Raw genomic sequence first — 55,965 nt, 5'->3', positions numbered from 1 at the left:
GCCGCGTCGATGGCCGCGACGACCTCATCCAGGCCACGGCTGCTGCTGATACCGAAACCGCCGACGATGCGCTCGCCCCGGGCACCACGGCCGGCGGCAGCGTGCACGCCGACCCAGGCATCGCGGCCCGAGCGCTTGGCGGCGTAGAGCCCCAGGTCGGCCAGGTTGACGACCTGCTGCCAGCTGCGCGCCTGCGGCCGCTCCGGCTCGAAAGGCATGCAGGCGAAGCCGACCGAGCAGCTGACGGCGATCTCATGCGCCCCGCCCAGCACGAATGGCGTGGCGGCGATGACCGCCCGCATGCGCTCGGCAAGCTCTTCGGCGCGCAGGCGGTCGGTGTCCCGCGCCACGGCCAGGAACTCCTCGCCCCCCCAGCGCACGAGATAGTCCGACTCGCGCAACACCGACCGCAGCCGCGCGCCGAACTGCACCAGCACGGCGTCACCCGCGGCATGGCCGTGGCGGTCGTTGATGTGCTTGAAGGCGTCGATGTCCAGCAGCAGGAAGACGTTGTCCGTGTCTAGCGGCTGCCCGCCGGCGGCCAGCGTCTCCTGCGAGCGGCGCAGGCAGGCCGCCAAGTCCTGTTCGATGTGATCGATCAGGAAGCGGCGGTTGTGCAGCCCGGTCAGCGGGTCGGTGACGCTGCTTAGCTCCAGCTGCGCCGACTTCTCTTCCAGCGCCTGGTGCAGCGCCCGAAGCTCGGTCGTGCGTTCGCGCACCTTGTGCTCGAGCTCCAGCTGGCGGCGCCGCAGCAGCCGCGTGCGCGCGGCCACCGCCGCAACGAGCAGCAGACCCAGGGTCAGCGCCAGGGCGGCGCGGAACCACCAGGTCTGGTGCCAGGCCGGGTGCACGCGCAGCGGCAGCACGAGTTCGCGCTCGCCCCACTGGCCGTCGCGATTGGACGCCCGCAGGCGCAGCCGGTAGTCGCCCGGCGGAAGATTCGTGTAGGCGGCCAGGCGCCGCGAGGCATCCGCAGCCACCCAGCCTGCGTCGTAGCCCTGTAGCCTGTAGGCATAGCGGTTGCGCTCCGGCGCCGAGAAGTCGCTGGAAGCGAACTCCACGGTCAGGCTGTTGGCGTCGGCCGGCACGTCGAGCACGGCCGGGCCGCCCGGCAGCGGCGCCACCAGCCGCCCACCCACCTGCACGTCCACCACCAGCACCTCGGGCCGGTAGTCCCAGGCCTGCAGCTTCTCGGGCAGCACCATGGTCATACCGCCAGCGCCACCGAACAGCAGCTCGCCGTTCTCCGTCCGCGCAGCAGCTCCGGTCCAGTAGGTCGTGAAGACGACGCCTTCGGCGCGGCGCAGCGCCCGGACCGTCATGCGCGCCGGGTCGATGCGCGCCAGCCCGTTGTCGGTGCTGGCCCAGACCTGACCTTGCCGATCGGTCAGCAACGCGTTGACGGTGCCATCGGGCAGGCCCTGGGCCGTGCCCAGGCGCAACGTCGCGCCGCCCTGCCCCGGCCCGGGCAGCACGTCGATGCCGCCGCCGTAGCTGCCCACCCAGAGTCGCCCGTTCGCATCCGGCATCAGTGCGGTGACGAAGCCGGCCGACAGACCGCGCGGCCGAGCCGGCCCGGCCGGGTATTGCTCGACGCTGTTGCTGGCGGGATCGACACGGTTGAGCCCATTGCGCGTGCCCACCCAGAGCTCGCCCGCCGCGCCGCGCGCCAGCACCATGATGCGCTGGTCGGTCAGCCCGGGCGCCGTCAGCGTCACGGCCGCGCTGCGCCCGCTGGCCAGGTCCAGCCGCCACAGGCCGTCGAACTGGCCACCGATCCACAACGTATCGCCGTCGGCCAGCACGGCCCAGGTCGACGCGACAGGGTCGCGGCCGGCAAGGCTGATGCGCGCCACGCGGCGGCCATCGGCGTCGGCCCGGTAGAGACCGCGCTTGGTACCGATGTAGACACTGCCGTCGGCGGCCCGGCTCATGCCGAGCACGATGTCCGGCGGCAGCGCGGCCGCCGGGCGGCTGGCGTCGGGCCGCAGGGCCGCCACGCGCGCGCCTGTCGCATCCAGGATCTCGACGCCGTTCTTGTGCGTCGCCAGCCAGAGCCGACCGCCGGGCATGGGCAGGATCCAGCTGATCTCGGTGCTGATGAAGCGTGCGTCCAGCGCGTCGCCAACCTCCGAGCTGGCGCCCAGCCGGGTCAGCACGCCACCCGTGCGCGGGTCGTAGCGGCTCAGACCGTGGTCGGAGGCCAGCCAGACGAGGCCGGCCCGGTCGCGGTACAGGGCGCGCAGCGCGTTGTCCGCCAGGCTCAACGGCCAGGCTGGCACGTGGCGGATGCGGCGAGTCTCGCGGCGCGCCAGATCCACGGCCACGGCGCCCTGGCCCAGCGTCGCCACCCACATCTCGCCCGGCTGCACCTCCAGCAGGCTGGCGATCTGGTTGTTCAGGAGCAGGTCGTCCTTCTCGGCGACACCGGCCTCGCGCACCTCGACCGCCGGCGCGTCACCCTCGCTGCCGAGCATGAAGACGCCTTCGTGCAGGCTGCCGGCCCAGATCCGGCCGGCGCCGTCCTGGGTCAGGGCCTGGGGCTGCACCGCGCGGCCGGGCGCCAGCGGGATCGGCTGCAATGGCGCACCCGCAGCGGGCCGGCGAAAGAGGCCCGCCGCACTGCCGATCCACAGCTGGCCGCGGCGATCCCGCAACACGGTCCACACCTGCGTGCCGGCCGCTTCGGCCCAGGCACCGGCGGTGCTGGCGTGCTCGATGCGCCCGCTGGCCGGGTCCAGGTGGTCGAGGCCGCCGTCCGTGACGACCCAGAGCCCGCCGCTACCGTCGTCGGCGATCTGGCGCACGCTGACATGGCTCAGCCCGCGCGGCCCGCCAACCGGGATGGCGACGAAGCTGTCCGTCGCCGCGTCATGCCTGAGCAGGCCGGCCGCGCTCGTGCCCACCCACAGCCTGCCGGCGCTGTCGCCGTGCAGAGACTGCACATAGTTGTCGGGCAGCGCCCCGGCCCGCTGCGGATCGCCCTTGTAGACCTTGAAACGGTAGCCGTCCCAGCGCGCCAAGCCGCCGGGCGTGCCCACCCACAGAAAGCCCTGGCCGTCCTCCGCGATCGACGTTGCGATGGCGCTGGGCAGGCCCTGTTCCTGCGTCAGGTGCTGGAAGGTGATGTCGGCCAGGCCGGACCAGCGCTTCCCGGCCGACGCGGCCTGCGTCGCCGCGGCAAGGCTGACCAGCACCCACCCCAGCGCCAGTCGCCAGCAGAAAGGGAGCCTCGGTCGGAACACGCGCAGGAGCACAGCAGGCCGTCAGGGGAAGGCGGGCCCACGGCCCGGACCCACGATTCTCATCCAGCCCGCGGCCTCCCGCAGACCGGTGGCCTCACTTGACGAGCCGATTCATCTCGGCCGCGTCGAAAGCCTCGTCGCGCTGAGCGTCATGGGGCACGCAGTCGCCCACCGGCTGGCCCAGCTGCGTCGACAGCTTGCACACCGTGCTCCACAGCAGCGCGATCTGGTGCTCATGGCCCGAGGCGCTGTCGATGAGACCTCGCATGGCCAGCGCCACCGGGTCGTCGCCCTGGGTCACGCCATAGGCCGAGAAGCCCATGCGCGCCGCGGCCGCCTCGCGCGCCTGCTCGCTCTCGGCCTCGATGATGCGGGCCGGGTTGCCCACGGCCGTCGCCCCCGCCGGCACCGGCTTGGTGACGACGGCGCCAGAGCCGATGCGCGCGCCCGCGCCAACCGTGAAGCCGCCCAGCACGCTGGCATTGGCGCCGACGATGACGCCGGGGCCCAGCGTAGGGTGGCGCTTGGCGCCTTTCACGAGCGAGGTGCCGCCCAGCGTGACGCCCTGGTAGATGGTGCAGCCCTCGCCGATCTCGGCCATCTCGCCGATGACGATGCCCATGCCATGGTCGATGAAGACCTTGCGGCCGATGCGAGCGCCGGGGTGGATCTCGATGCCGGTCAGGAAGCGGCTCCAGTGCGACAGCCAGCGCGCCAGCCACTTGAAGCCGTGGCGCCACAGCCAGTTGGCGCGGCGGTGGAACATCAGCGCGTGCAGGCCCGGGTAGCAGGTCAGCACCTCCCACGCCGAGCGGGCGGCCGGGTCGCGTTCGAGGATCAAAGCGATGTCTTCGCGCAGGCGCTGGAACATGGTGCGGCCCAGTGAGAGAGGCAGGCCAGTCTATGTGGGGCCGCTTGAGCCTGCGGCGACTGAGGTCTTCTGCATCTGCCGCGCGATGCCGCGCAGGATGTGGACCTCCTCGTTCGTCAGGCCCGCCCGGTTGAAGAGCTGGTTGAGCCGCGGCATCAGCTTCTTCGGCGCCGCCGGGTCCAAGTAGCCGATGTCAGTCAGTGCGGCCTGCAGATGGTCGAGCAGGCCCTGCACGGCGCGGGCGTCGGCCCGTTCGGGGTCGGGCGTGCGCGGCTGCACGCCGAAGCCACCCAAGGCTTGGCGCAGGTCATAGGCCAGCAGCTGCACGGCCTGCGCGAGGTTTAGCGAGCCGTAGTCCGGATGCGTGGGAATGCTGAGCACGGCGTGGCAGCGGTAGACGTCCTCGTTGCTCATGCCGTAGCGCTCGGAGCCAAACACGAGGGCCAGCCGCGGCGCGGCCTCACGTGCGACCAGCTCGGCGAACAGCGCACGCGGCTCGCGCGTCGGTGGGCCGAAGTCACGCGGCGTCATCGCGGTGGCGCAGGCAAAGTCCACGCCGTCCAGCGCCTCGGTCAGCGTCGGCACGACGCGGGCCCGGGCCAGGATGTCGGCCGCGCCACTGGCCATGGCAATGGCCTCTTCGTGGCAGAGCACGTCCGGGAAGCGCGGCGCCACCAGCACGAGATCGCCAAAGCCCATCACCTTCATCGCCCGCGCCGCAGCGCCGACGTTGCCGGCATGGCTGGTGTTGATGAGGATGAAGCGTGTGGATTCCACGGGTTTGTACGGAGTCAGCGGCTAGAATCACCCGATTATCCGGGCGGCTTCCATGGCGCCCGCCGCTCTTTCCCCCTGTCAGCCCCTTCTTTCCAGCGAGTGCAACGCATGCAGCAGACGTCTCTCCATCCCATGCTCAATGTCGCCATCAAGGCGGCTCGTGCGGCCGGCGCCATCATCAACCGCGCCTCGCTGGACCTCGAAGCTCTGCGCATCAACACCAAGAGCCCGAACGACTTCGTGACCGAGGTCGACCACGCCGCAGAAGGGGTGATCATCGAGACGCTGCTGGGCGCCTACCCGGACCACGGCATCCTCGCCGAAGAGTCGGGCCGCACCCACGGCGCCAAGCATTCCGAGTTCGTCTGGATCATCGATCCGCTGGACGGCACCACCAACTTCATCCACGGCCTGCCGGTCTACTGCGTGTCCATCGCGCTGGCCCACCGCGGCGTCGTGCAGCAGGCCGTCGTCTACGACCCGACCCGCAACGACCTCTTCTACGCCACCAAGGGCCGCGGCGCCTTCCTGAACGACCGCCGCCTGCGCGTGTCCAAGCGCACCCGCATGAGCGACGCGCTGATCGGCACGGGCTTCCCGTTCCGTCGCGGCGACAACTTCAAGCGCTACGTGAAGATGTTCGAGGAGGTCATGCAGCACTGCGCCGGCCTGCGCCGCCCAGGCGCTGCGGCCCTGGATCTCTGCTACGTGGCCGCCGGCTACTACGACGCCTTCTTCGAGACCGGCCTGCAGCCCTGGGACCTGGCAGCGGGCTCGTTGATCATCACGGAGGCCGGTGGCCTGATCGGCAACTTCACCGGCGAGGCCGACTTCCTGCACCAGCGCGAGGTCGTCGCCGGCAACCCCAAGATCTATGCCCAGCTCGTGACGATGCTGGCGCCCTACACCCGCGTCATCAAGGAAGAGGACGCCGCCTCCGCGCCGGCCCCCGCGCCCGAAGCCGAGGCCGCGGCAATCCCCGCGCCGGCGAAGAAGCGCAGCCCGGTGCGCATCAAGAAGGACGAGAGCAACGACGCGCCGCTCTGAGCCGCCTCCGATAACGATGGCAAAGCCCTCACCGCGAGGGCTTTGTCGTTTGCGGGCGTGACGAAGTTGGCGCCGCCAGCGCCCGCAGGCCAATCCGCCCGACGCCGTGTGACTTGTGCACGGCCACCCCCCTTACCTGTGGGGGCCTGGCTGGCCAGAATGCGTGCTTCAGCGCGGCCAAAAGCCGCCTTTTCCCTCAATCTCAACCGCCGAAAGACGCTACCCGATGTTTGCCCGCTCCGTTGTCGCCCTCGCCCTCGTCGCCGCTGCCTCCCTGGCTCACGCTGACGCCAAGGTCCTGAAGAAGGTTGCCCCCGAGTACCCCGGCGAAGCCGTCAAGAAGAACATCAGCTCCGGCAGCGTGCGCGCCAAGATCGCCATCGCCGGCGACGGCAAGGTTTCCAACGTCGACATCGTCGAAGCCGAGCCCAAGCGCGTCTTCGACCGTGCTGCCGTCGACGCGCTGAGCCAGTGGAAGTTCGAAGGCACCGGCGCTCCGCAGACGCACGAAGTCAAGCTGGTGTTCAAGTCGGAAGACTGAACGAGGACCGAGGACAGTCCCTGCGCACTGACCGACGCCTCGTGAAGGACAGTCGGCATGCTTGCCGGCTGGCATGAAGCAGCACCAAGGCCCGCCCCTCGCGGGCCTTTTGCTTTCCGGGCCGCCAGATAATGCGCGCCCCGATGAAAGACGCCGCCAAACCCGACCTCTCCGCCCACACGCCGATGATGGCCCAGTACCTTGGGCTCAAGGCGGACTTCCCGGACACCCTGCTGCTGTACCGGATGGGCGACTTCTACGAAGTCTTCTTTGATGACGCGCGCAAGTGCAATGCGCTGCTGGACATCACGCTGACCCAGCGCGGCCAGAGCGCCGGCCAGCCCGTCATCATGGCCGGCGTGCCGGTGCATGCGCTGGAAAGCTACCTCGCCAAGCTGATCAAGCTGGGCGAGGCAGTGGCGATTGCCGAGCAGGTGGGCGAGGTCGGCGCGAGCAAGGGGCCGGTGGAGCGCAAGGTGGTGCGCGTGGTCACGCCGGGCACCATCACCGACACCGAGCTGTTGGCCGACAAGCAGGACGCCGTGCTGCTCAGCGTCAGCGGCCATGGCCGCAGGCATGGCCTGGCCTGGTTGTCGCTGACTCAGGGCGAGATCGGTCTGGCCGAATGCAGCGACCTGGAGCTGCCGGGCTGGCTGGCGCGGTTGATGCCGGCCGAGATCCTGGTCAACCGCGAACAGCAGCCGGCGGGCGTCATGCGGGCACGCTTCCCGGTGACCAACCGGCCCGGCTGGCAGTTCGACGGCCCCCTGGGTCAGCGCAAGCTCTGCGAGCAGTTGGGCGTGGCCAATCTCCAAGGCTTCAACGCCCATGAACTGGCGCTGGCCCACGCGGCTGCCAGCGCGCTGCTGGCATTCGCCGAGCACACGCAGGGCCGCGCGCTGGCCCATGTGCGTTCGCTGCGCGTGCAACGCGCCGGCGATCTGATGGACCTGCCGCCGGCCACGCAGCGCAATCTGGAGCTGGTGCAGACGCTGCGCGGCGAATCGAGCCCCACCCTCTTCTCGCTGCTCGACACCTGCAAGAGCGGCATGGGCAGCCGCATGCTGCGCCAGTGGCTGCTGCATCCGAAGCGCGAGCGCGGCGAAGCCGTGACCCGCCACGACGCCATCGCCGCCCTGCATGCCGAAGGTTTCGAGCCGCTGCGCGAGGCGCTGAAATCGGTCAGCGACGTCGAACGCATCTCCGCCCGCATCGCGCTGCGCCAGGTGCGTCCGCGCGAGCTGACCGGCCTGCGCGCCACGCTGCAGGCTCTGCCCGCCCTGCGCACCGCCACGCCGGCAGCCCTGCGCGATGCGGCCATGAATCCACCGGCCGACATCCTGGAGCTGCTGGAGCGCGCCATCGCCGCCGAGCCGGCCCTGCTGCCGCGCGACGGCGGCGTCATCGCCGACAAGTTCGACGCCGAGCTGGACGAGCTGCGCGGGATCCAGCAGAACTGCGACGGTTTCCTGCTGGACCTCGAAACCCGCGAGCGCGCCCGCACCGGCATCGCCAACCTGCGCGTGCAGTTCAACCGCGTGCACGGCTTCTACATCGAGGTCACGCAGGGCCAGGTCGAAAAGGTGCCGATGGACTACCAGCGCCGCCAGACGCTGAAGAACGCCGAGCGCTACATCACGCCCGAGCTGAAGGCCTTCGAGGACAAGGCGCTGTCCGCCAACGAGCGCGCGCTGGCACGCGAGAAGCTGCTGTACGAGCAGGTCATCGACGCCCTCATCAGCCGGCTGGAGCCGCTGACGGCCCTGGGCCGGACGCTGGCCGGCCTGGATGCGCTGGCTGCTCTCGCCGAGCGCGCCATCACGCTGAACTGGTGCCGACCGGAGTTCGTCGCCCAGCCCTGCCTGGAGATCGAGGCCGGCCGCCACCCGGTGGTGCAGGCACGCCTGGCCGAGCTAGGTGCCGCCGAGTTCATGCCCAACGACTGCCGGCTCGACGCGCGCACCCGCATGCTGGTCATCACCGGCCCGAACATGGGCGGCAAGAGCACCTTCATGCGCCAGGTGGCGTTGATCGCGCTGTTGGCAGCCATCGGCTCCTACGTGCCCGCGACAAGTTGCCGGCTGGGGCCGATGGACGCCATCCACACCCGCATCGGCGCGGCGGACGACCTGGCCAATGCCCAGTCCACCTTCATGCTGGAGATGACCGAGGGCGCGGCCATCCTGCATTCGGCCACCGACCATTCGCTGGTGCTGATGGACGAGATCGGGCGCGGCACGTCCACCTTCGACGGCCTGGCCCTGGCCTCGGCCATCGCCAGCCATCTGCACGACAAGACCCGCGCCTTCACGCTGTTCGCCACGCACTATTTCGAGCTGACCGAGTTCCCGGCCAAGCACCCGATGGCGCAGAACTGGCACGTCTCGGCCGTGGAGAGTGGCGAGGACATCGTGTTCCTGCACGAGCTTCAGGCCGGACCGGCCAGCCGCAGCTACGGCGTGCAGGTCGCCAGGCTGGCCGGCATGCCCGCCAGCCTGGTGCGTCAGGCGCGCGCGACGCTGGAGGCGCTGGAGGCACGCCAGAACGCGGCCGACGACCAGTTCGACCTCTTCGCCGCCCCGCCCGCGCCGCCGCCGCTGCCCGAACCGAGCGAGCTGCTGCAGGCGCTGGACAAGGTCGATCCGGATGCGCTGTCGCCACGCGAAGCGCTGGAAGCCCTCTACAAGCTCAAGGCACTGGCGAAGTCATGACGAAAACCGTCGTCTTCTCGCACGCCAACAGCTACCCCGCCGGCTGCTACAGAGTGCTGTTCGAACGCTGGCGCGCCGCCGGCTGGCGCGTGGAGGCGCTGGACCGCTTCGGCCACGATCCGCGCTTTCCCGTCACCGGTGACTGGCGCAGGCTGCGCGACCAGTTGCTGCACTTCATCGACACCGAGGTGAAGCCTGCGGGCCAGGTCGCGCTGGTCGGCCACTCGCTGGGCGGGATGGTCAGCCTGCTGGCAGCCTGCCGCCGGCCGGAGCTGGTATCCAGGCTCGTCATGCTGGACTCACCAGTGGTGTCGGGCTGGAAAGCCGCAGCCGTCGCCGTGGCCAAGACGACCGGGCTGATCCACCGCTACGGTCCCTCCAAGATCGCCCGCGAGCGCCGCCATGTGTGGCCGGACCGCGAAGCGGTGCACGCGCATTTCGCGGCGAAGAAGATCTTCGCCCGCTGGGACCCGCGCGTGCTGGCCGACTACATTGCCGCCGGCTTCGAGGAGGCCGAGGAGGGTCAGGTGCGGCTGCGCTTCACGCGCGAGGTCGAGGCCCACATCTACCGCACCCTGCCCCACCATCTGCCGCTGCTGCTGCGCCTGCGCCCGCCGCAATGCCCGGTGGCCTTCGTTGGCGGCACGCGCTCCAGCGAGCTGCGCCAGGCGGGCGCAGCGGCGTCAAGAAAGCTGGCGGGCGAGAACTGGCGCTGGATGGAGGGCTCGCACCTCTTCCCGTTCGAGAAACCGGACGCGACGGCCGACCTTGTGCTGGAGTTGCTGGGGCCCCTTTGACGGGTCTCGTACAATCGTAATTTCCACCTCAGCAGGCTGTTCTGGCCTGCTGCAAGACATGACCAAATACGTCTTCGTCACCGGCGGTGTGGTGTCCTCCCTGGGCAAGGGCATCGCGTCGGCCTCGCTGGCTGCCATCCTCGAATCGCGCGGCCTCAAAGTCACCCTCATCAAGCTGGACCCGTACATCAACGTGGACCCCGGCACGATGTCGCCGTTCCAGCACGGTGAAGTCTTCGTCACCGACGACGGCGCAGAAACCGACCTCGACCTCGGTCACTACGAGCGCTTCATCACGACGCGCATGAAGAAGGCCAACAACTTCACCACCGGCCAGATCTACAAGACGGTGCTGGAGAAGGAACGCCGCGGCGACTACCTCGGCAAGACGGTACAGGTGATCCCGCACATCACCAACGAGATCCAGGAATACATCAAGCGCGGCGCCGAAGGCGTCGACGTGGCCATCGTGGAGATCGGCGGCACGGTGGGCGACATCGAGTCCCTGCCCTTCCTCGAAGCCGTGCGCCAGATGAGCCTGCGCGCCGGCCCCACCAACACGGCATTCGTGCACCTGACCTATGTGCCTTGGATCGCCGCCGCCGGCGAACTGAAGACCAAGCCGACGCAACACACGGTGCAGAAGCTGCGCGAGATCGGCATCCAGCCCGACGCGCTGCTGTGCCGCGCCGACCGCCGCATCCCCGACGACGAGCGCGAGAAGATCTCGCTGTTCACGAACGTGCCCGAGTACGGCGTGATCTCGATGTGGGACGTCAACACCATCTACAAGGTGCCGCGCGTGCTGCACGAGCAGGGCCTGGACCAGCTCATCTGCACCAAGCTGCAGCTCAACACCAAGAGCACGGACCTGAAGCGTTGGGACAACCTCGTCTACGAAGTCGAGAACCCCAAGGAAGAAGTCACCATCGCCATGTGCGGCAAGTACACCGACCTGTCGGACTCGTACAAGTCGCTCAACGAGGCGCTGCGCCATGCCGGCATCCACAACCATGCCGGCGTCAAGATCGAATACGTCGACAGCGAGACGCTGACGCCGGAGACGGTCAGCTCCCTGGCCCAGTACGACGCCATCCTCGTGCCCGGCGGCTTCGGCAAGCGCGGCGTGGAAGGCAAGATCCTGGCCGCCCAGTACGCCCGCGAGCACAAGCTGCCTTACCTGGGCATCTGCCTGGGCATGCAGGTCGCGACCATCGAGTACGCGCGCCACATGGCTGGCCTGGAAGGCGCCAACTCCACCGAGTTTGAGCCGAACACGCCCCACCCTGTGATCGCCCTGATCGACGAGTGGCAAGACGCCGACGGCAGCATCCAGAAGCGCGACGCCAATTCCGACCTCGGCGGCACCATGCGCCTGGGCGCCCAGAGCTCCGACGTCAAGGACGGCACGCTGGCTCACGACATCTACGGGCCCATCGTCACCGAGCGCCACCGCCACCGCTACGAGGCCAACGAGCACTACCTGGACCGCCTGCAAAAGGCCGGCCTCGTCATCTCGGCCATCACGCAGCGCGAGAAGCTCACCGAGATGGTGGAGCTGCCGCGCGCGGTGCATCCCTGGTTCGTCGGCGTGCAGTTCCACCCCGAGTTCAAGTCCACGCCCTGGGGCGGCCACCCGCTGTTCACGGCCTTCATCAAGGCCGCGCTGGACCACAAGCACAAGGCACAGTGATGGATCTCTGCGGCTACCAGGTCGGCCTCGACCGTCCCTTCTTCCTGATCGCGGGCACCTGCTCGATCGAAGGCCTGCAGATCACGCTGGACGTCGCCGGCCGCCTCAAGGAGGCCTGCGACGCACTCGGCATTCCGCTGATCTACAAAGGCTCCTTCGACAAGGCCAACCGCTCGTCCGGCACCTCCAAGCGCGGCGTCGGCATGGAAGCCGGCCTGAAGATCCTCGACGAGGTGCGCCGCCAGACCGGCCTGCCCATCCTTACCGACGTGCATGACGCGAGCCAGGTGGCGGACGTCGCGGCCGTGGTGGATGTGCTGCAGACGCCCGCCTTCCTGTGTCGCCAGACCGATTTCATCCGTGCCGTCGCCCAGAGCGGCAAGCCGGTCAACATCAAGAAGGGCCAGTTCCTCGCCCCCTGGGACATGAAGAACGTCATCGACAAGGCCCGCGCCGCCGCGCGCGAGGTGGGCCTGTCGGAAGACCGCTTTCTGGCCTGCGAGCGCGGCGTGAGCTTCGGCTACAACAACTTGGTCGCCGACATGACCAGCCTGGCCGAGATGCGCAACTCGGGCGCCCCGGTGGTGTTCGATGTCACCCACTCGGTGCAGAAGCCCGGCGGCCTCGGTGGCAGCAGCGGCGGCGCGCGCGAGATGGTGCCGGTGCTGGCCCGCGCCGGCGTAGGCGTCGGCGTGGCGGGCCTCTTCATGGAGACCCACCCCAACCCGGCCGAAGCCTTCAGCGACGGCCCCAACGCCGTACCGCTCAAGCACATGAAGACCCTGCTGGAACAGCTCGTCGCGCTGGACCGCGTCGTCAAGCAGCAGCCGCTGCTGGAGAACGACTTTTCCTGCTGATCGAACCATGCCGTCTGCATACATCCTCGCCAACGTCACCGTCACCAACCCGGCCCAGTACGAGGACTACCGCAAGTTCTCCAGCATCGCCATGCAGGTGCACAAAGCCGAGGTCTGCGTGCGCGGTGGCGCCGTGACGGTGCTGGAGGGCGACTGGACGCCCGAGCGCGTCGTGCTGCTGAAATTCCCTTCGCGCGAAGCGGCCCAGGCCTTCTACGACTCGCCCGAGTACGGCCAGGCCCGCCAGGCCCGCGCCGGGGCCGCCGTGATGCGCATGGTCTTGATCGAAGGGGTCTGAGCCCGCCGATTGATGTGACGCGGTAACGCCCGCTTGGCACACTACCGCCGCCCGAATTTTTCACTTCCTGGAGACACTGAATGAGCGCCATCGTTGACATCGTCGGCCGAGAAATCCTCGACAGCCGCGGCAACCCCACCGTCGAGTGCGACGTGCTGCTGGAGTCCGGCGTCATGGGCCGTGCAGCCGTGCCGTCGGGCGCGTCCACCGGCAGCCGCGAAGCCATCGAGCTGCGCGACGGCGACAAGGCCCGCTACCTGGGCAAGGGCGTGCTGAAGGCTGTCGAGCACATCAACACCGAGATCAGCGAAGCCGTGCTGGGCCTGGACGCCTCCGAGCAGGCCTTCCTGGACAAGACCCTGATCGACCTGGACGGCACCGAGAATAAGAGCCGCCTGGGCGCCAACGCCATGCTGGCCGTGTCGATGGCCGTGGCCCGCGCTGCCGCCGAAGAGTCGGGCCTGCCGCTGTACCGCTATTTTGGCGGCATGAACGGCTGTCAGCTGCCCGTGCCGATGATGAACGTCATCAACGGCGGCGCCCACGCCAACAACAGCCTTGATCTGCAGGAGCTGATGATCATCCCCGTGGGCGCGCCGAGCTTCCGCGAGGCCCTGCGCTGGGGTGCCGAGGTCTTCCACGCGCTGAAGAAGATCCTGCACGACAAGCACATCTCCACCGCCGTCGGCGACGAGGGCGGCTTCGCCCCCAGCGTCGAGAGCCACGAGGCCGCCATCCAGCTGATCCTGCAGGCCATCGACAAGGCCGGCTACACCGCCGGTGAGCAGATCGCCATCGGCCTGGACTGCGCCGCCAGCGAGTTCTACAAGGACGGCAAGTACGTGCTCGAAGGTGAAGGTGGCATCCAGCTGACCGCGGCCGAGTGGACCGACATGCTGGCCACCTGGGTCGACAAGTACCCCATCATCTCCATCGAAGACGGCATGGCCGAAGGCGACTGGGACGGCTGGAAGCTGCTGACCGACCGCCTCGGCAAGAACGTGCAGATCGTCGGCGACGACCTGTTCGTCACCAACACCAAGATCCTGAAGGAAGGCATCGAGAAGGGCATCGCCAACTCCATCCTGATCAAGATCAACCAGATCGGCACGCTGACCGAGACCTTCGCCGCCATCGAGATGGCCAAGCGCGCCGGCTACACGGCTGTCATCTCGCACCGCTCGGGCGAGACCGAAGACAGCACCATCTCTGACATCGCCGTCGGCCTGAACGCCGGCCAGATCAAGACGGGCTCGCTGTCGCGCTCGGACCGCATGGCCAAGTACAACCAACTGCTGCGCATCGAGGAAGACCTGGGCGACGTGGCGGTGTACCCTGGCCGTGCCGCGTTCTACAACCTCCGTTAAGCGTTGAAGGCGCTTGCCCTGGTCCTGGCGGTCTTCCTGGTCGCCATCCAAGCCCAGCTCTGGGTGGGCCGGGGCAGCATTCCCTATGTGGCCCATCTCCGGGAGGAGGTGGCCGCCGCGCAGGCCGACAACGACCAGGCCCGAGCTCGCAACGCCCAGTTGCAGGCCGAGCTGCGTGATCTGCGCGAAGGCCTGGAAATGGTCGAGGAGAAGGCCCGCTTCGAGCTGGGCATGATCAAGTCCGACGAGGTCTTCGTGCCCGTCACGGCTGCCGCGGCATCGAGCGGCAGGCGCTGATGCTCGCCACCGCCTGGGCGGCGCTGCTGGCGCCGGCCTTCACCGCTTTCGGCAGCCCCATCTCCTGGCTGGAACTGGTGGCCTTCGTGCTGGCCGTCTGGATGGTCGTCTGCAACATGCGGGTGCACCTGCTGGCCTGGCCGCTGGCCCTGGTCAGCTCGTTGATGTATTTCGCCCTCTTCGTGGACGGCAAGCTCTACGGCGAGGCCGGCCTGCAGCTCGTGTTCGCGGCGCTGGCGGTCTGGGGCTGGTGGCAATGGCGCTTCGGCCGCACGCGCGAGGGCGACGCGCTGACCGTGCGACGTCTGGGCCTGGCAGGCCTCCTGCGTCCCGTACTCGTCACGCTCGCGGCATGGCCGCTGCTGGGCCTGTTCCTGGCCCGCGCGACCGACAGCCCCCTGCCCTACTGGGACGCCTTCCCCACCGTGGCGAGCCTGCTGGGCCAGTGGCTGCTGGCGCGCAAGTACGAGGAGAACTGGCCGACCTGGATCGTCGTCAACGCGGTCAGCGTCGTGCTGTTCGGCCTCAAGGGCTACTGGCTGACGGTCATCCTTTACGCCGGCTTCATCCCGATGAGCGTCATCGGCTGGCGAGCCTGGAGGCAGGCGACATGAGTCGCATCGTCGCGCTGCTGGGGGCGGAGTGCACCGGCAAGTCCACGCTGGCGCAAGAGCTGGCTGCCCACTTCAAGGCCGGCCTGGTGACCGAATACCTGCGTGAATGGTGCGACGCTCACGGCCGCACGCCGCGGCAGCATGAGCAGGCCCACATCGCCGCCGAGCAGGCTGCGCGCATCGAGGCCATGGCGCGTGAACACGATCTGGTGTTCTGCGACACGACGCCCCTCATCACGGCGCTCTGCAGCGAGCACTACTTCCAGGACGCATCGTTGACCGACGGCGCGCTCGCCTTCCAGCGCCGCTGCACCCTGACCCTGGTGTGCGCGCCCGACCTGCCCTGGCAGGCCGACGGCATCCTGCGCGACGGGCCCGAGGTGCGGGCCGCCTTTGACAGCCGGCTGTGCCGCGCGCTGCGCGACGCCGGCCTGCCCTGGGTGGACGTGGCGGGCGATGCGCCGGACCGCCTGCGCACGGCGATCGCGGCATCTCGCGTCCCCTGATCCGGCGATGACTTCCGGGTGCCGCGGCCGGCCTTCCCAGAATCGGTCGCCCTGTCACTCCTCGTCGCCCCATGCTTCAGCATCGAATCATCCGACCGCTGCTCCGCCTGTGCGCCGCCGCCGCGCTGGCGGCGTCCAGCCTGAGCAGCCCGGCAGCCGAGGACGCTGCGGACATCCACCTGCCCCTGCGTCTTGAAGAAGGCAGCTGGGACGCCGACGTCAGCTTCTTCGAGGACGGCAAACCCAGCGGCCAGACCCGGGGCGTGCAGGTCAACACGCTGCTCACCAACGGCCACTGGATCGTCAACGACTTCCGCATCCCCGCCAGCGGCAGCCTGCCGGCCTACCAGGGCCACGGCGTGTGGGGCTACGACCCCGTCGCCAAGACCTATGTGAACACCTGGGTCGACACCAACGACCGCACCGTACGCACCGACTACGGTTTCTGGCATGCGCCGCAGCAGACCATGGCCTGGTCCAGCAAGCAGAGCGACGGCCAGGGCCACTTCGTCGACTACCGCATGACTGAGGAGTTCAAGGGCGACACGCGCATCTTCACCGTGCACCAGCTGGCCATGGTCACGCCGCGGCCCATCCTACTGCTGCGCATTGTGTTCACGCGCCAGGCAGCCTCGGCTCAGCGCCCCAGCAGCAAGTAGTCGAACAGCTGCGTGCCGCCGGCGCCGCCCAGCGGCACCAAGAGGGCCTTGAGCAGCGGCTGGTCGAAGAAGGGCGCGAAGGCGCCGCCCTGCTCGTTCTCCACCGACGCAATGAGCCGCTTGTAGGGCTCCACCAGATCCGACAGCGGCTTGCCGCTGCCGGCCAGCCAGCGCAGGTCGGCCTGCATGGAAGCCATGGCGTGGCGGCGCGTCGTTTCGGCGGCGCGCTTGAGCAGCACGGTCAAGCCGATCAGCACCGCGATGTAGAAGCTCACGCCGATGGCGATGGCCGGCGTGAGCGACCAGTTGTCGAACAGCCGGCTGCGCGCCACGACCAGCAGCGCCAGCACGACGAAGGGCCCGATGACCAGGCGCGCCACCGGCGCGCTGCGGCGGGCCACGATCTGCACGTCGATCCAGTCGTCCAGCAGCGTGTGCACGGCGAAGCCACCGCCGTCCTTGCTTCGGTCCTCGGGCAGCGCGCAGAAGCGCTGGCCCCACAAGGCCTTGTGCTCCTCGCCCAGGGCCTTGGCGAACATCTCGACGGTGGCCTCGGGGTAGAAACTGCGGCCGGCGTTCATGTGCCGCACGAAGCGCACAAGCAGCACGGTCGAATCGGCCACGGCAACGACCAGCAGAGGCAACAGCAGCAGGATGGCGTAGAGCGTGGCGGTCACCATCTGGCGGTGTTCGTCGCCGCGCACCGGCACCTCGGGGATCTGGCCTTCCGACAGGCACAGGAAGAGCAGCCCGACGCAGCAGATCGTCAGCACGTACCAGACCAGCGTTCGCGCGGCGCGCGGCCGGGCCTCGCCACGCTCGCCGTACTCTTTCCAGAGCTGGTCGAAGTCGCAGCTGTAGCCCACGCCGGGGCGCCAGAACAGCACGCTGACATGGTCGAACCAGCCACTCACCAGCTGGCGCAGGTCGCTGCGCACGACGGGTTTGGCCACGGGTCGCGGCAGGCGCAGCCAGTCGGAGTCGTGCCTGAGCTGGTTGAGCGTGTCCGCCCAGGCCCAGTCCAGCGTCCAAAGGATGGCGAACAGCGCCAGCATATGGATGAGATGGGACGGCCAGGCGCTGACTCCCTCCAGCCAGGCCACCGGCTCGCAGTTGTCGCAGACGAGGTTGCGGCTCCAGCCGCCGGCCGGCCAGGCCAGCCACACCCACACGGCCACCACCAGCAGCACGATGACCAAGTGCAGGCGATCGACACCCGCCGGCTGGTCGGGCGGCAGCGGCTGCTCCCGGCGCGCCTGCAGCAGGGCGGGCAGCACCGCCAGCAGCGCACCGAAGGACGCTAGGCTGGCCAGCAGCAGTGCATGCACGAAGCCGAGCTGGCTGGGCAGCAGGAACTCGATCAGGCTGGCCAGCACATAGGCAAACAGGCCGGCGTGCAGGGCCACCAGGACGATGGAGGTCATGTCCATCTGCGGCTGGTTGTCCATCGTCGGCTCGCGCAGGAAGACGCGACGGGCCTGGCGGATGGCGGGCGTGGACGGCCACACCAGCAGCACGCCGCCCATCACGACGACCATCAACATGGCGAGGCCGCTGCGGCCCGCGCCCGGCGGTGTGGGCCGCGCTTCAAGCGCATAGCCCGACAGCGGCACCGCGCTGGAACGGCCGACCTCGTAGACCGAAGGCTTCTGCAGCGCGGGTTCCAGCGCCTGCCGCTCGTCGCGCTTGCAGGTGTCGCTGCGGCATCCGGCGCGCCGCGCGGCGGCATAGGTGCTGACCTGGTAAATGTCGCGCAGCGGCGGCGTGCCGGCCTGCAGATCCACGCCCGAGGCACCTGCCGGGGGCGGATAGAAGGCCAGCGGCAGGCTGCTGGCCACGACGAGGTTGCGCGTGAAGGCCTGGGTGCGCGGGTGCAGATAGCGCGCGTCCATGTCCGTCGTGAAGAACATGCGGTCGGAGAAATCCTCGTGCAGGGCCTGCAGCACCAGCAGTTTGTCGTGCACGTCGTTGGCGAAGATGCCGATGGCGCCGATGGGCAGCCGGCTCAGGTCGCCCTCGCTGCGCTTGAGCTCGGCGCCCAGGCGGCGCAGGTAGTCGAGCTGGTCACGGCTCTCCGGCCATTCCAGCGGCGCGTTCTTGGGCGGCGCGGCCCCCGCCGCCGCGCCCGACTCCCGTGTCGTCACGCCGTCGATGCCGCGGAAGAAGTAGATGACCTCGATCTTCAGCGGCTGCTCCCTGGAGCGGCCGTCAGGCAGGCGGTAGCGCAGCTCGCTGACGAGCGACTGCGCATACAGCGAATCGCGCTCGGCCACGATGACGACGCGCCTTCCCTCGTGGGGCAGGCGCAGCGTCAGCTCGGTGACGATGCGCTTGATGAGCTCGGCATCCGTGCCGATGGTGCGCACCATCTGCACCGGCCGCACCGGGTTCTCGCCGGTGATGCGGTTGAACTGGTCGGTGACGAAGGACTCCAGCTTCTGGTCGCTGAGCTCGCTGATCATGCTGTTGGGCGCCGTCGAGGCCGAGTTGTAAAACTCGGCCCGGGCCAGCAGCTCGTAGCCTTCCTGCAGGTCGGGCGGCAGGCCGCCGGCGCTGCCGGCCACGCCCGAGTTGCAGCGTGCCGCTGCAGCGCTGGCGGCGGGGCTGGGGATGGTCAGCGCCGCATGCTTGCGGTCGGCAGCGCAGCGCAGGTCCATCAGCGCGGCGCGCAGCGCGTCGGTGGACGACGGACCGATGACGGCCAGGCTGGGCAGGCGCTGGCTGTCCAGGCCCCGCGGTGCCGCAAGGTTGCGGGCCGACCGGCCCATCAGCTGCTGGGTCAGCCGAGCCAGCGCGTCCAGCTTGCGGTTGGGCAGCGAGTTCTCGTCCACCCAAAGCAGTGCGATCTGGCCGTAGCGGCGCGGCTTGTCGCCCTTGCTGTCGCTGTCGGCGTCAGCCTTGCGGCGGTGTTCTGAGCGGGCAGACAGCAGCTCGTAGGGCACGACGAAACTGTCCTTGGCCCGGGCCGCGCGCGCCTGCTTGTCGGCGCCAGCCGGGCCGGAGGCCGCGTCTGCCACCGGGGCGGGCTCCAGCAGACTGAACTCCAGCAGGCTCAGCCGCTCGGCGTTGTCGGGCACATAGTCCTGGGCCAGCAGGCCGGCCAGCGTCGCGTAGCGCAGCCGCCGCCGCGCCTCCTCGGCGCCGACGAAATCGGCCCCCGGCAGCAGGCCCATGACGATGAGGGTGTCGTCCAGGCGCTGGTCGTGGTCGCGGTCGAGCTTGCCGAGCATGCGCTGCGGGTCGCGCACCTCGGCCACGCGGTCGCGGCAGTCGATGTCCAACGTCTGCGAGGTCTGCTTGCGAACGCGCTCGCAGCGCTCGGTGCGCTCGATCTCGTAGCGGCGCAGCGCGGTGAAGGGGTCTTCCCAGAGCCGGGCATTGACGTCGAGGTCGGGATCCAGCGGCGCCTGGGCACGCGCCTTCTCGGCCGGCCGCAGCGGCTCGAAGGCATGCGGCACAAGCTGGGTGCTGGCCACGAAGGCAACCAGCACCGCCGCGCTGGCCCAGGGGAAGCTGCCAAATCCGGCTTTGTCGGCCACTGTCGCCTCCTGGCCCTTGCGGAAAGGGGCCAGGTGCGAAAGTCTCAGCTCGGCGCGGCGGCGTCAATCACTAGGGTCGCGCGCATCCTCAGAAGACATGAGAGCCGTTGCGCAGCGGCTACTGGAGTGTGCCGTCGGCACCATCCGGTTGGCGACCGGCTGGCGTGAACAAGGCGCCCACGTCCACCGCGTCGAAGCGGTAGTGGCGGCCGCAGAAATCGCAGCCGATCTCCACGTCGCCGCGCTCGGCCAGCACGCTGTCCACCTCGTCCCGGCCTAGGCCGCGCAGCATCTGGCCCACGCGTTCGCGCGAGCAAGTGCAGGCGAAGCGCGGCGCCTGGGGCTCGAAGCGCGTCACCTGCTCCTCCCAGAACAGGCGGCGCAGCACCGTGTCGGCATCCAGCGTCAGCAGTTCCTCGGAAGTCAGCGTGCCGGCCAGGATGCTGATGCGGTTGAAGGCGTCCGACAGGCCGATGTCGTCCTCGTTCTTGCGGCCTTCGAGGTTGCCCTCGCCCTCCACCGGCAGGCGCTGGATCAGCAGGCCGGCGGCCATGTCGCCGTTGGCGGCCAGCACGAGCTTGGTGTCCAGCTGCTCGGACTGCAGCATGTAGTGCTCCAGCACCTCGCTGACCTTCTGCAGCGGCTCGCGCTGGTCGCCGTGCAGGGGCACGACGCCCTGGTAGGGCTGCTGGCCGGGCAGCTTGTCCTTGGGGTCCAGCGTGATGGCGCAGCGGCCTTGGCCATGCAGATTGACCATGGCCTCAAGCGCCGCGCCAGGCTCCACCGCACCGACGCACTTGGCCGTGGCGCGAAAGGCCAGGTCCGGCTGCACCTCGGCCACGGCCAGCTTGACCGGGCCGTCGCCGAAGATCTGCAACACCACGGCGCCGTTGAACTTGATGTTGGCCTGCATCAGCACGGCCGCAGCGCTCATCTGGCCGAGCAGATCGCGCAGCTCGGGCGGGTATTCCTGGCCGGGCTCGCGGCGGCTCAGCACCTCGCGCCAGGCGTCGGTCAGGCGCACCAGCATGCCGCGCACCGGTAGGCCGTCGAACAGGAATTTGTGCAGTTCGCTCATCGGATCTTCTTCAGGCCGGCCGCGTAACGGCGGCCGTTGTTGACGTAGTGGGCAGCGCTCGCCTTGAGCCCCGCGATCTGGGCTTCAGTCAGCTCGCGCACCACCTTGGCCGGGGCGCCGACGATCAGCGAGCCGTCGGGAAATTCCTTGCCCTCGGTCACCAGCGCGCCGGCGCCGACGACACAGTTGCGGCCGATGCGTGCGCCATTCAAGACCACGGCCCCGATGCCGATAAGGCTTTCGTCACCGACCGTGCAGCCGTGCAGCATGACCTGGTGGCCCACCGTCACGTTCTCGCCGATGACGAGCGGGAAGCCGGTGTCGGCATGCAGCACCGAGCCGTCCTGGATGTTGCTGCCTGCTCGAACAGTCAGCGTGTCGCTGTCGCCGCGCAGCACGGCGTTGAACCAGATGCTGACGTTCTCGCCCAGCGTCACGCGGCCGATGACTTCAGCGCTGTCGGCGACGAAAGCCGTCTCGGCCACGTCGGGGATGTGCTCGTCGAGCTGGTAGATCGCCATCGCGGGCCTCCCGTCAAAACCCGTGATTCTAAAATTGCACCGATGTCCGAACTCCGCCTGGCCACGCTCGGCCCCCTGCTGATCGCCGACGCGCCTGCCAAGGCCGCCGCCACGCTGGCCCTGCCCGGCAGCCTGCCCGTGGACGCAAGCGCCGTCATCGGCGCGCCTGCCGGCATCCCCGGCCGCCCTGCCCGCCCGCGGCTGGTCGAGCACATCACGCTCAAGCCCCCGTCGATGCGCACGCCCGCCGGCATCTCGGCCCTGGTGCACGCCATTGCCCACATCGAGCTCAACGCCATCGACCTGGCGCTGGACATCTGCTGGCGCTTCCCCGGCATGCCCGAGGCCTTCTACCGCGACTGGCTGCGCATCGCCCAGGAGGAGGCGACCCACTTCACTCTGCTGCGCAACCACCTGCTGACGCTGGGTTTCGACTACGGCGACTTCGACGCCCACAACGCTCTGTGGGACATGGCCGAGCGCACCAAGCACGACCTGCTGGCCCGCATTGCCCTCGTGCCGCGCACGCTGGAGGCGCGCGGCCTGGACGCCTCGCCCGCCGTCCGCGCCAAGCTGGTCGGCGCGGGCGACAAGAAGGCTGGCGAGATCCTGGACATCATCCTGCGCGACGAGATCGGCCATGTGGCTGCCGGCAACCGCTGGTACCGCTTCCTGTGCACGCAGCGCGGGCTGGACCCGATCGCGACCTATGCCGAACTGGCCGAGCGCCACCAGGCGCCCAGGCTGCGCGCGCCCTTCAACCTGGAAGCCCGCCGCGCCGCCGGCTTCGACGAGGCGGAGCTCGCCGCCCTCGCCAACCCATGACCCGTCTTCAAGCCAACCTCCTGCTCACCTTCGTCGCGCTGATCTGGGGCTCGGCCTTCGTCGCCCAGAACCTCGCGATGGCCCACGTCGGCCCCATGCTGTTCACCGGCGTGCGCTTCCTGGTCGGCTCGGCCGTCGTGCTGCCGCTGGCCTGGCTGGAGTGGCGCCGCCTGGCCCGCGAAGGCCGGCCCCTGTCGAAGCTGGACGGCTGGCACATCGCCGGCCTGGGCCTATTGATGATGCTGGGTGCGGCCATGCAGCAGATCGGCATCCAGTTCACCAGCGTCACCAATGCCGGTTTCCTCACCGCCATCTACGTACCGCTGGTGCCCGTGCTGGCCTGGCTGCTGCTGCGGCACGTGGCCCACTGGTCGGTCTGGCCGGCCGCTGCGGGCTGCCTCGTCGGCGCCTTCTTGCTGTCGGGCGCGCATGAGCTGAGCATCGGCCTGGGCGACCTCTGGGTGCTGGGCTCGGCCATCCCCTGGGCCGTGCATGTGCTGATGGTGGGCCGCTGGGCCGACCGCATGGGCGCGCCTTTCCTCGTGGCCAGCGGCCAGTTCGCGGTCTGCGGCGTGCTGTCACTGATCGCCGCGTGCTTCACCGAGCCTCTGCGCTGGGCCGGCGTGGCTGACGCGGTAGGACCGATTGCCTACACCGGCGTGCTGTCGGTCGGCGTGGCCTTCACGGCCCAGGTCGTGGCCCAGCGCTACGCGCACGCGGCGGACGCCGCCATCATCCTGTCGGCCGAGACGCTGTTCGCCGCCGGCTTCGGCTATCTGCTGCTCGGCGAGCGGCTGAACACCACGGGCCTCGTCGGCTGCGGCCTGATGCTCGCCTGCATCCTGCTCGTGCAGCTCATGCCGCTGGTGGGAACCCTGAGGCGCCGGCAAATTCTGACCACCCCGTCAAATTAGCTTTTAGACTTTGGGGCAACGCTGCACAGGAGCCCCGCATGAGCGCTGACGTTTCCAAGCTTGACGCCTACTGGATGCCCTTCACGGCCAACCGGCAGTTCAAGCAGTCGCCCCGCCTGCTGACCCAGGCCGACGGCATGTTCTTCCGCGACGACAAGGGCCGCGAGATCCTCGACGGCATCGCCGGCCTGTGGTGCGTCAATGCGGGCCACAACCGCACGAAGATCGTCCAGGCCATCCAGGCCCAGGCCGCCGAGCTGGACTTCGCGCCGCCCTTCCAGATGGGCCACCCCAAGGCTTTCGAGCTGGCCGAGCGCCTCGCCCAGATCGCGCCGGCCGGCATGAACCGCGTGTTCTTCACCAACTCCGGCTCCGAGTCCGTCGAGACGGCGCTGAAGATGGCCATCGCCTACCACCGCGTGCGCGGCGAGGGCGCCCGCACCCGCCTCATCGGCCGCGAGCGCGGCTACCACGGCGTTAACTTCGGCGGCATCTCGGTGGGCGGCATGGTGGCCAACCGCAAGATGTTTGGCAGCCTGCTGGCGGGTGTGGACCACATCCGCCACACCCACGACCCGGCGCGCAACGCCTTCTCGGTGGGCATCCCCCAACATGGGGCCGAGTTCGCGGACGACCTGGAACGCCTGGTGCAGTTGCACGACGCTTCAACAATCGCCGCCGTCATCGTCGAGCCCGTTGCGGGCTCCACCGGCGTGCTGATCCCGCCCCAGGGCTATCTGCGGCGCCTGCGCGACATCTGCGACAAGCACGGCATCCTGCTGATCTTCGACGAGGTCATCACCGGCTTCGGCCGCACCGGCAGCCCCTTCGGCGCCCAGACCTTCGGCGTCACGCCCGACCTGATGACGGTGGCCAAGGGCATCACCAACGGCTGCGTGCCCATGGGCGCGGTCTTCGCGCAGCAGAAGATCCACGACGCCTTCATGACGGGCCCGGAGCACCTCATCGAGTTCTTCCACGGCTACACCTACTCGGCCCACCCGCTGGCCTGCGCGGCCGGCATCGCCACGCTGGACACCTACGCCGACGACGACCTGCTGACCCGCGCCACGCGCATGCAGGACGAATTTGCCAAGGCCCTGCACTCCCTGCGTGATGAACCCAACGTCATCGACGTGCGAAACATCGGCTTGGTCGGCGGCATCGAACTCAAACCGCTGGACGGCCAGCCCGCCAAGCGCGCCTTCAACGTCTTCCTCGACTGCTGGGACAAGGGCCTGCTGATCCGCACGACGGGCGACACCATCGCGCTGTCGCCGCCGCTCATCATCGAGAGCAGCCACATCGAACGCATCATCGACACCCTGCGCGGCGCCTTGCGACGGGCTGTCTGACCCACTGCCCCACGGCGCGCTGCGACTAGACTGCGCCGCCCCGCGGTTCCAAGCCGCCCCGAGGAAGCCGATGAAGTTGTTTGCCCGTTGCGCCGCCGGCGCTGCCCTGTCCGCAGCCCTTTCGCTGATCGCCCTGCCCGGCGTTGCCCAGACCCTGAACTACCTCGGCCAGCAGATCGTGCCGACGAGCGCCAGTTTCCGCGGCCTGCCCGTGGGTGGCCTGTCCAGCATCGACTACGTCCCGGCGACCGGGCGCTACCTGGCCATCAGCGACGACCGCAGCGACCGCGGCCCGGCCCGCTACTACGAACTGGCCCTGGACCTGACCAAGTTCCGCCGCAACGCCAACCCCGGCGACTCGGGCGTCACCTGGGTCAACATGACGACCATCCTCGACCTTGACGGCCAGCCCTTCGGCCGCAACATGGTCGACCCCGAAAGCCTGCGCCTGGATACGCGCCGCAACCTCATCTACTGGAGCAACGAGGGCCAGCGCACCTCGGGCGCCATGCAGAACCCGACCGTGCGCCGTATGACCATCGACGGCAAGCCGGCCGGCGAGTTCCCGGTGCCGGGCTACTACAACCCCTCGGGCAGCGCCGCCGGCATCGCCGCCGGCGACGTGGGCGTCTACAACAACCTCGCCTTCGAGAGCATCGCCATCACGCCCGACGGCAAGACGGTCTGGACCATGACCGAAAACGGCCTGGCCCAGGACAGCCTGCCCACGGCCGTCGGCCGCGGCAGCCGCGCCCGCATGCTGTCCTTCGATCTCGACACCGGCAAGGCCGGCGCCGAATACGTCTACGAGGTCGGCCCCGTGCCTTTCCCGCCGGCACGCCAGGGCGACTTCGCCACCAACGGCGTGCCCGACATGCTGGCCCTGTCCTCGCACGAGTTCCTCGTCATCGAGCGCGCCTTCGCCGTCGGTGCCCAAACGCCCGGCGTCGCCGCGCTGACCAAGCAGCCCACCAGTAACACCATCAAGCTCTTTCTCATCGACACCCGCGGCGCCACCGACGTGTCGGGCTGGCCCAGCATCAAGGGCCGGGACGTCGTGCCGGTGAAGCGCACCATGCTGCTGGACCTGTCCTCGCTGAGAAACGACGACGGCAGCGTGCTGGCGCTGGACAACATCGAGGGCATCAGCTTCGGCCCGATGGTCGACGGCAAGCGCACGCTGATCCTGGTGTCCGACAACAACTTCAACCCGGCCCAGTTCACGCAGTTCATCGCGCTGACGATTGACGGCGCCCTGCCCTGATGCATCCGGTTCCCTGGCGCGCGTATGCGCTGCTGGCCGCCAGCACCAGCCTGGTCGGCAGCTACGTGGGCCTGTCCAAGCTGCTCGTCGCGGCCTTTCCCGTCTTCCTGCTCGCCGGCCTGCGCTTCGGCTTCGCGGCGCTGCTGATGCTGCCCTGGCTGAAGAAGCCGGCACACGAGGCGCCGCTGGACTCGCGCTCAAGGGGGCTGCTCTTCCTCGAATCCTTCCTCGGCAACTTCCTGTTCTCGATCTGCATGCTGTTCGGCCTGCGGCAGAGCTCGGCCGTCGTGGCCGGGGTCGTCATGGCCGGCATTCCGGCGGCCGTCGCGCTGCTCAGCCGGGCCTTCCTGCGCGAGCGCCTCAGCGGCCGCGTGCTGGCCGGGATTGCCTGCGCGGTGGGTGGCATCGCCCTGGTGGCCACCGGCAAGCAGGGCGGTGCCGAGACGACGCCGCTGGGCGCCCTGCTGCTGCTCGCGGCCGTGTTCTGCGAGGCCTGCTACGTCGTCATCGGCAAGAAGCTGACCGCCGACCTCGGCCCCAAGCGCATCAGCGCGCTGATCAACCTCTGGGGCCTGGCCCTCGTCGCACCGCTAGCCATCTGGCAGGCCCTGAGCTTCGACTTCGGCGCGCCGCGCCCGCTCGACTGGGCCCTGCTGGGCTATTACGCGGCCACGGCCAGCGTCATCACCGTCTGGCTGTGGATGGCCGGCCTGCAGGGCCTGCCCGCAGCCAAGGCCGGTGTCTTCATGGTCTTCCTGCCCATCAGCACGGCGCTGATCGGCCTGCTGCTCGGCGAGAGCATCTCGCTGCTGCAGGCCATCGCCTATGGCCTGGCCTTATTGGGCGTGCTGCTGGCGACATGGCCCGCGCGCGCCGCGCCTCGTTAGCATGTCGGGATGTCTCTGCAAGCCGACCTCGCGCGCTGGCGCGAGCACCTGATCCGTTTCGCCGCGCTGCTGGGCAACCCGCCCGACCGCAGCGCTCCCACGGAGCCCGAACTGGCGCCTGGCCTCTGCCTGATCTTCGCCCCTCACCCGGACGACGAATGCATCGTCGGGGCGCTGCCGCTACGGCTGCAGCAGGAGGCCGGCTGGCGCGTCGGCAACGTCGCCGTCACGCTGGGTAGCAACCCCGGGCGCCGCGCGTCACGCTGGGCCGAACTGCAGGACGCCTGCGGCGTGCTGGGATTCGACTGCATCCGCGTCGGTGACGACGGCCTGAGCGACGTGCGCGCCGACACCGCCGAGCGCGAACCCGCGCTGTGGGCCACACATGTAGCGGCCATCGCCGCGGTGCTGGCCGAGCACCGCCCCGCCCTCGTGCTGGCGCCTCATGCGCTGGACGACAACCCCAGCCACCGCGGCGTCTACCGCCTCGTCGCCGAGGCGCTCGGCGCGGCGCGGCTGGACACCGTGCTGGCCCACACGGAATTCTGGTCCACACAGTCGGCGCCCAACGCCCTCGTGCAGACCAACATCGCCGACACGGCCCGGCTGATCGCCGCGCTGGAACGTCATGCCGGCGAGATCGAGCGCAACCCCTACCACCTGCGCCTGCCGGCCTTCCTGGCCGACGCGGTGCGCCGCGGCGGCGAGCTGGTGCTGGGCGCCGGCGAGGCGGCGCCCGATTTCGCCTTCGCAACCCTTTACCGCCTCGTGGCCTACCGCGCCGGCCAGCCCGCCGCCGAACTGCCGCGCCGCGTCTTCCCTGCCGACCAGGCCTTGTCTTCAGCCCTTCTCAAGCCATGACCCAGCCCACTCACCTCCGCGTCCACCAGTTCGCCGGCCTGCAAACCGGGCCACGCCTGCTCGTCACCGGCGCCGTGCACGGCAACGAGATCCACGGCACCAAGGCCATGACCGAGATCATTCGCCAGCTCGATGCCGGCGAGCTGACGCTGCTGCGCGGCACGCTGACGCTGCTGCCCGTTGTCAACCCGCTGGCCCACCAGCTCGACCGCCGCGAGGGGGACCGCAACCTCAACCGCAACCTGCGCCCGGTCGTCATCGCGCACGACTTCGAGGACCGGATCGCCCGGGTGCTGTGCCCGCTGATCGCGCAGCACGACGGCATCCTCGACCTGCACAGCTTCCAGGGCAACGGCCCGGCCTTCGCGATGATCGGCCCGCGCGACAACACGGGCGAGCTGGAGCCTTTCTCGCAGGAAGCCACCGAATCGGCCCTCGCCGCCCGCCTGGGCGTGGGCCGCATCGTCGAGGGCTGGCTGTCCACCTACGCTTTGGGCCTGCAGCGCCGCCAGCAGCGCGAGCACGACGGCTCGCGCCGCGCGACGCTGATCAGCGACCCCCACTACGGCGTCGGCACCACCGAGTACATGCGCTCCACGGGCGGCTGGGCCATCACGCTGGAATGCGGCCAGCACCTGGACCCGAACGGCCCCGCGGTCGCCCGGCTGGCCATCCTGCGCACGCTGGTCTTCCTGGGCATGCTCGACGAGAGCGCCGTGGAACCCCACCGCCCCACCCAGCCGCCTGAGTTGCTGCAGCTCTACGACGTGATCGACCGCGAGGACATGGGCGACCAGTTCGAGCGCGAGTGGGCCAGCTTCGATGCCATCGCCAAGGGCCAGAAGATCGGCACGCGCGCCAGCGGCGCGGCAGTCCTGGCGCCCGGCGAGGGCCGCATCGTCTTCCCCAACGTGAAGTCGCAGCCGGGCACGGAGTGGTTCTACCTGGCGCGGCCGAGCGATCGCAAGCTGGGCTGAGACGCGTCCGCCGTCAGCGGCGCATGCGCAGCCCGGAACGGCTGGTGGCCGTGCTGGGCGACGACGCACCCCATGCCGCGCCGGCAAAGACCGTCTGCAAGGCCTGGCCGTCCTGGGTGTAGTGCAGCTCGGTGCCGTCCGGGGCCGCGAGCTCAGCCAGCGCATCCTTCAACACCACTAGCCCTCGCGCCTGATCGTCGACCTCCATGTCCAGCCTGTGGTGGGTGACGGCCTCACCCGGCGTGGCCTGCGAGCCGCCCCAGCCGAGCAGGCTGCCCAACGCATCGGCCTGCAGCACGCGCTCGATGGTCTCGTGCACCAGCGGCAGACGCCCGGCCAGCCCCGGGGAGAGCGGCAGCTTGGCGTAGACGAAGAAGGACACGGCCGCATTCTCGCGCACGGCCAGGATGCCTGAAGCGGCCCCAGGCCTCAGCCCATCGTCCCGCGCGCCTGCATGGCCTCGCGCCAGCGCCGCAGGTTGGCGTGCTCGTCACCCGGCTTGAACTTCACGACACGCGCGAAGTCCAGCGCCACGACGGCCGTGATGTCGGCGATGCTGAACTGCCCGGCAGCGATGAAGTCGCGGCCTTCGAGGTGGGCGTCCAGCGCCTTGAAGAAATGGCCGAGCCGCGCCATCCCGCGCTCGGCCAGCGCCGGGATCTGCGCGTAGTTGACGGGCCCCGGCAGCGCCCGGTCCACCATCGCCGGGCTGCTGTTGCGCAGGGCCTCGGCGATTGCCAGCAGTCCCTCGAACTCGACGCGCCATTGCCAGCCGGCGACCTCTGCCTTCTCCAGCGGCGTGCGGCCCAGCAGCGGCGGCTCGGGCCAGCACGCCTCGACGTAGGCCGCGATGGCCGCGTTGTCGGTCAGCACGGCCCCCTCCTCCGTCACCAGGGCCGGCACCGTGCATTGCGGGTTGATGCGCCGGAAGGCTTCGCCCAGCTGCTCGCCGCTGCGCAGGTCCACCTGCACCGTCTCGTGGGGAGCGCCCTTCTCGGCCAGCAGGATGCGCGCGCGGCGCGGGCTGGGCGCGGTGGCGCAGTCGTAGAGGGTCATCATGGCGTCGTCACAAGCTTGTCCTGGGTCTTGGTGTCGAAGTCGCCGGCCTCGTGGCGCTCGTGCAGCTGGCTGGCCGGATCGCCCCAGGTGCGGTTGACCTTGCGCCCGCGCTGCACGGCGGGGCGCCGGGCGATTTCGTCGGCCCAGCGGATGACGTGGGTGTATTCATGCACCGAAAGGAACTCCCCGGCACCGTAGAGCTGCCCCTTGGCCAGTGCGCCATACCAGGGCCAGGTAGCCATGTCGGCAATCGAGTAGGCCTCGCCTGCCAGATAGGGCCGATCGGCCAGATGCCGGTTCAGCACGTCGAGCTGGCGCTTGACCTCCATCGCATAGCGGTCGATGGGGTATTCCAGCTTCTCGGGCGCGTAGGCATAGAAATGCCCGAAGCCCCCGCCCAGGAAGGGCGCGCTACCCATCTGCCAGAACAGCCAGCTCAGCGCCTCGGCCCGCGCCGCCCCGCCAGCGGGCATGAAGGCGTCCCCGAACTTCTCCGAGAGATACATCAGTATGGCGCCCGACTCGAACACCCGCACCGGCTGTGCGTCAGGTCCGCCGCTGCGGTCCACCAGCGCGGGAATCTTGGAGTTGGGGTTGGCCGCGACGAAGCCGCTGCCGAACTGCTGCCCCTCGTTGATGCGGATCAGCCAGGCATCGTACTCGGCGCCCGCATGGCCCAGCGCCAGCAGCTCCTCCAGCATGACGGTGACCTTGATGCCATTGGGCGTTCCCAGCGAGTACAGCTGCAGCGGATGGCGGCCGACCGGCAGCGCCTTCTCGTGAGTGGCGCCGGCTAAAGGCCGGTTGATGTTGGCGAACTGGCCACCGCTGGCCTTGTTCCAGGTCCAGACCGGGGGCGGGGTGTAGGCATCGGTCATCGGGCATTCCTTTCCAGCCACGACGGTAACGCGTGTCCAAGCACCCAGCCGCGCTACGGTCTTGGCACGGCCTGGGACAATCCCGCCCCATGCGTATCGACTTCATCTCCGACATCGTCTGCCCCTGGTGCGCCATCGGCCTCTACTCGCTGGAAGCCGCCGCCGCCCGCATTCCAGGGCTGACGCTGGACTTGCACTTTCACCCCTTCGAGCTCAACCCCGGCATGGGGCGCGAGGGCCAGGACATCGAGGAACATCTGGCGCAGAAATACGGCGCCAGTCCGGCCCAGCTGGCGGGCACGCGCCAGGCCATCCGCGAGCGCGGTGCGGCCCTGGGCTTCGACTTCGCAATGCAGGCGCGCAGCCGCATCTACAACACCCGCGACGCCCATCGCCTGCTGCACTGGGTCGACGAGGCCTTCGGCGGCACTGTGCAGCGTGCACTGAAAGTTGCGATGCTCAGGGCCTATTTCACCGAAGGCCGTGACGTGTCCGACCCCACCGTGCTGCTGGACCTGGCGGTGGCCGCAGGCCTGCCCGCCGCCGAGACGCGGGAGCTGCTGGCCAGCCGCCGCTACGACGCCGAGGTGGCTGCGGCCGAAGCCGAGGTGCAGCGCCAGGGCATCAGCGCCGTGCCGGCCATCGTCGTCAACCAGCGCCACCTGATCCAGGGCGGGCAGTCCGTCGAAGTCTTCGAGCAACTGCTGCGCCAGGTGATGGCTCAGCCGGCCTGAACGGGCGCGCGGCGGCGGCTTCGCCAGGCGGGGCTCCTGCTCAGCGAGGCCACCATGAAGAAGCATCTCGCCCTGCCCGGCCTGCTGACATGAGGCCGCCGCCGGACCTGAGACAATGGCTGCTCATTTCCGAAGCCCGCCGCTGGCGGGCTTCTTGTTTCTCCAGCGCCCATGTTCAAGAACCTGATCACCTACCGCATCGGCGAAGGCTGGCAGACCGATGCCGCCCAGCTCGCCGAACAGCTCGCCAAGGAACCGTTCCTGGCCTGCGCCCCCACCCAGCCCCTGGCCGTGGGCTGGGCACCGCCGCGCGGCATCGAGCACGCGCCTCTCGTCGAGGTTGTCGACGGCCACTGGCTCGTCAAGCTCAAGCGCGAGCAGCGCCTGCTGCCCTCCTCCGTCGTGCAGGAGCGCGTGGACGAGCTCGCCGAACACATCGAGGCCACCACCGGCCGCAAGCCCGGCAAGAAGGCCAAGAAGGAGCTCAAGGAGCAGGCCGCCCACGAGCTGCTGCCACGCGCCTTCACCAAGACCTCGGCCACCCAGGTCTGGATCGCCCCCAAGGAGCGCCTGCTATTCGTCGACGCCGGCTCCAGCAGCCGCGCCGACGAGGTCATCACGCTGCTGATCCAGGCCAGCCCGGGCCTCTCCCTGCAGCTGGTGCAGACAGCCGAGAGCCCCGCCGCCTGCATGGCCGCCTGGCTGATGGACGGCGTGACGCCCGAGGGCTTCCAGATCGAGCGCGAGTGCGAGTTGAAGGGCAGCGACGATCAGAAGCCCGTCGTGCGCTACGCCCGCCATCCTCTCGACATCGACGAGGTCCGCGCCCACCTGACCAGCGGCAAGATGCCCACACGCCTGGCCCTGAGCTGGAACGAGCGCGTGGCCTTCACGCTGACCGAGGGCTTTGCGATCAAGAAGATCAGCTTCCTGGACCTGGCCTTCGAGGGCCGGCCAGAGGCCAGCGGCGACGAAGCCTTCGACGCCGACCTGGCCCTGGCCACAGGCGAGCTGGGCCGGCTGATCCCGGCGCTGATCGAAGGCCTGGGCGGCGAGCACGACTTCGCCGCTGCCGGCACGGCGCCGGCACCGGCCCCCGCCGCGCTGGCCACGGAGCCTCTCGTCGAGGGCGAAGCCCCCTGGTAAGCCGTCAGAAGCCCAGCCTGAGCGTCACCCGCACGGTGCGCGGCTCGGCGGGATGGACGTGCCGGTCTGCCACCGGCGCGGCTTCGCCGGGCAGCTGCGACACGTAGAAATACTCGATGTCGTTGACCCGGCGGTTGCCGAGGTTGAAAAGGTCCAGCGTCAACTCGCTGCCGGCCCACAGCCGGCGGCTGACGCGCAGATTGGTCGTCAGCGATACGCGCGAGCGCACGCTGTTGTCTTCGATCAGCGCGCCGGCGCCGAGGTAGCGCCACTGCACGCTGGCCGACCAGGCGCCCAGATCGCGCACGGCGACGGCGACGGAGCCCACCTTGTCGACCGCGTTGGGGATGCGGTCACCGCCGGCAAAGCGGGCATGCGTCCAGGCCAGGTCGGCGTCCACCAGCAGCCAGGGCACCGGGACGTAGCGGTTGTTCCACTCGATGCCGCGGCGCCGGCTGGGCCGGTTGGGCTCGGTCGCACCGGCGTCGCCCACGTAGACGAGCTCGGAGTCGAAGTCCAGCTTCCACAGCGCCAGCGAGGACTGCAGGCCTGGCACCCACTCCGTGCGCGCGCCCAGCTCCAGGCCGCGCGCGGCGGCGAGTCCGGGCACCTTGTCGACGGGGCCACCCGTCCTGGGATCGATGGTGGCCGTCGTGCCGCGCGCATCGTTGCTGTGAAAGCCCCGGCCGGCGTTGAAGAAGAACTCCGTCTTCGCCCAGGGGCCGGCGATCAGCGACAGCTTGGGCGAGAACAGATGGGCCGAGGCGCGGCCCGAGTTGGCCGCCAGTGTCAGCGCGTCCACCTGAAAGCGCGCCTGATCGGCCCGCAGGCCGACGACGCTGCGCAGCCAGGGCATCAGCTCCACCGAGGTCTGGCCGTAGAGGCCGAGCAGAGTCTGGCGCACCTCGTCGTCCCGCGTCGTCGCCGTGATGCGGCGGGCCACGGTGTCGAACAAGCCCACGCGGATGCGGTCGTGGCGCAGTTGCAGGCCGACCTCGCTGCGCGCCGGCAGGTCGCCCAGCCGATGCTCCGCCGCGTGGCTGAGGTCGAAGCCCCCGACCGAGCGCCGGTCCTGCTGCGAGAACTGGTCGCCCTGCGCCGGCCGCTCCAGCGCGTAAGTGAAGTTGGAGAAGAGCTGGAGTCGGTAGCTCATCGCATAGGCCGCGACGCGCGTGACCCCGGCCTCGGTGGCGCGATGCCATTCGCCGGACAAGCTGCCGCGGCGCGTCTCGCCGCCGTCGCTGGTGTCGATGGCGTCGAAGCGGTCGAAGCCGGCGTCGATGAGGCGCTCGGGCACCTGGTCGGTCGAGTTCCACTTGGCGTCATAGCCCATCAGGCTGGCATGCCAGCCCTCGGCCCGGGTGCCGCCGGAGAGCGTCAGCACGCCGTTGCGCTTGCGAAGCTGCTCGGGCAATTTCCAGGGGCCGTCGTTGTGCTGCAGCTCGGCGGCGCCGAGCAGGGCCAGCCCACCGCCCAACGCCGTGGCGCCAGCGCCGACGAAGCGCCGGAACTGGCGTTGGCCCAGCGTCAGCGCGGCGAAGTTGTCGTCCAGCGTGCTGCGGTAGGCGATGTCGGCCGAGCCGGCCGCGGTGAAGTCGCCGTTCTTCGCGAAGTACGGGCCCTTGCGGTATTCGATGCGCTCGACCAGCTCGGGGATGAGGAAGTTCAGGTCCGAGTAGCCCTGGCCATGGCCATGCGTGGGCATGTTGACCGGCAGGCCGTTGACGGTGGTGGCGAAGTCGGTGCCATGGTCAAGGTTGAAGCCGCGCAGGAAGTACTGGTTGGCCTTGCCGTCACCCGAATGCTGGGTGACGATGAGGCCGGGCACGAACTCCAGCACCTCGCCGGGGCGCAGCGCGGGTCGGCTCTTCAGCAGCTCGGCGCGGATGCTGCCCTGGGAAGCGGCATCGGTGCTGCCGATGGCGTTGTCGTAGTGGCGGCCGGTGACTTCGACCTTTTCCAGCACGGCGGCGACGACGACGACGGGGGCCTCGGCCTGAGCCTGGGCCAGGGCGGTGGCGGCAATCAGGCTGGCAGCAGCCAGCAGCGTCGGCCGGAATCGACGGTTTTTGGGCATGGGGCTTCTCGACAACGGGCGCCTCGGGTGCGCGCAGGCACGGCCCGTCGCATCGGGACGGGTCGAACCTGGCGGGGATGAGTGCGGCGCAGAACGCGCCGGAGCGCTCAGCCGCGTGGCGGCGTCAGTGGCGGCGCGACGACGCGACCGCGCCAGTCCGGTTCGGCCGCGGCGGCGTGATCGCCGGCCTCAGGCAGGCCCGGCAACGCCAGGTGGCCCGGCAGCCAGGCCAAGAAGGCCGTCACGCCGCCTTGCAGGGAGTCGTCGCCCGCGTCGCCGACGGCCAGGACGTCGGCGCTGTCGTGCGAATGCCTGTGCAGGACGCCGCCATGCGCATGCAGCGTGTCTGCAGCCCCAAGGCCGATCGCCCAGCTGAACCCGGGCCCCTGGAGCCGCGGGTCCTGGCCGCCGTGCAGACGGTCCAGCAGGACCCGCAGTGCCGATGGCGGCGACGCCGCCGGTGCGCTGCCCGCATGCAGGTGCCGCTGCCCCTGCAGGCCGGCCACGAGCTGCAGCACGCCCTGCAGCGGCAATACCACCAGCAGCAGCGCGAGCATGCCGGCGCGGGTTCGGTGCAGCAACAAGGACAGGACGGGTGGCACAGGCTGGAAAGAGGTAGCCGCGGGCGGAACCAAACGGTGCATCTTCAGCCGCAGGCGTTGCCGGCGTATGACATGCGGTTCATGCTCCTACGCAGCCGGTCCCCGGGCAGATTCGCGCGCGCGCCGCGCTTCACCAGCTCGTGAAGGGCTTCACTGCCAGATTGGCATTGACGTAGCGGCCGTCGCCGGTCACTTCGGCGGCCAGCCAGGCCGGCCGGGCAAAGACCTGGCCCTCGTCGGCCAGCTCGATCTCGGCGACGACCAGGCCCGCGTTGGCACCGAGGAATTCGTCAACCTCCCAGGTCATGCCCTCGAACACGCACAGGTGGCGGATCTTCTCGACGAGCGGGCCGTCGCACATCGCCAGCAGCTGACGGGCATCGGCGACGGGCAGCTCGTACTCGAACTCGGCCCGCGTGGCGCCGCGGGTGGCACCCTTGATGGTCAGGAAGGCCCGCGCGCCGGCGATGCGCACGCGCACCGTGCGCGCCGGGTCGCGGCTGAGGTAGCCCTGGCTGAAGCGGGTCTGCCGCTCGGCCGGCTGACGCCAGCCATCGCCGCTGACGAGGAATTTGCGTTCGATCTCAATGCCCATGCTCGGCTGCCTTGGCTGCGGCCTCGCGCAGCTTGTCCTTCTTGCTCTTGCGCGTCGTGCTCTTGATACCGCCCGTAGCCTGCGCCTCGGTGGCCACCGCCTGGGGTTCGAAGCCCGCCAGCCGCTCGCGCAGCACGCGCTGGCCCTGGCGCTTCTCGATGAGGCGGAAATGGCTCTCGGCGTTCTCGGCGCTGTCTGCGCAGATGAAGCTGATGGCCACGCCGGCCGCCCCTGCGCGGCCGGTGCGGCCGATGCGGTGGGTGTAGTCGGCCGCGGAGCGCGGCAGCTCGTAGTTGACGACGGCATCCAGCGCATCCACGTGCAGGCCGCGCGCGGCAACATCGGTGGCCACCAGCACCTTGACGCTGCCGGCCTTCAGCGCGGCCAGCACGTCGCGGCGCGCGCCCTGGCTCAGCTCGCCGTGCAGCACACCGGCCTTGAAGCCGTGGGCGAACAGCTTGTCCGACACCAGCTCGGCCGTGTAGCGGCTGGCGACGAACACCAGCGCGCGCCCCCAGCCCTCGTCGCGCAGCAGCTGGCGCAGGGCCGGCAGGCGCTGGGCGCGGTCGAGCTGGAAGGCGCGCTGCGTGATCTGCGGCGCCGCCTCCTCGATGTGGATGCGCACCGGGTCGCGCAGCAACTGCTCGGCCAGCGCCTGCACGGCCGGCGGGAAGGTGGCCGAGAACAGCAGCGACTGGCGACGCGCCGGCAGCAGGACCAGCACGCGCTGCAACTCCTCGGCGAAGCCCTGGCCGAGCAGCCGGTCGGCCTCGTCCAGCACCAGGCAATCGACCCCGGAGAGCTGCAGGCCGTTGTGGTCGAGCAGGTCCAGCAGCCGGCCGGGCGTGGCGACCATGACGTCGCAGCCGCCGCGCAGGGCCATCAGCTGCGGGTTGATGGACACGCCGCCGAAGGCCAGCGCGACCTTGGGGCGGTGCAGCAGCAGGGCCGACAACTCGCGCAGCAGGCCGGCGGTCTGGGCCGCCAGCTCGCGCGTGGGAGCCAGCACCAGCGCGCGCGGGCCCGGCCGCGGCGGCGAGGCCACCAGCCGCTGCAGCAGCGGCAGCGCGAAGGCGGCGGTTTTGCCGGAGCCGGTCTGCGCCAGGGCCAGCACGTCGGCACCGGCCAGGATGGGCGGCAGCGCGGCGGTCTGGACGGCGGTGGGCGCGTGATAGCCCTGGTCGCGCACGGCGCGCAGCAGGGCGGGCGAGAGGCCCAGGGAGGCGAAGGACATGCCGCGATTGTCGCGGCGACCCCGCGGCGTCAGAACAGCTTTTGCTGATCGCCCGCCAGCTGGCCGACGGCGCGCGCCTCGATGAGCAGCATGCGGCGCTTGGTCTCGACCCCGCCCGGCGCCGAAAAACCGGTCGGCTCGCCGCCCGCACCCATCACCCGATGGCAGGGCACGATGGGCGGAAACGGGTTGTCGCCCTCGGCGCGGCCGACCGCGCGCGCCGCACCGGGCTGGCCCATGGCGGCGGCGATCTCGCCGTAGGTGCGGGTCTGGCCGGGCGGGATGGCGCGGGTCAGCGCATGCACCTGGCGGCGGAATTCGGGGATGCCGCGCTCGTCGAGCACGATGTCGCTCAGGTCGCGTACCTCGCCGGCCAGCAGCGCACAGATGCCGTCGACGGCACGGGCAATGTGAGGCGGCAGCTCAGCGGCCGGCTCCGCGTTGGGATGGCGCCGCTTCAGCCGTGCCAGGCTGGCATCGGGCAGCAGCGAGGCGACGATGCCGCGCTCGCTCCAGACGACGCCGCAGCGGCCCAGCGCCGTGTCGAAGCCGTGGCACCACAGCGGCTCGTCCGGCGGCAGCGCGGGGCCGATGTCAGGGTCGTCGACAAATTCGCTCATGTGGTCTCAGGCGGCCTAGGCAGCAACCGCCAGGCCCGACAGGCGCGCGGCCGTCGCCTGCGCGGCGACCTCGCGCGGCGCCAGCGTCTTCAGGCGGTGGTCGCTCCAGACCTGACGCCAGCGGCGCGCGCCGGGCGTGCCGTTCCACAAGCCGAGCGCATGGCGCATGGCGTGCGGCCAGGACCGGCCAGCAGCGTGCAGGCGGTCCAGGTAATCCAGCCATTGCGCCTCGACCTGCTCGCGCGACGCGGCCGGGTCGGCGGCGCCGAAGAAGCGCGAGTCCCACCGCGCCATACTCCAGGGCTCGTGGTAGGCCTCGCGGCCGATCATCACGCCGTCGACCTGCGTCAGTTGCTCGGCGATCTCGTCCGGTGTCTTCAGGCCGCCATTAATGGCGATGGTCAGCTGCGGGAACTCGCGCTTGAGCTGGGCGACGAGGCCATAGCGCAGCGGCGGGATATCGCGGTTTTCCTTGGGCGACAGGCCCTGCAGCCAGGCATTGCGGGCATGCACGATAAAGACCTCGCAGCCAGCCTCGGCCACGGTCGCGACGAAGTCGCGCACGAAGTCATAGCTCTCGATCCTGTCGATGCCGATGCGGTGCTTGACGGTGACGGGCAGCGAGGTCGCGTCGCGCATGGCCTTCACGCAGTCGGCCACCAGTCGCGGCTCGGCCATCAGGCAGGCGCCGAAGGCTCCTTTCTTCACGCGCGGGCTGGGGCAGCCGCAGTTCAGGTTGACCTCGTCATAGCCCCAGCGCTCAGCCAGCTTCGCGCAGGCGGCGAGGTCGCCCGGCTCGCTGCCACCCAGCTGCAACGCGACTGGATGCTCCTCGGGATTGAAATCGAGGTGACGCGGCTGGTCACCATGCAGCAACGCGCCTGTCGTCACCATCTCGGTGTAGAGCAGCGCACGGCGGGTGATGAGCCGGTGCAGGTAGCGGCAGTGGCGATCCGTCCAGTCCATCATGGGGGCGACGGACAGGCGCCAGGGCGAGGTCATGACAGATCCTTCAGCGGATGCCGGTCTGGCGCCCAGGGGCTGACGAAGAAGGCCGCCACCTCGGCGGCGTCCACCTCGGCGACGGTTGCCGGCGCCCAGCGCGGCGCGTGGTCCTTGTCGACCGCCAGCGCGCGGATGCCCTCCACCGTCTCGCTGCGCGCCGCACCGCGCAGGTGGAAGGCGTGGTGCACGAGGTCGCGCTCCAGGCGCAGGTCGTCGGCCAGGCTGAGCCTGCGGCCACGGCGCACCAGTTCCAGCGTGACGGCCATCATGGTGGGCGAGCGCTTGAGAAGGGTGTGGTGGGTGTGGCGGGCCCAGTCGTCATCGGCGGCGGCCAGCGAGGCGAGGATGCCGCCCAGCGTCGCTTCGCCGAAGTGGCCGTCGATGCGCTCGGCCGCGGCCTTGGGATCGGCCGTGGGCGCGAGGTCGGCACGCTCCATGACGGTGGCGACGACATGCTCGGCGCTGGGCTGGGGGCTGGCCTTGAGGGCATGGACGAGGTCGTCCCACTGCGAGGCCGGCACGTAGACGTCGCCCAGGCCCCACTCGATGGCGTCGCCCGCCGCGATGGCCTGGCCCGTCAGCGCCAGCCATTCGCCGACATGGCCCGGACATTGGGCCAGGAAGTAGCCGCCGCCCACGTCGGGGAACAGGCCAATGCCGGTCTCGGGCATGGCGAGCTTGGAGCGGTCGCTCAGCACGCGCAGCTTGGCGCCCTGGCTGATGCCCATGCCGCCGCCCATGACGATGCCGTCCATCAACGCGATGTAGGGCTTGGGGTAGGCGTGGATGAGGTGGTTGAGGCGGTATTCCTCAGTGAAGAAATCCTCCAGCGCCGGGTCGCCGGCATGGGCGGCCTGGTGGAAGAAGCGGATGTCGCCGCCGGCGCAGAAGGCCGGCGGCCGGCCCTCACGGCCGGCGCCGAGCACGGCGACGGCCTGGATCTCCGGCCGAGTGGCCCAGTGGCGCAGCAGCGTCGTCATGTCGCGGATCATGGCGATCGACAGCGCATTGAGCGCCTGCGGGCGGTTCAGCGTGATGAGGCCCAGGCAGCCGTTCACCTCGGCCAGGATCTGGCCATCGGACACCAGGGTGGGGATCAGGTCGTTCATGCGTTCTTCGGGACGGATTTGACGGAGGACGGCGCGAAGGCTTCGTTGGCGACGAGCGCGAGCAGCACGAGGCTACCGCCGATCAGGGCTGCGCTGCCTGGGTGTTCGCCCGCAAACAGCCAGGCCCAGAGCACGCCCAGCAGGGTTTCGGCCTGGCCCAGCAGCGCCAGTTCGTGGCCGGGCAGCTCCCGCGCCAGGCGCACGGCCATCAGGCAGGGCACGGCGAGCTGGAAGACGCCGAGGAAGGCCAGCAGGCCCAGGTCGTGCGCGCCGGCCTGCAGCGGCCAGGCCAGCGGCAGCGTGGCAGCCATCGAGATCAGCGCGCCGATGAGCACGGCGGGCAGCATGTCGGTGTCGCCCTGGCCGACCTTTTGCAGCAGGCACCAGTTGGAGGCTGCCGCCAGCGGCACGCCCAGCGCGACGAAGACGCCGAGCAACGGCCCACCCAACTGGCCGCCGAACATCCAGGCGATGCCGGCGCCCGCCACAGCGATGGCCCACCAGGTCCGCGTCGGCACCGGCTGATGCAGGAAGACCCGCGCGAACACCGCCGTGAACAGCGGCGACAGCGACATCGTGACCAGCACATTGGCCACCGTGGTGAGCGACAGCGCCACCATGAAGGCCGTGAACATGATGGCCCAGCAGAGCCCGGAGGCCCATACCGCCGCGCCGCGCATGGCGCCCAGCAGCGCCCTGCCCCTCATCACGCCGAGGATGAGCAGCAACGCCACGGCGTTGAAGCTGCTGCGCCAGAACGTGATCTCGAAGCCCCGCGCCGCCTCCAGATGCCGCGTGACCACGCCCGCCGAACTCCACATCAGCGTGACCAGCAGCATCAGCAGGACGGCGGATCGATGACTCATGAACGAGCGCCCCTGAAAAGGGGCGCGGGCAATCTTCTGGCTAGAGCCCCCTCGCGGAGGGGGCTGGGGGAGCACAACATTCCCGCGGGGACCGCGAGCGTGCTGATCGCGCCTCAGGCGCGAGCTGCACGCTTGCGGTCGTTTTCGCTGAGGTGACGCTTGCGCAGGCGAACGCTCTTGGGCGTGATTTCCACCAGCTCGTCGTCATCGATGAAGTCCACGCCGTATTCCAGCGTCAGGTCGATGGGCGGCGTGATCTTGATGGCGTCTTCCTTGCCGGAGACGCGGAAGTTGGTCAGCTGCTTGGTGCGCGTGGCGTTGACGACGAGGTCGTTGTCGCGGCTGTGGATGCCGACGATCATGCCCTCGTAGACCGGGTCGTTGGGCTTGACGAACATGCGGCCGCGGTCATCCAGCTTGCCCAGCGCGTAGGTGAAGATCTCGCCGTCGTCCATGGAGATCAGCACGCCGTTCTTGCGGCCGCCGATCTCGCCCTTGTGGGCCTCGTAGCCGTCGAAGATGGACGAGATCAGGCCCGAGCCGCGGGTCAGGTTCATGAACTCGTTGGCGAAGCCGATCAGGCCGCGCGCGGGGATGCGGTACTCCAGGCGCACGCGGCCATGGCCGTCCGGCTCCATGTTGAGCATCTCGCCCTTGCGCAGGCCCAGGGCCTGCATGACGCCGCCCTGGTGGGTTTCTTCCACGTCGGCGGTGACCAGCTCCATCGGCTCGCTCTTCACGCCGTCGATGTCCTTGAACATCACGCGCGGCTTGGAGACGGCCAGCTCATAGCCTTCGCGGCGCATGTTCTCCAGCAGGATGGTCAGGTGCAGTTCACCGCGGCCGCAGACCTCGAAGATGCCGTCTTCATCGGTCTCCGAGACGCGCAGGGCCACGTTGTGCTGCAGTTCCTTCTGCAGGCGGTCCCAAATCTGGCGGCTGGTCACGTACTTGCCTTCACGGCCGGCCAGAGGCGACGTGTTGACGCAGAAGTTCATCGTCAGCGTCGGCTCGTCGACCTTCAGCATGGGCAGGGGCGCCGGGTTGGTCGGGTCGGTCACGGTGACGCCGATGCCGATGTCCTCGATGCCGTTGATCAGCACGATGTTGCCGGGGCCGGCTTCAGAAACCTGCACGCGGTCCAGGCCGTGGAAGGTCAGCACCTGGTTGATGCGGCCGTTGACGGACTTGCCGTCCGGGCCTTCCATGACGGCGACCTGCATGCCGGGCTTAATGGTGCCCTGGCTGATGCGGCCCACGCCGATGCGGCCGACGAAGGTGGAGAAGTCCAGGGCCGAGATCTGCAGCTGCAGCGGAGCAGCCGGGTCACCCGTCTGCGCCGGCACGTGCTTCAGCACGGTGTCGAACAGGGCCGACATGTCGGGGCCCCACTGCTCGCCGGGCGCGCCCTCGGTCAGCGAGGTCCAGCCGTTGATGCCGGAGGCGTAGACGACCGGGAAGTCCAGCTGCTCGTCAGTGGCGCCGAGCTTGTCGAACAGGTCGAAGGCGGCGTTGATGACGGCGTCAGGCTTGGCGCCCGGCTTGTCGACCTTGTTGACGACGACGATGGGCTTGAGGCCCAGGGCCAGGGCCTTCTTCGTGACGAAGCGGGTTTGCGGCATCGGGCCCTCCTGGGCGTCGATCAGCAGCACCACGCCGTCCACCATAGACAGGGCGCGCTCGACTTCTCCGCCGAAGTCCGCGTGTCCGGGCGTGTCGACGATGTTGATGTGGGTACCGCCCCAGCTGACCGCGCAGTTCTTGGCCAGGATGGTGATGCCGCGCTCGCGCTCGATGGCGTTGCTGTCCATGACGGTGTCGACGACCTTTTCATGGTCGGCGAAGGTGCCGCTCTGGCGCAGGAGCTGGTCGACCATGGTGGTCTTGCCGTGGTCGACGTGGGCAATGATGGCGATGTTGCGGATCGGGGTGGTCATGGTGATGCTTCGAAATAAACCGGATCAGGCGGAAAGCAGAGCCTGGACCTCCGGTGGGGTCAACAGGCGATCGGCGATCAATTCGCCAGAGGTGATGTGGGCGCTTCCGAGGAAGGCGCGTTGTTCAGGACCGTAGACACGCACACGCTCGGCATCCGGCGCGTCGACGCGGCGGCGCAGGCCGGACAGGAAGCGCACCGCGTCCTGCATGTCCAGGCGCAGCTCGGGCACGTCGGCCAGCAGGCAGTCGGGCGACGTCAGCAGCGCGGCACGTTCTTCGTCGGGCAGGGCCTCGATCCGGGCCAGCGTCACGGCACCGTCCAGCGTCAGGCCACCGGAGCCCGTGCGGCGCAAGGCAGCCAGCGACGCGCCGACGCCGAGCCGGGCGCCGATGTCTTCGGCCAGCGTGCGGATGTAGGTGCCTTTGGTGCAGCGAACGTCGAGGGTCACGGTGCCAGCCTGCATGCTGACGATGTCGATGGCATGAATCGTCACGCGACGGCTCTTGCGTTCGATCTCGACGCCGGCGCGGGCGTATTCGTAGAGGGCCTTGCCTTCATGCTTGAGCGCCGAATACATCGGCGGCGTCTGATCGATCTCGCCGGTGAAGGCGGCACAGGCGGCAGCGATCTGCTCGGCGGTGATGTGATCGGCGTCGTGACGCTCCAGCACGTCGCCCTCAGCATCACCAGTCGTGGTGCGGATGCCAAGCGCCAGGGTCGCGAGATAACGCTTGTCGGCGTCCAGACTGAGCTGGCTGAACTTGGTGGCCGCGCCGAAGCACAGCGGCAGCAGGCCGGTGGCCAGCGGGTCCAGCGTGCCGGTGTGGCCGGCCTTCTCGGCGCGCAGCAGCCACTTGGCCTTCTGCAACGCGTCGTTGCTCGACAGGCCCAGCGGCTTGTCGAGCAACAACACGCCATGCAGCGGGCGACGCTGAACGCGTACCCGGGCAGGCTTTGCGGCAGTGACGACGGCCTCAGTCATTCGGCTCCTCGTCTTCCACTGCGCGCATCGCGTTGGCCCTGTTGATGAGGGCGCTCATCTCGGCGGCACGCTCGGTGGTGCGGTCGAACTGGAAATGCAGCGTCGGCACAGTGTGGATCTGCAGGCGCTTGAACAGGCCGTTGCGCAGGAAACCAGCGGCCTCGTTCAGCGCTTCCTGCGTCTCTTTCGGATCGCCGATCAGCACTGAGAAGAACACCTTGGCGTGGGCGTAGTCGGGCGTGACGTCGACCGCGCTGATGGTGGCCATGCCGATGCGCGGATCCTTCAGCTCGCGGATCAGCTCGGCCAGATCGCGCTGGATCTGGTCGGCGACGCGGAAGCTGCGGTTGGGGATGGCGCGTTTGTGTCTCATGGCGGTTTCCTGAAAGAACAAACCCCGCCCCGAGGGGCGGGGTTAACCCTCGGGGCTTTGGGTCAGAGCGTGCGGGCCACTTCCTTGATTTCGAAGAACTCGAGCTGATCACCTTCCTTGATGTCGCTGTAGTTCTTCAGCTTGATACCGCACTCGAAGCCTTCCTTGACCTCGCGGACGTCGTCCTTCTCGCGACGCACCGACTCGACCTCGCCCGTGTAGACCACGGTGTTGTCGCGCAGCAGGCGGAAGCGCGCGCCACGGCGGACCAGGCCGCTGGTGACCATGGAGCCGGCCACCGTGCCGATCTTGGAAGCCACGAACACGACGCGGATCTCGGCCGTACCCAGCGCCTCTTCGCGCTGCTCGGGGGCCAGCATGCCGGACATGGCCTTGGTCACATCGTCCACGGCGTCGTAGATGATGCTGTAGTAGCGCAGGTCGACCGCGTTGCCCTCGGCCAGCTTGCGCGCACCGGCGTCGGCCCGCACGTTGAAGCCGATGATGACGGCCTTGGACGCGATGGCGAGGTTGATGTCGCTCTCGCTGATGCCGCCCACCGCCGCGTGGACGATCTGCACCTTGACCTCGGCGTTGCTGAGCTTGAGCAGCGAAGCGGCCAGCGCTTCCTGCGAACCCTGCACGTCGGCCTTGATGATGAGGGGCAGCGTCTGCACGTCGCCCTGGCCCATCTCGTTGAACATGTTCTCGAGCTTGGCGGCCTGCTGCTTGGCCAGCTTGACGTCGCGGTACTTGCCCTGGCGGAAGGTCGCGACCTCGCGGGCGCGGCGCTCGTCGGACAGCACCATGAACTCGTCGCCGGCCTGTGGCACTTCGGTCAGGCCCTGGATCTCGACCGGGATGGACGGGCCGGCCTCGGCCGTGGCCTTGCCGTCTTCGTCCAGCATGGCGCGCACGCGGCCGTAGGTGGAGCCGGCCAGCACGACGTCGCCGCGCTTGAGCGTGCCGCTCTGCACCAGCACCGTGGCCACCGGGCCGCGGCCCTTGTCCAGCTTGGCTTCGATGACCAGGCCCTTGGCCATGGACTCCACCGGCGACTTGAGTTCCAGCACTTCGGCCTGCAACAGCACCTGCTCCAGCAGTTCGTCGATGCCCTGGCCCGTCTTGGACGACACGCCGATGAAGGGCGAATCGCCGCCGAAGTCTTCCGGCACGACCTCTTCGCCGACGAGCTCGCTCTTCACGCGCTCGACGTTGGCGTCAGGCTTGTCGATCTTGGTCATGGCGACCACGATGGGCACACCGGCCGCCTTCGCGTGATGGATGGCTTCCTTGGTCTGGGGCATGACGCCGTCGTCGGCCGCACAGACCAGGATGACGATGTCGGTCGCCTTCGCGCCGCGAGCCCGCATGGCCGTGAAGGCCGCGTGACCCGGGGTGTCCAGGAAGGTGATCATGCCGCGCGGCGTTTCCACGTGGTAGGCGCCGATGTGCTGCGTGATGCCGCCGGCTTCGCCAGCCGCAACGCGCGAGCGGCGGATGTAGTCCAGCAGCGAGGTCTTGCCGTGGTCGACGTGACCCATAACGGTGACGACCGGCGCACGCGGCAGGGCCTCGTGCTGCTGCTCGGCCGAGGTGCCCTCTTCTTCGAGGAAGGCGTCCGGGTCGTCCAGCTTGGCGGCAAAGGCCTTGTGGCCCATTTCCTCGACCAAGATCATGGCCGTTTCCTGGTCCAGCTGCTGGTTGATGGTCACCATCTGGCCCAGCTTCATCAGCTGCTTGATGACCTCTGCGGCCTTCACCGACATCTTGTGGGCGAGATCGGCCACGGAGATGGTCTCGGGAACGTGCACTTCCTGGATCTGCTGCTCGACCGGCGCCTGGAACGTGGACTGGCCATTGCCGCCACGGTCGCCGCGGCGGCCTGCGGCACCGCGCGCCGGAGCGCGCCAGTTGCCGCCGCCACCCGGGCGGCCGGCGCCGGCAGGGCCGGCACCGATGGTCTTGAGGCCGCGCTTCTTGGCGGCATCGTCGGCCCAGCTGGACGACAGCTTCTCGGACTTGACCGACTTCTTGTCGCCCGGCTTGCCGGCGCCTGCACCTGCGGCGGCCGGGGCCGCGGCGGGTGTACCGGCCTTCTTGTGGATGGTGCCCTTGATGCCCGCAGCGACCTCGGCCGGCTTGGGCTCTTCCTTCTTGGGCGCGACCAGGACCTTCTTGGGCGCGTTCATCATCGCGCGGATCTTGGCTGCCTCGTCCTCGGCAGCCTTGCGGCGGCGGGCCAGATCGTCCTGCTTCTGCTTCTCTTCGGCAGCGGCGTCGACGGCCTTGACGACGCGCAGCGCCGGCTTGGCAGCCTCGGGCGCGGGGGCCGGCGGCGGCGGGGCGACGACGTCGGGTGCAGGCGCGGGCGGCGGCGGCGCGACGACCTCAGGGGCCTCGGGTACCGGTGCGGCCTTGGCACCGCGCTTGGCGGCAGCCTTGTTGATGGCGGCAGCCTCGGCGGCGGCAGCGGCGGCACTGCGCGCGCGGGCCTCGGCCTGGTCGTCTGCCTTCTCGTCGGCCTTGGCGGCAGCGGCCGCAGCAGCGGCTTCGGCGGCGGCCTTGGCAGCGGCTTCGGCGGCGGCCGCTTCGGCGGCGGCCTTGGCAGCGGCGGCCTCGCGCGCAGCGCGCTCGGCCTCCTCACGGGCCTTCACCTTGGCGGCGAGTTCCTCTTCCTGGGCACGCAGAGCAGCGGCCTGGGCCTGGGCTTCTTCCTCGCGGCGGGCCAAGTCGGCTTCGTCCGGGCCGGCAGCGCCCTCGTCGGTCGCGTCGTCACGCTTGACGAAGGTGCGCTTCTTGCGCACCTCGACCTGGATGGTGCGGGCCTTGCCGGAGGCATCGGCCTGCTTGATCTCGGTGGTCGACTTCTTGACGAGGGTGATCTTCTTGCGCTCCGTGGCGGCGGTGCCGTGGGAGGAGCGCAGGTGGTCGAGCAGGCGTTCCTTGTCAGTCTCGCTGAGCGAGTCGTCGACGGAAGACTTCTTGACGCCCGCGGCTTGCAGCTGCTCCAGCAGCGTGCCCGCCGGCTTGCTCAGCTCGGCGGCAAATTGGGCGACGGTAGTCACGGCCATGTGGGGATCCTTCAGATTGCTTTCGGTGCGGCGCGGCGTTCGGTCTTGATCAGGCGTTGAACCAGTGTTCACGGGCCTTCATGATCAGAGCGCGCGCGGCCGCCTCGTCCATGCCGGACAGTTCGACCAATTCGTCCACGGCCAGGTCGGCCAGGTCGTCGCGGGTGTTGATGCTGCCCTCGGCCAGCTTGCTCAGCAGCTCGGGCGTCACGCCTTCCAGGTCGCGCAGGTCCTGGGAGACTTCCTCGACCTTTTCTTCCTTGGCGATTTCCATCGTCAGCAGCGCATCCTTGGCACGGGTGCGCAACTCGGTGACGGTGTCCTCGTCGAAGGCCTCGATTTCGAGCATTTCCTGCATCGGCACGTAGGCGACTTCCTCCAGGCTGGTGAAGCCCTCGGCGATGAGGATGTCGGCGACTTCGGCGTCCACGTCGAGCTTGTCGACGAAGAGCTTGCGGACGCTCTCGGTCTCCTGCTCGTGCTTGGCGGCCGATTCCTCGGCCGACATGATGTTGATGCGCCAGCCGGTCAGCTCGGACGCCAGGCGCACGTTCTGGCCGCCGCGGCCGATGGCGATGGCGAGGTTCTCCTCGTCCACCACCACGTCCATGGCGTGACGCTCTTCATCCACGACGATGGACTGCACGTTGGCCGGCGCCAGGGCGCCGATGACGAACTGGGCCGGGTCTTCGCTCCACAGCACGATGTCCACGCGCTCGCCGGCCAGCTCGGTCGTCACGCCGTTTACGCGCGAACCGCGCACACCGACGCAGGTGCCGATGGGGTCGACGCGGCGGTCGTGGCTGACCACGGCGATCTTGGCACGCGAACCGCTGTCGCGGGCGCAGCTCTTGATCTCCAGCAGGCCTTGCTCGATCTCGGGCACTTCCTGGGCGAAGAGTTCCTTCATGAACTCGGGACTGGAGCGCGACAGCATGATCTGCGGGCCGCGCTGGGTCGGGTCCACGCCCAGGATGACGGCGCGCACGCGGTCGCCGGTGCGCAGGTTCTCTTTCGAGATCATCTCGCTGCGCTTGAGGCGGCCTTCCACACGGCCGCTCTCGACAATGATGTCGCCCTTGTCCAGGCGCTTCACGGTGCCGACGAAGATCTTCTCGCCGCGCGACATGAAGTCGTTCAGCAGCTGCTCGCGCTCTGCGTCGCGGATCTTCTGCAGGATGACCTGCTTGGCGGCCTGGGCGCCGATACGGCCGATGGGCACGGACTCGACGGGCTCCTCGATGTGGTCGTCCACCTCGATGTCGGCGATCTGCTCCTGGGCTTCGAACAGCAGGATTTCGGCGTCGGCGTTCTGCAGACCGGCCTCGTTGGGCACGACGTGCCAGCGGCGGAAGGTCTCGTATTCGCCGGAGTCGCGGTCCACGCTGACGCGGATGTCGGCCTCACCGCCGTAAATCTTCTTGGTGGCCGAGGCCAGCGCAGCTTCCACCGCACCGAACACGACATCGCGCTCCACGCTCTTCTCGCGCGAGATCGCGTCCACCAGCATCAACATTTCGCGGTTCATTGCTTGAGACCTCCGTCAACCTTGTCTTGGCCGGGCGCCGCCGCTTCAGGCTCGCCCGCTTGTTTCTTAGTCAATGCCTTTTTCGGCTTGATGACGCCACGCTGGCCCGGCTTGCGGTCCGGCGCCGGCTCACCGCCACGCCCTTTGAAGCTGAACGCCGGCACCAGGCGCGCCTCACGCACCTCGTCCAGCGTGAAGTCCAGCGCCTGCTCGGCCGTGCCGTCGTCAAACACCAGGCGCCAGGCCTGATCACTCTCGGCACCCGGCTGGGCGCTGACGATGCCGCGGTATTTCTTGCGCCCCTGGAAAGGGAACTTCAGCGTGACGTCGACTTCCTGGCCAGCGAAGCGCGCGTAGTGCGCGGCGTTGCGCAGCGGCCGGTCCAGTCCCGGCGAGGAGACTTCGAGCCGGGAATAGTCGAAAGCTTCCACTTCCAGCACATACTGCAGCTGGCGCGTGACCTTCTCGCAGTCGTCCACCGTGATCAGTTCGCCGGCATCAGCCTGGGCCTGCAGCTTGTCGATCGTCACGCGCAGCACACCCCCGGCACTGCGTTCGCAGTCCACGAGCTCGTAACCGAGGCCGGTCACGGTGGTCTCTACAGCGGCTTGCCAACTCATGCGTCTGACGGGTTCCTGATGGGGAATGCGAGAAATCGAAAAAGCAAAAAAAATGGGCTGGATGAATCCGCCCACTCGTTCACCTGAATCCTGCACCGGGGGATATCGTCCGGAGCTCGCGAGAAGCCTGCCTTGCAGCCGCTCTCATTTCAAGTGAAGCTCGGATTGTACTGTGCAAGTCCCGTGCCGGCAAGCCGCCACCCCCTATGCATGCCAGAATCCGAGGTTGTTTGAGACCTCACAGGAGACACGAATGGGCTTTCTCGCCGGCAAGCGGCTGCTGATCACGGGCGTGCTGTCCAACCGCTCCATCGCCTACGGCATTGCCCGTGCCTGCCACCGCGAAGGTGCCGAGCTGGCCTTCAGCTACCAGGGCGAGCGCTTCAAGGAGCGCATCAGCGAGTTCGCCGCCGAGTTCGATTCCAAGCTGATCTACGACTGCGACGTCACCAGCGACGAGCAGATGGACGCGTTGTTCAACCAGTTGGGCGAAGTCTGGCCGGAATTCGACGGTTTCGTCCATTCCATCGGCTTTGCCCCGCGCGAAGCGATTGCCGGCAATTTCCTGGACGGCATGACGCGCGAGAACTTCCGCATCGCCCATGACATCTCGGCCTACAGCTTCCCGGCCATGGCCAAGCTGGCCGCGCCGCGCCTGCGCCCCGGCGCCGCCCTGCTGACGCTGAGCTATCTGGGTGCCGAGCGCTATGTGCCCAACTACAACACCATGGGCCTGGCCAAGGCCGCCCTGGAGGCCAGCGTGCGCTACCTGGCCCACGACCTCGGCGCCAAGGGGGTGCGGGTCAACGGCATCTCGGCCGGCCCGATCAAGACTCTGGCCGCCTCCGGCATCAAGGACTTCGGCAAGCTGCTGAGCCAGTTCGCCGCATCGGCGCCCATCCGGCGCAACGTCACCATCGAGGACGTCGGCAACGCCGCCGCCTTCCTGCTGTCCGACCTGGCCGCCGGTGTCAGCGCCGAGATCATGTATGTCGACGGCGGCTTCAGCCACGTCGCGCTGGCCGGCGGCGAGTAACGCAGCAAGCCCAAACGACAAGGGCCCCGAGGGGCCCTTTTTTCATGTCGGCTCGCGCGGAGCACCCTACTGCTTGACGCAGTCCACATAGTAGTGGCCGCGGCCGGTCTCGTCGTCCACCTCGTGCACGAGACCGTGCACGTCGGTCGCGAAGCCGGGGAACTTGGCGTTGAAGCTGCGAGTGAACTTCAGGTAGTCGACGATCTTCTTGTTGAAGCGCTCGCCCGGGATCAGCAGCGGGATGCCGGGCGGATAAGGCGTCAGCAGCGAGGTCGTGATGCGGCCTTCCAGTTCGTCGATGCCCACACGCTCGGTCTTGCGCTGCGCGATGTGGGCATAGGCGTCGGTCGGCGTCATGGCCGGCTGCAGGTTGGACAGGTACATGTCCGTCGTCAGTCGGGCGATGTCGCCCTCGGCATAGGCTTGGTGGATGCTCTGGCAGAGGTCGCGCAGCCCCATGCGCTCGTACTTGGGGAACTTGGCGCAGAACTCCGGCAGGATGCGCCACAGCGGCGCGTTCTTGTCGTAGTCGTCCTTGAACTGCTGCAGAGCAGTCAGCAGCGTGTTCCAGCGGCCCTTGGTGATGCCGATGGTGAACATGATGAAGAACGAGTAGAGGCCGGTCTTCTCGACGACGACGCCGTGCTCGACCAGGAACTTGGTCACCACCGACGCCGGGATGCCGGTCGCGGCGAAGCGCCCCTCCATGTCCAGCCCGGGCGTGATGATGGTGGACTTGATCGGGTCCAGCATGTTGAACCCCTCGGCCAGGCCGCCGAAGCCATGCCAGTCCTCGTCGGCATGCAGCATCCAGTCGGCCGACACCGGCTCGCTGCCTTCCTCGGCCCGCAGGTAGTCCGGACCCCAGACCTTGAACCACCAGTCGTCGCCGTAATCGCCTTCGACCTTGCGCATGGCGCGGCGGAAGTCGAGCGATTCCCTGATGCTCTCCTCCACCAGGGCCGTGCCGCCGGGCGGCTCCATCATCGCGGCGGCAACGTCGCAGCTGGCGATGATGGAATACTGCGGCGAGGTCGACGTGTGCATCAGATAAGCCTCGTTGAAGAGGTGCTTGTCGAGCTTCACCGACTGAGAATCCTGCACCAGCACCTGCGAGGCCTGCGAGATGCCGGCCAACAGCTTGTGCGTGGATTGCGTGGCGTAGACCATGGCCTCCTTGGGGCGCGGGCGGTTCTTGCCCATGGCGTGGAACTGGCCGTAGAAATCATGGAAGGCCGCGTGCGGCAGCCAGGCCTCGTCGAAGTGCAGCGTCGGGATATAGCCGTCGAGCTTCTTCTTGATGGTCTCGGTGTTGTAGAGCACGCCGTCGTAGGTGCTTTGCGTCAGCGTGACGATGGCGGGCTTGACGGTCGCCGGATCGACATGGGCCAGCAGCGGGTTAGCCGCGATCTTGGCGCGAATGGCCTCGGGGCTGAATTCGCTCTCAGGGATGGGGCCGATGATGCCGTAGTGGTTGCGCGTCGGCGTCATGAATACGGGGATGGCCCCGCACATGATGATGGCGTGCAGATTGCTCTTGTGGCAGTTGCGGTCAATGACGACGACATCGCCCGGCGCCACGGTGTGGTGCCACACCATCTTGTTGGACGTGCTGGTGCCGTTGGTGACGAAGAAGCAGTGGTCGGCATTGAAGATGCGTGCGGCATTCTTCTCCGACGCGGCGACGGGGCCGGTGTGGTCCAGCAGCTGGCCGAGTTCCTCGACGGCATTGCAGACGTCGGCGCGCAGCATGTTCTCGCCGAAGAACTGGTGGAACATCTGGCCGACCGGGCTCTTCAGGAAGGCCACGCCACCGGAGTGGCCGGGGCAGTGCCAGGAGTAGGAGCCGTCCTGGGCGTAGTCCATCAGCGCCTTGAAGAACGGCGGCGCCAGACCGTCGAGGTAGCTCTTGGCCTCGCGGATGATGTGACGGGCCACGAACTCCGGCGTGTCCTCGAACATGTGGATGAAGCCGTGCAGTTCACGCAGCACGTCGTTGGGCAGATGCTGGCTGGTGCGCGTCTCGCCGTAGACGTAGATGGGGATGTCCGGGTTGCGGTTGCGGATCTCCTGGATGAACTTGCGCAAGTTCAGCACGGCGGGGTCTAGCTCGGGGCCGGGCGTGAATTCCTCGTCGTCGATGGACAGAATGAAGGCCGAGGCGCGGCTTTGCTGCTGGGCGAACTGCGACAGGTCGCCGTAGCTCGTCACACCCAGGACTTCCATGCCCTCCTTCTGGATGGCCTCGGCCAGCGCGCGGATGCCCAGACCCGAGGTGTTCTCGGAGCGGTAGTCCTCATCGATGATGACGATGGGAAAGTGAAAACGGATCATGGGCGGCCTCCAGCGGGCGGGCATCAAAAAACGAAGCGGCGAAGTGTAGGGCCGCAGCATGTCTCACCCGTGTCCTGCGCGGTCTAAACTGAACCGACACCACAGCCCTGGGAGGCGCGATGGATTGGAACTGGGCCACCGTCTGGTGGATCGCCGCCGGCGTGCTGGTGGCTGCCGAGCTGGCCAGCGGCACTTTCTATCTGCTAATGCTGGCACTCGGCGCCGCGGGCGGCGCGCTGGCCGCGCATCTGGGCCTGGGCACGACGGGGCAGATGCTGGTGGCCGCACTGATTGGCGGGATCGCCGTCATCGCCTGGCATCTGAGGCGCGACAGGACGCCGAGGACACCTGCCTCGCGCAACCCGAACGTCAATCTCGACATCGGTCAAAGCGTGCTGGTCGATAGCTGGAGTTCCGAAGGCCTGGCCCAGGTCCAGTACCGCGGCGCGGCTTGGCAGGCCCGCTTCATCGGCAGCCAGCCGGCACAAAGCGGCCGGCACGTGATCCGCGCCGTCGAAGGCAGCTGCCTGCTGCTGGACCGCTGAGCACTCTTCTCTTCCAATTTCCACCAGAGGCTTCATGGAAATCGCACTCGTCGTTCTCGTCATCGCCGCCATCTTCGTCGTGCGCTCGATCAAGGTCGTGCCTCAGCAACACGCCTGGGTCGTCGAGCGGCTGGGGCGTTATCACGCTACGCTGACGCCGGGGCTGAACTTCCTCGTCCCCTTCGTCGACCGTCTGGCCTACCGGCACTCGCTGAAGGAAATCCCGCTCGACGTGCCCAGCCAAGTCTGCATAACGAAGGACAACACCCAACTGACCGTCGACGGCATCCTCTACTTCCAGGTGACCGACCCGATGCGTGCGAGCTACGGCGCCAGCAACTACGTCGTCGCCATCACCCAGCTCGCGCAGACAACGCTGCGCTCCGTCATTGGCCGCATGGAGCTTGACCGCACCTTCGAGGAGCGCGCCGTCATCAACACCTCGGTCGTCGAAGCCCTGGACGAGGCGGCGTTGAACTGGGGCGTCAAGGTGCTGCGCTACGAGATCAAGGACCTAACGCCACCCCCGGCCATCCTGCATTCCATGCAAGCGCAGATCACGGCCGAGCGCGAGAAGCGTGCGCTGATTGCCGCCTCGGAAGGCCGCCGGCAGGAACAGATCAACATCGCCACCGGCGAGCGCGAAGCGGCGATTGCTCGCTCCGAGGGCGAAAAGCAGGCCGAGATCAACCAGGCCCAGGGTCAGGCGGCCGCCATCACTGCGGTGGCCGACGCCACCTCGGACGCCATCCGCAAGATCGCCGCCGCCATACAGCAACCGGGCGGCGACCAGGCCGTGCAGCTCAAGGTCGCCGAGAAGGCCGTCGATGCCTACGCCCAGCTGGCGCAGAAGAACAACACCATGATCGTGCCGGGCAATATGTCGGAAGTGGCCGGACTGATCGGCACCGCCATGGGCCTGCTCAAGGGCGGCACGAAACCTTAGGCCCCGGAAAGCAAAAAAGCCCGCGAGGGCCCTTGCGAGGGCAGCCGCGGGCGCAAGGCGTTCGGGGGGCGCCGAACGAAAGCGATGGAGGTTGTCGCTTTACTGGGAGGTGCTGTCGATCAACCCCCGAAATAGGGAAGGCCGAAGACTTCAGAAATCAGTTTCCACATGTTCAGCTCCATCTGGCCGTCAAGCCGTATTTCGATGGAACTCAGTGTCTCGGATGAGAATCGCCCAGGGAACTACAAACCCTTGTAGTCCCGCCGTTGCCGGCACCCCTACAAAAGCCCCAGCTCCATGGCCTTTAGAACCGCATGGTTCTTGTTGGAGACGTCCAACTGCTTGAAGAGCTGCTTCATGTGGTAGTTGACTGTGTTCTCGCTGATGCCCAGCAAGCTGCCGACGACCCACGCACTCTTGCCATCCATCGTCAAACGCAAGATCTCCAGCTGTCTCGGCTGCAGACGCGGGGCTGTTGCAGGGACAAGAAGTCGCGCCGCAGCATCCTGCGCGTGCACGGCGAGCAACTGCAGATCCGCGAGCATTCTGCTGAGCTTGGTCGGATCCTTTGGCAGCGCCTCCTCACGATCGACGCCCAGTAAGAATCGGCGATACCCAGGCATGTGCACGCTGACGGCGATCCCGGTGCGATAACCAAACGGTGCCTGCGTCTCCCACAAATCGCCTGAACCAGCATCCGCATAAAGCTGCTGGTCGTAGACCAACGGAGCCGCATTGCGCATCACATGGCGATGCACGGGGTCGCGCCTGGCGTTCTCCGGATTGCTCGCTGCGGCGAGGAACTCGGCGGGCGTATTGCCGATTGGTATGTACTCGGATCGTTCACCTGCACCGCGGCGCTCAATAGCAAGCACGCCAGCGATGAGCCCGAAGTCCATGGCATGCGCGAAGTCGATCAGTCCTTGCCGGAAGGATGCGAAATCTGCCGCTTGACTGACTTGTTCGTACCGCTGCAAGTTCATGCGCTACTAGGGTTGGTAGGAGCAGCGGGTTCACGACAAACGCACACTGCAAACCATCCAAATGACGGGAGATCCGAATGCAGATGGCAGCTTGGCAACTGATGGCCTGCGAGACGGTCGTCAAGACTGTAAACGAGTTCGAATTGGCAACTCATGAACTGCGTCAAATCGGAAGTAGCGTTAGGGTGCACGATGCACGCTCTGGACTGCGCTCAGGCCAGGAGGTCTGGGCCACGATCGACACCGGCGAGCCCATCCAGATCGCCTGGGAATGGACGGAGGTCCAACCGGATGTGGTCGCCTTGTTCGACCCGATGAACATCCTCTGCAACGTATCGCTGATCGATGGCGACGGGCACGCGCTGGCCCGTTCTCGTCGCATGCTGCACCTGAACAATGTCATCCACCAACTCGACTGGCGCAACGCCTTGGACTGGCGCTGCACACGGCAACGCATCAGTTGCGCGGCATGAGCGCCATCATGGGTTATGATGGCAGGCTTGCAGGAGAGGTGGATGAGCGGTTTAAGTCGCACGCCTGGAAAGCGTGTGTGGGTTAATAGCCCACCGCGGGTTCGAATCCCGCCCTCTCCGCCAAGCATGATCGGGCCCTTCAGGGCCCGTTTTGCTTTCCGGCTCTCATGACCACAAGGCGGGCTGCATTGCGTCCAACTGCAGTTCGTCCCCGGGAAAGCGCAATTCGTCGCGTGGCGCTGGTTTACGCCCCCCGCTTGCTGAACACTGCGACGCGTGCCTTGCCGTCCGCAAGGTGGGAGGTAGAGATGTCGCGATTGCTGAAGGGTTGGTTGAGCTTCTGCCTGGCCTTGGGCTTGGTTGCAGGCGGGTTGCCCGCCGAAGCCAGCGAGGTGGTCAAGCTGGCACGCCTGGTCGTCAGCGGAAAGCGAAGCCCTAGCGAAGCACCTCGCGCGGCGCCGGCCGAAGCGCGCCCGGCAAGCACCGGCCCGCAGGCACACGGCAGCGGCGGCAACGACGATGCCGGCACCGCTCCCGCACCTACGCGCGGAGTTTCCTGAAACACCAGACACGCCAAAAAAAAAAAAATGCGCCGAATCCCGCAAGGAATTCGGCGCATTGTCATTTGTGGCGGAGTGGACGGGGCTCGAACCCGCGACCCCCGGCGTGACAGGCCGGTATTCTAACCAACTGAACTACCACTCCG

The 55,965-nt window shown here is 68.6% G+C and carries 50 protein-coding genes, 2 tRNA genes and 1 pseudogene (1 of these 53 cut by a window edge); 26 read left to right on the top strand and 27 right to left on the bottom strand.

Annotated features, from left to right (window positions below):
- The 3 genes from AC07VX_RS06640 to AC07VX_RS06630 all read right to left on the bottom strand — a co-directional run.
- Positions 1-3,245, bottom strand: the 5' portion of a protein-coding gene (locus AC07VX_RS06640; RefSeq protein ID WP_495122009.1) for a two-component regulator propeller domain-containing protein. It extends 19 nt beyond the left edge of the window; only the first 3,245 of its 3,264 coding nucleotides appear in the window; it begins with the start codon at positions 3,243-3,245; its stop codon lies off the left edge, out of view.
- A gap of 94 nt (positions 3,246-3,339) precedes the next feature.
- The gene (gene cysE / locus AC07VX_RS06635) at positions 3,340-4,116 is read right to left on the bottom strand and encodes a serine O-acetyltransferase (protein WP_493163948.1); all 777 of its coding nucleotides are present in this window, start codon (positions 4,114-4,116) and stop codon (positions 3,340-3,342) included.
- Positions 4,117-4,146: 30 nt separating this feature from the next.
- Positions 4,147-4,893: an RNA methyltransferase gene (locus tag AC07VX_RS06630; RefSeq protein ID WP_493163946.1), complete on the bottom strand. Its 747-nt coding sequence runs from the start codon at positions 4,891-4,893 to the stop codon at positions 4,147-4,149.
- 108 nt (positions 4,894-5,001) lie between these two features.
- Here AC07VX_RS06630 and AC07VX_RS06625 point away from each other — a divergent pair, with 108 nt between their 5' ends.
- From AC07VX_RS06625 to AC07VX_RS06570, 12 genes are all read left to right on the top strand, one after another.
- The gene (locus AC07VX_RS06625) at positions 5,002-5,940 is read left to right on the top strand and encodes an inositol monophosphatase family protein (RefSeq protein WP_493163945.1); all 939 of its coding nucleotides are present in this window, start codon (positions 5,002-5,004) and stop codon (positions 5,938-5,940) included.
- Between the two features lie 226 nt (positions 5,941-6,166).
- Positions 6,167-6,481: an energy transducer TonB gene (locus tag AC07VX_RS06620; RefSeq protein ID WP_493163944.1), complete on the top strand. Its 315-nt coding sequence runs from the start codon at positions 6,167-6,169 to the stop codon at positions 6,479-6,481.
- A 143-nt stretch (positions 6,482-6,624) separates the two neighbouring features.
- Entirely contained in the window at positions 6,625-9,192 is a 2,568-nt protein-coding gene (gene mutS, locus AC07VX_RS06615) for a DNA mismatch repair protein MutS (protein ID WP_493163943.1), read from the top strand.
- A complete protein-coding gene (locus AC07VX_RS06610; RefSeq protein WP_493163941.1) occupies positions 9,189-9,989 on the top strand; it encodes an alpha/beta fold hydrolase in 801 nt (266 codons plus the stop codon). The genes mutS and AC07VX_RS06610 overlap by 4 nt, the downstream gene beginning before the upstream one ends.
- A gap of 58 nt (positions 9,990-10,047) precedes the next feature.
- Positions 10,048-11,682, top strand: a complete 1,635-nt coding sequence (pyrG, locus tag AC07VX_RS06605; RefSeq protein WP_493163940.1) for a CTP synthase — start codon at positions 10,048-10,050, stop codon at positions 11,680-11,682.
- Positions 11,682-12,539 carry a 3-deoxy-8-phosphooctulonate synthase gene (kdsA, locus tag AC07VX_RS06600; RefSeq protein ID WP_493163939.1) on the top strand — a complete coding sequence of 286 codons (858 nt, stop codon included), beginning with the start codon at positions 11,682-11,684 and terminating at the stop codon, positions 12,537-12,539. The genes pyrG and kdsA overlap by 1 nt, the downstream gene beginning before the upstream one ends.
- A gap of 7 nt (positions 12,540-12,546) precedes the next feature.
- On the top strand, positions 12,547-12,837 hold the full coding sequence (locus AC07VX_RS06595) for a DUF1330 domain-containing protein (RefSeq protein ID WP_493163937.1): 291 nt from the start codon (positions 12,547-12,549) through the stop codon (positions 12,835-12,837).
- Between the two features lie 80 nt (positions 12,838-12,917).
- Entirely contained in the window at positions 12,918-14,204 is a 1,287-nt protein-coding gene (eno, locus tag AC07VX_RS06590) for a phosphopyruvate hydratase (protein ID WP_493163935.1), read from the top strand.
- A gap of 3 nt (positions 14,205-14,207) precedes the next feature.
- Entirely contained in the window at positions 14,208-14,501 is a 294-nt protein-coding gene (locus tag AC07VX_RS06585) for a septum formation initiator family protein (RefSeq protein WP_493163933.1), read from the top strand.
- Complete coding sequence (pnuC, locus tag AC07VX_RS06580) at positions 14,501-15,115, top strand: nicotinamide riboside transporter PnuC (protein WP_493163931.1); 615 nt, start codon at positions 14,501-14,503, stop codon at positions 15,113-15,115. Before AC07VX_RS06585 ends, pnuC begins: the two co-directional genes overlap by 1 nt.
- Positions 15,112-15,621 (top strand): AAA family ATPase, encoded by a 510-nt coding sequence (locus AC07VX_RS06575; RefSeq protein ID WP_493163929.1) that lies wholly within the window; start codon positions 15,112-15,114, stop codon positions 15,619-15,621. Before pnuC ends, AC07VX_RS06575 begins: the two co-directional genes overlap by 4 nt.
- A gap of 71 nt (positions 15,622-15,692) precedes the next feature.
- Positions 15,693-16,280, top strand: coding sequence for a DUF1579 family protein (locus AC07VX_RS06570; protein WP_493163927.1), 588 nt, complete (start codon positions 15,693-15,695; stop codon positions 16,278-16,280).
- Here AC07VX_RS06570 and AC07VX_RS06565 read toward each other — a convergent pair.
- From AC07VX_RS06565 to AC07VX_RS06555, 3 genes are all read right to left on the bottom strand, one after another.
- Positions 16,259-19,819, bottom strand: coding sequence for a hypothetical protein (locus tag AC07VX_RS06565; protein WP_493163925.1), 3,561 nt, complete (start codon positions 19,817-19,819; stop codon positions 16,259-16,261). The two genes, AC07VX_RS06570 and AC07VX_RS06565, sit on opposite strands and share 22 nt — an antisense overlap.
- A 118-nt stretch (positions 19,820-19,937) precedes the next feature.
- Positions 19,938-20,897, bottom strand: coding sequence for an Hsp33 family molecular chaperone HslO (gene hslO, locus AC07VX_RS06560; protein ID WP_493163923.1), 960 nt, complete (start codon positions 20,895-20,897; stop codon positions 19,938-19,940).
- Positions 20,894-21,418 carry a gamma carbonic anhydrase family protein gene (locus AC07VX_RS06555; protein ID WP_493163922.1) on the bottom strand — a complete coding sequence of 175 codons (525 nt, stop codon included), beginning with the start codon at positions 21,416-21,418 and terminating at the stop codon, positions 20,894-20,896. The genes hslO and AC07VX_RS06555 overlap by 4 nt, the downstream gene beginning before the upstream one ends.
- Positions 21,419-21,460: 42 nt before the next feature.
- Between AC07VX_RS06555 and AC07VX_RS06550 the strand changes: the two genes are divergently transcribed.
- From AC07VX_RS06550 to AC07VX_RS06520, 7 genes are all read left to right on the top strand, one after another.
- Positions 21,461-22,243 carry a ferritin-like domain-containing protein gene (locus tag AC07VX_RS06550; RefSeq protein WP_493163921.1) on the top strand — a complete coding sequence of 261 codons (783 nt, stop codon included), beginning with the start codon at positions 21,461-21,463 and terminating at the stop codon, positions 22,241-22,243.
- Positions 22,240-23,157, top strand: a complete 918-nt coding sequence (locus AC07VX_RS06545) for a DMT family transporter (RefSeq protein WP_493163920.1) — start codon at positions 22,240-22,242, stop codon at positions 23,155-23,157. The genes AC07VX_RS06550 and AC07VX_RS06545 overlap by 4 nt, the downstream gene beginning before the upstream one ends.
- A 38-nt stretch (positions 23,158-23,195) precedes the next feature.
- Entirely contained in the window at positions 23,196-24,512 is a 1,317-nt protein-coding gene (gene aptA, locus AC07VX_RS06540; protein WP_493163919.1) for an omega-aminotransferase AptA, read from the top strand.
- 70 nt (positions 24,513-24,582) lie between these two features.
- Positions 24,583-25,776 carry an esterase-like activity of phytase family protein gene (locus AC07VX_RS06535; RefSeq protein ID WP_493163918.1) on the top strand — a complete coding sequence of 398 codons (1,194 nt, stop codon included), beginning with the start codon at positions 24,583-24,585 and terminating at the stop codon, positions 25,774-25,776.
- Positions 25,776-26,663: a DMT family transporter gene (locus AC07VX_RS06530; protein ID WP_493163917.1), complete on the top strand. Its 888-nt coding sequence runs from the start codon at positions 25,776-25,778 to the stop codon at positions 26,661-26,663. The genes AC07VX_RS06535 and AC07VX_RS06530 overlap by 1 nt, the downstream gene beginning before the upstream one ends.
- Positions 26,664-26,672: 9 nt before the next feature.
- Positions 26,673-27,524: a PIG-L deacetylase family protein gene (locus AC07VX_RS06525; protein ID WP_493163916.1), complete on the top strand. Its 852-nt coding sequence runs from the start codon at positions 26,673-26,675 to the stop codon at positions 27,522-27,524.
- Entirely contained in the window at positions 27,521-28,501 is a 981-nt protein-coding gene (locus AC07VX_RS06520) for a succinylglutamate desuccinylase/aspartoacylase family protein (protein ID WP_493163915.1), read from the top strand. The genes AC07VX_RS06525 and AC07VX_RS06520 overlap by 4 nt, the downstream gene beginning before the upstream one ends.
- Before the next feature lie 13 nt (positions 28,502-28,514).
- Here the strand turns inward: AC07VX_RS06520 and AC07VX_RS06515 are convergent, their stop codons facing one another.
- The 3 genes from AC07VX_RS06515 to yghU are packed head-to-tail and all read right to left on the bottom strand — an operon-like array spanning position 28,515 to position 30,438.
- A complete protein-coding gene (locus AC07VX_RS06515; RefSeq protein WP_493183875.1) occupies positions 28,515-28,901 on the bottom strand; it encodes a hypothetical protein in 387 nt (128 codons plus the stop codon).
- 29 nt (positions 28,902-28,930) lie between these two features.
- Entirely contained in the window at positions 28,931-29,560 is a 630-nt protein-coding gene (locus AC07VX_RS06510) for a glutathione S-transferase family protein (protein WP_493163913.1), read from the bottom strand.
- Positions 29,557-30,438, bottom strand: coding sequence for a glutathione-dependent disulfide-bond oxidoreductase (yghU, locus tag AC07VX_RS06505; protein WP_493163912.1), 882 nt, complete (start codon positions 30,436-30,438; stop codon positions 29,557-29,559). The genes AC07VX_RS06510 and yghU overlap by 4 nt, the downstream gene beginning before the upstream one ends.
- Positions 30,439-30,527: 89 nt before the next feature.
- Between yghU and AC07VX_RS06500 the strand changes: the two genes are divergently transcribed.
- Together AC07VX_RS06500 and AC07VX_RS06495 are read left to right on the top strand one after the other, a co-directional pair.
- Entirely contained in the window at positions 30,528-31,172 is a 645-nt protein-coding gene (locus tag AC07VX_RS06500) for a DsbA family oxidoreductase (RefSeq protein WP_493163911.1), read from the top strand.
- A gap of 171 nt (positions 31,173-31,343) precedes the next feature.
- A complete protein-coding gene (locus AC07VX_RS06495) occupies positions 31,344-32,318 on the top strand; it encodes a recombination-associated protein RdgC (protein ID WP_493163910.1) in 975 nt (324 codons plus the stop codon).
- A gap of 4 nt (positions 32,319-32,322) precedes the next feature.
- On the opposite strand, the gene AC07VX_RS06490 is transcribed toward AC07VX_RS06495, so the two are convergent.
- The 14 genes and pseudogenes from AC07VX_RS06490 to rimP form a co-directional block, all read right to left on the bottom strand.
- Positions 32,323-34,395 (bottom strand): TonB-dependent receptor, encoded by a 2,073-nt coding sequence (locus tag AC07VX_RS06490; RefSeq protein ID WP_493163909.1) that lies wholly within the window; start codon positions 34,393-34,395, stop codon positions 32,323-32,325.
- 107 nt (positions 34,396-34,502) lie between these two features.
- Positions 34,503-34,952: a hypothetical protein gene (locus tag AC07VX_RS06485; RefSeq protein WP_493163908.1), complete on the bottom strand. Its 450-nt coding sequence runs from the start codon at positions 34,950-34,952 to the stop codon at positions 34,503-34,505.
- A 175-nt stretch (positions 34,953-35,127) separates the two neighbouring features.
- On the bottom strand, positions 35,128-35,592 hold the full coding sequence (locus AC07VX_RS06480; protein WP_493163907.1) for a CYTH domain-containing protein: 465 nt from the start codon (positions 35,590-35,592) through the stop codon (positions 35,128-35,130).
- Positions 35,582-36,826: a DEAD/DEAH box helicase gene (locus AC07VX_RS06475; protein WP_493163906.1), complete on the bottom strand. Its 1,245-nt coding sequence runs from the start codon at positions 36,824-36,826 to the stop codon at positions 35,582-35,584. Before AC07VX_RS06475 ends, AC07VX_RS06480 begins: the two co-directional genes overlap by 11 nt.
- A gap of 29 nt (positions 36,827-36,855) precedes the next feature.
- Positions 36,856-37,446 (bottom strand): methylated-DNA--[protein]-cysteine S-methyltransferase, encoded by a 591-nt coding sequence (locus tag AC07VX_RS06470; RefSeq protein WP_493163905.1) that lies wholly within the window; start codon positions 37,444-37,446, stop codon positions 36,856-36,858.
- A 15-nt stretch (positions 37,447-37,461) separates the two neighbouring features.
- The gene (gene dusA / locus AC07VX_RS06465; protein ID WP_493163904.1) at positions 37,462-38,448 is read right to left on the bottom strand and encodes a tRNA dihydrouridine(20/20a) synthase DusA; all 987 of its coding nucleotides are present in this window, start codon (positions 38,446-38,448) and stop codon (positions 37,462-37,464) included.
- A complete protein-coding gene (locus tag AC07VX_RS06460; RefSeq protein ID WP_493163903.1) occupies positions 38,445-39,560 on the bottom strand; it encodes an enoyl-CoA hydratase/isomerase family protein in 1,116 nt (371 codons plus the stop codon). Before AC07VX_RS06460 ends, dusA begins: the two co-directional genes overlap by 4 nt.
- Positions 39,557-40,426, bottom strand: a complete 870-nt coding sequence (locus tag AC07VX_RS06455; RefSeq protein WP_493163902.1) for a DMT family transporter — start codon at positions 40,424-40,426, stop codon at positions 39,557-39,559. The genes AC07VX_RS06460 and AC07VX_RS06455 overlap by 4 nt, the downstream gene beginning before the upstream one ends.
- A gap of 113 nt (positions 40,427-40,539) precedes the next feature.
- On the bottom strand, positions 40,540-42,363 hold the full coding sequence (gene typA, locus AC07VX_RS06450; protein WP_493163901.1) for a translational GTPase TypA: 1,824 nt from the start codon (positions 42,361-42,363) through the stop codon (positions 40,540-40,542).
- Positions 42,364-42,387: 24 nt separating this feature from the next.
- Positions 42,388-43,347, bottom strand: a complete 960-nt coding sequence (gene truB, locus AC07VX_RS06445; RefSeq protein ID WP_493163900.1) for a tRNA pseudouridine(55) synthase TruB — start codon at positions 43,345-43,347, stop codon at positions 42,388-42,390.
- On the bottom strand, positions 43,340-43,720 hold the full coding sequence (rbfA, locus tag AC07VX_RS06440) for a 30S ribosome-binding factor RbfA (RefSeq protein WP_493163898.1): 381 nt from the start codon (positions 43,718-43,720) through the stop codon (positions 43,340-43,342). Before rbfA ends, truB begins: the two co-directional genes overlap by 8 nt.
- A gap of 62 nt (positions 43,721-43,782) precedes the next feature.
- The gene (gene infB, locus AC07VX_RS06435; protein ID WP_493163896.1) at positions 43,783-46,794 is read right to left on the bottom strand and encodes a translation initiation factor IF-2; all 3,012 of its coding nucleotides are present in this window, start codon (positions 46,792-46,794) and stop codon (positions 43,783-43,785) included.
- A gap of 49 nt (positions 46,795-46,843) precedes the next feature.
- On the bottom strand, positions 46,844-48,322 hold the full coding sequence (gene nusA / locus AC07VX_RS06430) for a transcription termination factor NusA (protein WP_493163894.1): 1,479 nt from the start codon (positions 48,320-48,322) through the stop codon (positions 46,844-46,846).
- Between the two features lie 116 nt (positions 48,323-48,438).
- A pseudogene (gene rimP / locus AC07VX_RS06425) lies at positions 48,439-48,942 on the bottom strand (ribosome maturation factor RimP); the annotation flags it as partial.
- Between the two features lie 253 nt (positions 48,943-49,195).
- On the opposite strand from rimP, the gene fabI reads away from it, so the two are divergent.
- The gene (gene fabI, locus AC07VX_RS06420; protein ID WP_493163892.1) at positions 49,196-49,978 is read left to right on the top strand and encodes an enoyl-ACP reductase FabI; all 783 of its coding nucleotides are present in this window, start codon (positions 49,196-49,198) and stop codon (positions 49,976-49,978) included.
- 66 nt (positions 49,979-50,044) lie between these two features.
- On the opposite strand, the gene AC07VX_RS06415 is transcribed toward fabI, so the two are convergent.
- Complete coding sequence (locus tag AC07VX_RS06415) at positions 50,045-52,312, bottom strand: Orn/Lys/Arg family decarboxylase (protein ID WP_493163890.1); 2,268 nt, start codon at positions 52,310-52,312, stop codon at positions 50,045-50,047.
- Positions 52,313-52,431: 119 nt separating this feature from the next.
- On the opposite strand from AC07VX_RS06415, the gene AC07VX_RS06410 reads away from it, so the two are divergent.
- Together AC07VX_RS06410 and AC07VX_RS06405 are read left to right on the top strand one after the other, a co-directional pair.
- Entirely contained in the window at positions 52,432-52,857 is a 426-nt protein-coding gene (locus AC07VX_RS06410; RefSeq protein ID WP_493163889.1) for an NfeD family protein, read from the top strand.
- 34 nt (positions 52,858-52,891) lie between these two features.
- Positions 52,892-53,803, top strand: coding sequence for an SPFH domain-containing protein (locus tag AC07VX_RS06405; RefSeq protein WP_493163888.1), 912 nt, complete (start codon positions 52,892-52,894; stop codon positions 53,801-53,803).
- Between the two features lie 278 nt (positions 53,804-54,081).
- On the opposite strand, the gene AC07VX_RS06400 is transcribed toward AC07VX_RS06405, so the two are convergent.
- Positions 54,082-54,786 carry an autoinducer binding domain-containing protein gene (locus AC07VX_RS06400; protein WP_493163887.1) on the bottom strand — a complete coding sequence of 235 codons (705 nt, stop codon included), beginning with the start codon at positions 54,784-54,786 and terminating at the stop codon, positions 54,082-54,084.
- Between the two features lie 77 nt (positions 54,787-54,863).
- On the opposite strand from AC07VX_RS06400, the gene AC07VX_RS06395 reads away from it, so the two are divergent.
- Both AC07VX_RS06395 and AC07VX_RS06390 read left to right on the top strand, forming a co-directional pair.
- Positions 54,864-55,259 (top strand): DUF4902 domain-containing protein, encoded by a 396-nt coding sequence (locus AC07VX_RS06395; RefSeq protein ID WP_493163886.1) that lies wholly within the window; start codon positions 54,864-54,866, stop codon positions 55,257-55,259.
- 32 nt (positions 55,260-55,291) lie between these two features.
- A tRNA-Ser gene (locus tag AC07VX_RS06390) sits at positions 55,292-55,382 on the top strand.
- 121 nt (positions 55,383-55,503) lie between these two features.
- On the opposite strand, the gene AC07VX_RS06385 is transcribed toward AC07VX_RS06390, so the two are convergent.
- Together AC07VX_RS06385 and AC07VX_RS06380 are read right to left on the bottom strand one after the other, a co-directional pair.
- Positions 55,504-55,659: a hypothetical protein gene (locus tag AC07VX_RS06385; RefSeq protein WP_493163885.1), complete on the bottom strand. Its 156-nt coding sequence runs from the start codon at positions 55,657-55,659 to the stop codon at positions 55,504-55,506.
- 228 nt (positions 55,660-55,887) lie between these two features.
- Positions 55,888-55,964 (bottom strand) — tRNA-Asp (locus tag AC07VX_RS06380).
- Position 55,965 lies beyond the last annotated feature (1 nt).

This window comes from Roseateles sp. GW821-FHT03B02 (genome assembly GCF_059421025.1).
The sequence above is the reverse complement of the archived record's forward strand: the minus strand, read 5'-3'. Positions and strand labels throughout refer to the sequence as shown.

Bases quoted from the DNA above. Each gene is read 5' to 3' on its own strand.
- aptA (WP_493163919.1), top strand. From the start codon at position 23,196: ATGAGCGCTGACGTTTCCAAGCTTGACGCCTACTGGATGCCCTTCACG.
- AC07VX_RS06485 (WP_493163908.1), bottom strand. From the start codon at position 34,952: ATGCTCGCGCTGCTGCTGGTGGTATTGCCGCTGCAGGGCGTGCTGCAG.
- AC07VX_RS06410 (WP_493163889.1), top strand. From the start codon at position 52,432: ATGGATTGGAACTGGGCCACCGTCTGGTGGATCGCCGCCGGCGTGCTG.
- fabI (WP_493163892.1), top strand. From the start codon at position 49,196: ATGGGCTTTCTCGCCGGCAAGCGGCTGCTGATCACGGGCGTGCTGTCC.
- yghU (WP_493163912.1), bottom strand. From the start codon at position 30,438: ATGACCGATGCCTACACCCCGCCCCCGGTCTGGACCTGGAACAAGGCC.
- eno (WP_493163935.1), top strand. From the start codon at position 12,918: ATGAGCGCCATCGTTGACATCGTCGGCCGAGAAATCCTCGACAGCCGC.
- AC07VX_RS06500 (WP_493163911.1), top strand. From the start codon at position 30,528: ATGCGTATCGACTTCATCTCCGACATCGTCTGCCCCTGGTGCGCCATC.
- kdsA (WP_493163939.1), top strand. From the start codon at position 11,682: ATGGATCTCTGCGGCTACCAGGTCGGCCTCGACCGTCCCTTCTTCCTG.
- infB (WP_493163896.1), bottom strand. From the start codon at position 46,794: ATGGCCGTGACTACCGTCGCCCAATTTGCCGCCGAGCTGAGCAAGCCG.
- AC07VX_RS06610 (WP_493163941.1), top strand. From the start codon at position 9,189: ATGACGAAAACCGTCGTCTTCTCGCACGCCAACAGCTACCCCGCCGGC.
- AC07VX_RS06530 (WP_493163917.1), top strand. From the start codon at position 25,776: ATGCATCCGGTTCCCTGGCGCGCGTATGCGCTGCTGGCCGCCAGCACC.
- AC07VX_RS06525 (WP_493163916.1), top strand. From the start codon at position 26,673: ATGTCTCTGCAAGCCGACCTCGCGCGCTGGCGCGAGCACCTGATCCGT.
- pyrG (WP_493163940.1), top strand. From the start codon at position 10,048: ATGACCAAATACGTCTTCGTCACCGGCGGTGTGGTGTCCTCCCTGGGC.
- AC07VX_RS06620 (WP_493163944.1), top strand. From the start codon at position 6,167: ATGTTTGCCCGCTCCGTTGTCGCCCTCGCCCTCGTCGCCGCTGCCTCC.
- AC07VX_RS06545 (WP_493163920.1), top strand. From the start codon at position 22,240: ATGACCCGTCTTCAAGCCAACCTCCTGCTCACCTTCGTCGCGCTGATC.
- rbfA (WP_493163898.1), bottom strand. From the start codon at position 43,720: ATGAGACACAAACGCGCCATCCCCAACCGCAGCTTCCGCGTCGCCGAC.
- AC07VX_RS06495 (WP_493163910.1), top strand. From the start codon at position 31,344: ATGTTCAAGAACCTGATCACCTACCGCATCGGCGAAGGCTGGCAGACC.
- AC07VX_RS06480 (WP_493163907.1), bottom strand. From the start codon at position 35,592: ATGGGCATTGAGATCGAACGCAAATTCCTCGTCAGCGGCGATGGCTGG.
- AC07VX_RS06400 (WP_493163887.1), bottom strand. From the start codon at position 54,786: ATGAACTTGCAGCGGTACGAACAAGTCAGTCAAGCGGCAGATTTCGCA.
- nusA (WP_493163894.1), bottom strand. From the start codon at position 48,322: ATGAACCGCGAAATGTTGATGCTGGTGGACGCGATCTCGCGCGAGAAG.
- typA (WP_493163901.1), bottom strand. From the start codon at position 42,363: ATGACCACCCCGATCCGCAACATCGCCATCATTGCCCACGTCGACCAC.
- AC07VX_RS06555 (WP_493163922.1), bottom strand. From the start codon at position 21,418: ATGGCGATCTACCAGCTCGACGAGCACATCCCCGACGTGGCCGAGACG.
- pnuC (WP_493163931.1), top strand. From the start codon at position 14,501: ATGCTCGCCACCGCCTGGGCGGCGCTGCTGGCGCCGGCCTTCACCGCT.
- AC07VX_RS06475 (WP_493163906.1), bottom strand. From the start codon at position 36,826: ATGTCCTTCGCCTCCCTGGGCCTCTCGCCCGCCCTGCTGCGCGCCGTG.
- mutS (WP_493163943.1), top strand. From the start codon at position 6,625: ATGAAAGACGCCGCCAAACCCGACCTCTCCGCCCACACGCCGATGATG.
- AC07VX_RS06395 (WP_493163886.1), top strand. From the start codon at position 54,864: ATGCAGATGGCAGCTTGGCAACTGATGGCCTGCGAGACGGTCGTCAAG.
- AC07VX_RS06625 (WP_493163945.1), top strand. From the start codon at position 5,002: ATGCAGCAGACGTCTCTCCATCCCATGCTCAATGTCGCCATCAAGGCG.
- AC07VX_RS06455 (WP_493163902.1), bottom strand. From the start codon at position 40,426: ATGAGTCATCGATCCGCCGTCCTGCTGATGCTGCTGGTCACGCTGATG.
- hslO (WP_493163923.1), bottom strand. From the start codon at position 20,897: ATGAGCGAACTGCACAAATTCCTGTTCGACGGCCTACCGGTGCGCGGC.
- AC07VX_RS06550 (WP_493163921.1), top strand. From the start codon at position 21,461: ATGTCCGAACTCCGCCTGGCCACGCTCGGCCCCCTGCTGATCGCCGAC.
- AC07VX_RS06510 (WP_493163913.1), bottom strand. From the start codon at position 29,560: ATGATGACCCTCTACGACTGCGCCACCGCGCCCAGCCCGCGCCGCGCG.
- AC07VX_RS06490 (WP_493163909.1), bottom strand. From the start codon at position 34,395: ATGCCCAAAAACCGTCGATTCCGGCCGACGCTGCTGGCTGCTGCCAGC.
- AC07VX_RS06415 (WP_493163890.1), bottom strand. From the start codon at position 52,312: ATGATCCGTTTTCACTTTCCCATCGTCATCATCGATGAGGACTACCGC.
- dusA (WP_493163904.1), bottom strand. From the start codon at position 38,448: ATGACCTCGCCCTGGCGCCTGTCCGTCGCCCCCATGATGGACTGGACG.
- AC07VX_RS06575 (WP_493163929.1), top strand. From the start codon at position 15,112: ATGAGTCGCATCGTCGCGCTGCTGGGGGCGGAGTGCACCGGCAAGTCC.
- AC07VX_RS06595 (WP_493163937.1), top strand. From the start codon at position 12,547: ATGCCGTCTGCATACATCCTCGCCAACGTCACCGTCACCAACCCGGCC.
- AC07VX_RS06460 (WP_493163903.1), bottom strand. From the start codon at position 39,560: ATGAACGACCTGATCCCCACCCTGGTGTCCGATGGCCAGATCCTGGCC.
- AC07VX_RS06570 (WP_493163927.1), top strand. From the start codon at position 15,693: ATGCTTCAGCATCGAATCATCCGACCGCTGCTCCGCCTGTGCGCCGCC.
- AC07VX_RS06535 (WP_493163918.1), top strand. From the start codon at position 24,583: ATGAAGTTGTTTGCCCGTTGCGCCGCCGGCGCTGCCCTGTCCGCAGCC.
- cysE (WP_493163948.1), bottom strand. From the start codon at position 4,116: ATGTTCCAGCGCCTGCGCGAAGACATCGCTTTGATCCTCGAACGCGAC.
- truB (WP_493163900.1), bottom strand. From the start codon at position 43,347: ATGACTGAGGCCGTCGTCACTGCCGCAAAGCCTGCCCGGGTACGCGTT.
- AC07VX_RS06405 (WP_493163888.1), top strand. From the start codon at position 52,892: ATGGAAATCGCACTCGTCGTTCTCGTCATCGCCGCCATCTTCGTCGTG.
- AC07VX_RS06520 (WP_493163915.1), top strand. From the start codon at position 27,521: ATGACCCAGCCCACTCACCTCCGCGTCCACCAGTTCGCCGGCCTGCAA.
- AC07VX_RS06470 (WP_493163905.1), bottom strand. From the start codon at position 37,446: ATGAGCGAATTTGTCGACGACCCTGACATCGGCCCCGCGCTGCCGCCG.